At 70.9% G+C, this 55,311-nt stretch carries 51 protein-coding genes and 1 pseudogene (1 of these 52 only partly in view); 24 read left to right on the forward strand and 28 right to left on the reverse strand.

The window, feature by feature from the left end:
• Positions 1 to 14: 14 nt before the first annotated feature.
• The 3 genes from H566_RS0116490 to ruvC form a co-directional block, all read right to left on the reverse strand.
• Entirely contained in the window at positions 15 to 1,163 is a 1,149-nt protein-coding gene (locus tag H566_RS0116490; RefSeq protein ID WP_028312292.1) for a lipid A deacylase LpxR family protein, read from the reverse strand.
• A gap of 166 nt (positions 1,164 to 1,329) precedes the next feature.
• A complete protein-coding gene (gene ruvA / locus H566_RS0116495) occupies positions 1,330 to 1,938 on the reverse strand; it encodes a Holliday junction branch migration protein RuvA (protein ID WP_028312293.1) in 609 nt (202 codons plus the stop codon).
• Between the two features lie 164 nt (positions 1,939 to 2,102).
• Complete coding sequence (gene ruvC, locus H566_RS0116500; RefSeq protein ID WP_028312294.1) at positions 2,103 to 2,672, reverse strand: crossover junction endodeoxyribonuclease RuvC; 570 nt, start codon at positions 2,670 to 2,672, stop codon at positions 2,103 to 2,105.
• Positions 2,673 to 3,092: 420 nt separating this feature from the next.
• Here ruvC and H566_RS0116505 point away from each other — a divergent pair, with 420 nt between their 5' ends.
• From H566_RS0116505 to H566_RS0116520, 4 genes are all read left to right on the forward strand, one after another.
• Positions 3,093 to 3,854: a GntR family transcriptional regulator gene (locus H566_RS0116505; RefSeq protein WP_084545211.1), complete on the forward strand. Its 762-nt coding sequence runs from the start codon at positions 3,093 to 3,095 to the stop codon at positions 3,852 to 3,854.
• A gap of 255 nt (positions 3,855 to 4,109) precedes the next feature.
• Entirely contained in the window at positions 4,110 to 5,282 is a 1,173-nt protein-coding gene (locus tag H566_RS0116510; RefSeq protein ID WP_245591393.1) for a BMP family ABC transporter substrate-binding protein, read from the forward strand.
• Between the two features lie 8 nt (positions 5,283 to 5,290).
• Positions 5,291 to 5,932: a flavin reductase family protein gene (locus H566_RS0116515; protein WP_028312297.1), complete on the forward strand. Its 642-nt coding sequence runs from the start codon at positions 5,291 to 5,293 to the stop codon at positions 5,930 to 5,932.
• A 9-nt stretch (positions 5,933 to 5,941) separates the two neighbouring features.
• The gene (locus H566_RS0116520) at positions 5,942 to 6,409 is read left to right on the forward strand and encodes a nucleoside deaminase (protein ID WP_034412061.1); all 468 of its coding nucleotides are present in this window, start codon (positions 5,942 to 5,944) and stop codon (positions 6,407 to 6,409) included.
• Positions 6,410 to 6,895: 486 nt separating this feature from the next.
• Here H566_RS0116520 and purH read toward each other — a convergent pair whose 3' ends face one another.
• The 7 genes from purH to H566_RS0116555 form a co-directional block, all read right to left on the reverse strand.
• A complete protein-coding gene (gene purH / locus H566_RS0116525; protein WP_028312299.1) occupies positions 6,896 to 8,485 on the reverse strand; it encodes a bifunctional phosphoribosylaminoimidazolecarboxamide formyltransferase/IMP cyclohydrolase in 1,590 nt (529 codons plus the stop codon).
• Between the two features lie 14 nt (positions 8,486 to 8,499).
• Complete coding sequence (locus H566_RS0116530; RefSeq protein WP_028312300.1) at positions 8,500 to 8,742, reverse strand: Fis family transcriptional regulator; 243 nt, start codon at positions 8,740 to 8,742, stop codon at positions 8,500 to 8,502.
• Positions 8,739 to 9,782, reverse strand: a complete 1,044-nt coding sequence (gene dusB / locus H566_RS25860) for a tRNA dihydrouridine synthase DusB (protein ID WP_051378893.1) — start codon at positions 9,780 to 9,782, stop codon at positions 8,739 to 8,741. The genes H566_RS0116530 and dusB overlap by 4 nt, the downstream gene beginning before the upstream one ends.
• 305 nt (positions 9,783 to 10,087) lie before the next feature.
• Complete coding sequence (locus tag H566_RS0116540; RefSeq protein WP_051378894.1) at positions 10,088 to 11,485, reverse strand: FAD-dependent monooxygenase; 1,398 nt, start codon at positions 11,483 to 11,485, stop codon at positions 10,088 to 10,090.
• Positions 11,482 to 12,852, reverse strand: a complete 1,371-nt coding sequence (locus H566_RS0116545) for an aminopeptidase P N-terminal domain-containing protein (RefSeq protein ID WP_028312302.1) — start codon at positions 12,850 to 12,852, stop codon at positions 11,482 to 11,484. Before H566_RS0116545 ends, H566_RS0116540 begins: the two co-directional genes overlap by 4 nt.
• 42 nt (positions 12,853 to 12,894) lie before the next feature.
• The gene (locus H566_RS25865) at positions 12,895 to 13,743 is read right to left on the reverse strand and encodes a nucleotidyltransferase family protein (RefSeq protein WP_084545213.1); all 849 of its coding nucleotides are present in this window, start codon (positions 13,741 to 13,743) and stop codon (positions 12,895 to 12,897) included.
• 58 nt (positions 13,744 to 13,801) lie between these two features.
• Entirely contained in the window at positions 13,802 to 14,851 is a 1,050-nt protein-coding gene (locus H566_RS0116555; protein WP_028312303.1) for an aminoglycoside phosphotransferase family protein, read from the reverse strand.
• Positions 14,852 to 15,009: 158 nt separating this feature from the next.
• Here H566_RS0116555 and H566_RS25870 point away from each other — a divergent pair, with 158 nt between their 5' ends.
• The 5 genes and pseudogenes from H566_RS25870 (at position 15,010) to H566_RS29160 (ending at position 21,974) form a co-directional block, all read left to right on the forward strand.
• Positions 15,010 to 17,499 carry an LPS-assembly protein LptD gene (locus H566_RS25870; protein WP_051378895.1) on the forward strand — a complete coding sequence of 830 codons (2,490 nt, stop codon included), beginning with the start codon at positions 15,010 to 15,012 and terminating at the stop codon, positions 17,497 to 17,499.
• A 5-nt stretch (positions 17,500 to 17,504) separates the two neighbouring features.
• Complete coding sequence (locus tag H566_RS25875) at positions 17,505 to 18,920, forward strand: peptidylprolyl isomerase (protein ID WP_084545229.1); 1,416 nt, start codon at positions 17,505 to 17,507, stop codon at positions 18,918 to 18,920.
• A 74-nt stretch (positions 18,921 to 18,994) separates the two neighbouring features.
• On the forward strand, positions 18,995 to 20,041 hold the full coding sequence (gene pdxA, locus H566_RS0116570) for a 4-hydroxythreonine-4-phosphate dehydrogenase PdxA (protein ID WP_051378897.1): 1,047 nt from the start codon (positions 18,995 to 18,997) through the stop codon (positions 20,039 to 20,041).
• A gap of 114 nt (positions 20,042 to 20,155) precedes the next feature.
• Positions 20,156 to 21,020, forward strand: a pseudogene (gene rsmA / locus H566_RS0116575) (16S rRNA (adenine(1518)-N(6)/adenine(1519)-N(6))-dimethyltransferase RsmA).
• Between the two features lie 330 nt (positions 21,021 to 21,350).
• Positions 21,351 to 21,974 carry a hypothetical protein gene (locus H566_RS29160; RefSeq protein ID WP_156924476.1) on the forward strand — a complete coding sequence of 208 codons (624 nt, stop codon included), beginning with the start codon at positions 21,351 to 21,353 and terminating at the stop codon, positions 21,972 to 21,974.
• A 452-nt stretch (positions 21,975 to 22,426) separates the two neighbouring features.
• Here H566_RS29160 and H566_RS28520 read toward each other — a convergent pair whose 3' ends face one another.
• Positions 22,427 to 23,305 (reverse strand): IS110 family RNA-guided transposase, encoded by an 879-nt coding sequence (locus tag H566_RS28520; RefSeq protein ID WP_211238113.1) that lies wholly within the window; start codon positions 23,303 to 23,305, stop codon positions 22,427 to 22,429.
• A gap of 252 nt (positions 23,306 to 23,557) precedes the next feature.
• Here H566_RS28520 and H566_RS29165 point away from each other — a divergent pair, with 252 nt between their 5' ends.
• A complete protein-coding gene (locus H566_RS29165) occupies positions 23,558 to 24,100 on the forward strand; it encodes a hypothetical protein (RefSeq protein ID WP_156924477.1) in 543 nt (180 codons plus the stop codon).
• Positions 24,101 to 24,293: 193 nt separating this feature from the next.
• On the opposite strand, the gene vapC is transcribed toward H566_RS29165, so the two are convergent.
• The 3 genes from vapC to H566_RS30415 form a co-directional block, all read right to left on the reverse strand.
• On the reverse strand, positions 24,294 to 24,695 hold the full coding sequence (vapC, locus tag H566_RS0116580) for a type II toxin-antitoxin system VapC family toxin (RefSeq protein ID WP_028312306.1): 402 nt from the start codon (positions 24,693 to 24,695) through the stop codon (positions 24,294 to 24,296).
• Complete coding sequence (locus tag H566_RS0116585; RefSeq protein ID WP_028312307.1) at positions 24,692 to 24,886, reverse strand: type II toxin-antitoxin system VapB family antitoxin; 195 nt, start codon at positions 24,884 to 24,886, stop codon at positions 24,692 to 24,694. Before H566_RS0116585 ends, vapC begins: the two co-directional genes overlap by 4 nt.
• 173 nt (positions 24,887 to 25,059) lie before the next feature.
• Positions 25,060 to 25,410, reverse strand: a complete 351-nt coding sequence (locus H566_RS30415) for a hypothetical protein (RefSeq protein WP_028312308.1) — start codon at positions 25,408 to 25,410, stop codon at positions 25,060 to 25,062.
• Positions 25,411 to 25,542: 132 nt separating this feature from the next.
• On the opposite strand from H566_RS30415, the gene H566_RS0116595 reads away from it, so the two are divergent.
• The 3 genes from H566_RS0116595 to H566_RS0116605 are packed head-to-tail and all read left to right on the forward strand — an operon-like array spanning position 25,543 to position 26,602.
• Complete coding sequence (locus tag H566_RS0116595; protein WP_034412062.1) at positions 25,543 to 25,890, forward strand: TfoX/Sxy family protein; 348 nt, start codon at positions 25,543 to 25,545, stop codon at positions 25,888 to 25,890.
• Positions 25,891 to 25,928: 38 nt separating this feature from the next.
• On the forward strand, positions 25,929 to 26,174 hold the full coding sequence (locus H566_RS25880; RefSeq protein WP_034412063.1) for a hypothetical protein: 246 nt from the start codon (positions 25,929 to 25,931) through the stop codon (positions 26,172 to 26,174).
• The gene (locus tag H566_RS0116605) at positions 26,171 to 26,602 is read left to right on the forward strand and encodes a GNAT family N-acetyltransferase (RefSeq protein ID WP_028312310.1); all 432 of its coding nucleotides are present in this window, start codon (positions 26,171 to 26,173) and stop codon (positions 26,600 to 26,602) included. The genes H566_RS25880 and H566_RS0116605 overlap by 4 nt, the downstream gene beginning before the upstream one ends.
• Here the strand turns inward: H566_RS0116605 and H566_RS0116610 are convergent.
• Positions 26,583 to 28,055 (reverse strand): Fic family protein, encoded by a 1,473-nt coding sequence (locus tag H566_RS0116610; RefSeq protein WP_028312311.1) that lies wholly within the window; start codon positions 28,053 to 28,055, stop codon positions 26,583 to 26,585. The genes H566_RS0116605 and H566_RS0116610 overlap by 20 nt on opposite strands.
• A gap of 96 nt (positions 28,056 to 28,151) precedes the next feature.
• Between H566_RS0116610 and H566_RS25885 the strand changes: the two genes are divergently transcribed.
• The 3 genes from H566_RS25885 to H566_RS0116625 all read left to right on the forward strand — a co-directional run bounded on the left by H566_RS25885 (position 28,152) and on the right by H566_RS0116625 (position 30,217).
• Complete coding sequence (locus H566_RS25885) at positions 28,152 to 28,688, forward strand: GNAT family N-acetyltransferase (protein WP_084545215.1); 537 nt, start codon at positions 28,152 to 28,154, stop codon at positions 28,686 to 28,688.
• 87 nt (positions 28,689 to 28,775) lie between these two features.
• Positions 28,776 to 29,177: a VOC family protein gene (locus tag H566_RS0116620; RefSeq protein ID WP_028312312.1), complete on the forward strand. Its 402-nt coding sequence runs from the start codon at positions 28,776 to 28,778 to the stop codon at positions 29,175 to 29,177.
• Entirely contained in the window at positions 29,174 to 30,217 is a 1,044-nt protein-coding gene (locus tag H566_RS0116625; protein WP_028312313.1) for an alpha/beta hydrolase family protein, read from the forward strand. The genes H566_RS0116620 and H566_RS0116625 overlap by 4 nt, the downstream gene beginning before the upstream one ends.
• A gap of 36 nt (positions 30,218 to 30,253) precedes the next feature.
• On the opposite strand, the gene H566_RS0116630 is transcribed toward H566_RS0116625, so the two are convergent.
• From H566_RS0116630 to H566_RS0116650, 5 genes are all read right to left on the reverse strand, one after another.
• Positions 30,254 to 31,324 carry an AbrB family transcriptional regulator gene (locus H566_RS0116630; RefSeq protein ID WP_051378899.1) on the reverse strand — a complete coding sequence of 357 codons (1,071 nt, stop codon included), beginning with the start codon at positions 31,322 to 31,324 and terminating at the stop codon, positions 30,254 to 30,256.
• A 317-nt stretch (positions 31,325 to 31,641) separates the two neighbouring features.
• Positions 31,642 to 32,718 carry an ABC transporter ATP-binding protein gene (locus H566_RS0116635; RefSeq protein ID WP_028312315.1) on the reverse strand — a complete coding sequence of 359 codons (1,077 nt, stop codon included), beginning with the start codon at positions 32,716 to 32,718 and terminating at the stop codon, positions 31,642 to 31,644.
• A 68-nt stretch (positions 32,719 to 32,786) separates the two neighbouring features.
• Positions 32,787 to 34,550 carry an ABC transporter permease gene (locus tag H566_RS0116640; protein WP_156924478.1) on the reverse strand — a complete coding sequence of 588 codons (1,764 nt, stop codon included), beginning with the start codon at positions 34,548 to 34,550 and terminating at the stop codon, positions 32,787 to 32,789.
• Positions 34,547 to 35,626, reverse strand: a complete 1,080-nt coding sequence (locus tag H566_RS0116645) for an ABC transporter substrate-binding protein (protein WP_028312317.1) — start codon at positions 35,624 to 35,626, stop codon at positions 34,547 to 34,549. Before H566_RS0116645 ends, H566_RS0116640 begins: the two co-directional genes overlap by 4 nt.
• A 109-nt stretch (positions 35,627 to 35,735) precedes the next feature.
• Entirely contained in the window at positions 35,736 to 36,824 is a 1,089-nt protein-coding gene (locus H566_RS0116650) for a porin (protein WP_028312318.1), read from the reverse strand.
• A gap of 389 nt (positions 36,825 to 37,213) precedes the next feature.
• On the opposite strand from H566_RS0116650, the gene modA reads away from it, so the two are divergent.
• Positions 37,214 to 38,044 carry a molybdate ABC transporter substrate-binding protein gene (gene modA, locus H566_RS0116655; RefSeq protein ID WP_028312319.1) on the forward strand — a complete coding sequence of 277 codons (831 nt, stop codon included), beginning with the start codon at positions 37,214 to 37,216 and terminating at the stop codon, positions 38,042 to 38,044.
• Between the two features lie 209 nt (positions 38,045 to 38,253).
• On the forward strand, positions 38,254 to 39,783 hold the full coding sequence (locus H566_RS0116660; protein ID WP_028312320.1) for a methyl-accepting chemotaxis protein: 1,530 nt from the start codon (positions 38,254 to 38,256) through the stop codon (positions 39,781 to 39,783).
• A 91-nt stretch (positions 39,784 to 39,874) separates the two neighbouring features.
• Here the strand turns inward: H566_RS0116660 and tcuC are convergent, their stop codons facing one another.
• From tcuC to H566_RS0116680, 4 genes are all read right to left on the reverse strand, one after another.
• Positions 39,875 to 41,191, reverse strand: coding sequence for an MFS transporter (gene tcuC / locus H566_RS25890; protein ID WP_034412064.1), 1,317 nt, complete (start codon positions 41,189 to 41,191; stop codon positions 39,875 to 39,877).
• Between the two features lie 174 nt (positions 41,192 to 41,365).
• Complete coding sequence (tcuB, locus tag H566_RS25895; RefSeq protein ID WP_084545217.1) at positions 41,366 to 42,622, reverse strand: tricarballylate utilization 4Fe-4S protein TcuB; 1,257 nt, start codon at positions 42,620 to 42,622, stop codon at positions 41,366 to 41,368.
• A complete protein-coding gene (gene tcuA, locus H566_RS0116675) occupies positions 42,609 to 44,042 on the reverse strand; it encodes an FAD-dependent tricarballylate dehydrogenase TcuA (protein WP_028312321.1) in 1,434 nt (477 codons plus the stop codon). The genes tcuB and tcuA overlap by 14 nt, the downstream gene beginning before the upstream one ends.
• Positions 44,043 to 44,117: 75 nt before the next feature.
• The gene (locus tag H566_RS0116680) at positions 44,118 to 45,044 is read right to left on the reverse strand and encodes a LysR family transcriptional regulator (RefSeq protein ID WP_028312322.1); all 927 of its coding nucleotides are present in this window, start codon (positions 45,042 to 45,044) and stop codon (positions 44,118 to 44,120) included.
• Positions 45,045 to 45,169: 125 nt separating this feature from the next.
• On the opposite strand from H566_RS0116680, the gene H566_RS0116685 reads away from it, so the two are divergent.
• Together H566_RS0116685 and H566_RS25900 are read left to right on the forward strand one after the other, a co-directional pair.
• Positions 45,170 to 45,835, forward strand: a complete 666-nt coding sequence (locus H566_RS0116685; RefSeq protein WP_028312323.1) for a response regulator — start codon at positions 45,170 to 45,172, stop codon at positions 45,833 to 45,835.
• Positions 45,832 to 47,373: a sensor histidine kinase gene (locus H566_RS25900; protein ID WP_211238114.1), complete on the forward strand. Its 1,542-nt coding sequence runs from the start codon at positions 45,832 to 45,834 to the stop codon at positions 47,371 to 47,373. The genes H566_RS0116685 and H566_RS25900 overlap by 4 nt, the downstream gene beginning before the upstream one ends.
• On the opposite strand, the gene H566_RS0116695 is transcribed toward H566_RS25900, so the two are convergent.
• Positions 47,366 to 48,226 (reverse strand): C1 family peptidase, encoded by an 861-nt coding sequence (locus H566_RS0116695; RefSeq protein ID WP_028312324.1) that lies wholly within the window; start codon positions 48,224 to 48,226, stop codon positions 47,366 to 47,368. The genes H566_RS25900 and H566_RS0116695 overlap by 8 nt on opposite strands.
• Positions 48,227 to 48,395: 169 nt before the next feature.
• Entirely contained in the window at positions 48,396 to 49,946 is a 1,551-nt protein-coding gene (locus tag H566_RS0116700) for a methyl-accepting chemotaxis protein (protein ID WP_028312325.1), read from the reverse strand.
• A 423-nt stretch (positions 49,947 to 50,369) separates the two neighbouring features.
• Here H566_RS0116700 and H566_RS0116705 point away from each other — a divergent pair, with 423 nt between their 5' ends.
• The 4 genes from H566_RS0116705 to H566_RS0116720 are packed head-to-tail and all read left to right on the forward strand — an operon-like array spanning position 50,370 to position 54,884.
• Positions 50,370 to 51,590, forward strand: a complete 1,221-nt coding sequence (locus H566_RS0116705; RefSeq protein ID WP_051378900.1) for a trypsin-like peptidase domain-containing protein — start codon at positions 50,370 to 50,372, stop codon at positions 51,588 to 51,590.
• Between the two features lie 20 nt (positions 51,591 to 51,610).
• On the forward strand, positions 51,611 to 52,603 hold the full coding sequence (locus tag H566_RS0116710; protein ID WP_028312327.1) for an AAA family ATPase: 993 nt from the start codon (positions 51,611 to 51,613) through the stop codon (positions 52,601 to 52,603).
• Positions 52,600 to 53,853, forward strand: a complete 1,254-nt coding sequence (locus tag H566_RS25905) for a DUF58 domain-containing protein (protein WP_425387960.1) — start codon at positions 52,600 to 52,602, stop codon at positions 53,851 to 53,853. Before H566_RS0116710 ends, H566_RS25905 begins: the two co-directional genes overlap by 4 nt.
• Positions 53,853 to 54,884 carry a VWA domain-containing protein gene (locus H566_RS0116720; protein WP_028312328.1) on the forward strand — a complete coding sequence of 344 codons (1,032 nt, stop codon included), beginning with the start codon at positions 53,853 to 53,855 and terminating at the stop codon, positions 54,882 to 54,884. The genes H566_RS25905 and H566_RS0116720 overlap by 1 nt, the downstream gene beginning before the upstream one ends.
• Positions 54,885 to 54,964: 80 nt before the next feature.
• Here H566_RS0116720 and H566_RS0116725 read toward each other — a convergent pair whose 3' ends face one another.
• A complete protein-coding gene (locus H566_RS0116725) occupies positions 54,965 to 55,156 on the reverse strand; it encodes a hypothetical protein (protein WP_028312329.1) in 192 nt (63 codons plus the stop codon).
• A 109-nt stretch (positions 55,157 to 55,265) separates the two neighbouring features.
• Positions 55,266 to 55,311, reverse strand: the end of a protein-coding gene (locus H566_RS0116730; RefSeq protein WP_028312330.1) for a cytochrome b/b6 domain-containing protein. Its footprint extends 476 nt past the window's final position; the window shows 46 of its 522 coding nt (coding positions 477-522); its start codon lies off the right edge, out of view — the gene reads right to left on this strand; its stop codon occupies positions 55,266 to 55,268.

Genomic DNA, 55,311 nt, shown 5'->3' on the forward strand with positions numbered 1-55,311 from the left:
CCCCCGCCCCGGACTCAACAGCCGCAGACGTGGGTGAGCACCACGCCCCCCCACCGCTCCGAATCCTCCCCGACCCCCGGATTGCGCGACACGTAATCCGCGCTGCGCCGCGTCGCCACATAGCTCAGCGACCAGTCGCGCGCGAAGGCCCAGTGCAGCCCCGCGCTCAGCGTCGTCACATCGCGCCGGAAATCCACATCCGGCCGCTCCCCGTAGGTCGCGCCGGTGATGAAGCTGTTCGTCGCGTAGCGCTGCGCGCCCCAGTGCGCGAAGGCCGTCAGCCCGTGCCAACCGTCGTCGCCGAGCGCGCGCAGCGCCGCCGCGTCGAACACCACGCGGTCATGCACGTTGGGCGACAGCGCCGGCAGCCGGGGCGCCCGCGCGCCCAGCACCAGCCCCACGCCCGCCTGCGCGTAGTTGCGCAGCGTGCCCGCGACGAGGCCGCCGTCGATGTCGATGCCGACCGGCCCCGCCTCCAGCGCGCGCCATGACGCCAGCGCCTCCACCTGCACCGCCGTGCGCGCGCGCAGCTGATGACCCCAGCCGGCGGGCGTGTCCGAGTTGGTGAGCTTGTGCACGACGGTCTGCGCCTGCCGCCCGAGCGCCGCCGGGCCGAGCACGCCCAGCTTCAGTTCGACCGAGCGCCACAGCCCGTCGCTCAGCCGGTGCGCCGACAGCGCGCCATAGAGGAAGGCCGCCCAGGGGCGCTCGTCGGGCTGGGGCGCGGCGAGGGTGGCGTCGCGCGGCGTGTAGGCGAGCTGGCCGGCGCTCGCGTTGAGCGTGGCCGGCCCGCCGAGCAGGCTGCCGGCCGCGAGCCGCAGCGGTTCGAGCCAGGACGGCGTGTCGTCGCGCGCGAAGCCGTGGTCGAAGCGCCAGCCGCCGGTGTAGCCGCCGTCGTTGCGCGCCGGGAGGATGAAGCGGTCGTTGTCGACCTGGAAGCGCCAGCCCGACACGCCGTCCACCGCATCGCCGGCAGCCATGGCAGCGCCCGCATCGGGCATCGCGCCGGGCTCGGCGGCAATCGCGAGCACGCCCGGCACTGCGCCTGACATGGCGCCTGTCGTGCCGCCGTCGGACCCGGCCAGCGCCGATGGCGCAACGGCCAGCCCCGCACTCGCGGCAAGGCTGGCGACGAAGATGGAACGCAGGACTCGGACGGACATGCGGAACTCCTCGTGCGACGGATGCCGGACGCGCCGGCGCGATCAGTTGGGATGAAGCGGTACTGCATGCCGGCGCGTAGCCGGCGGTAATGCGATGCGCGCTGCCGCGCCGGCTGACCGCGCGCCGCGCTGGCCGCGCGCCGCCAGCCGATCCGGCCCCGGCGGCTCAGCCGCGCGCCAGCAATCGCAGCGCGGCGCGGATGCCGTCCTCCACCGACGAACCGGGCGGCAGTTTCTTGATGACGGCAGCCGCCTCCCGATCCGAATAGCCCAGCGCGACCAGCGCGTTGAGCACGTCGTTCTGCTGCGCGTCGGTCTCGGTCGCGGGCGCCAGATCGCCGCTGCCGACGATGCCCGGCATGCCGCCCACGGGCGCGCCGATCTTGCCCTTCAGCTCCAGCAGCAGGCGCTCGGCGGTCTTCTTGCCGATGCCCGGAATGCGCACCAGCCGCGCCTGCTCCTGCATCGCGACAGCGCTTGCAAGCTCCTCCACCGACAGCCCCGACAGCACCGCGAGCGCGATGCGCGCCCCGACGCCGGAAATCTTGAGCAGCTGGCGGAAGGCCGCGCGCTCGGCCTCGGTGGCGAAGCCGTAGAGCAGTTGCGCATCCTCGCGCACGACGAAATGCGTGCGCAGCGACACCGGCTCGCCGAGCGGCGGCAGCGCGTAGAGCGTGCTCATCGGCACGTCCACTTCATAGCCGACGCCGTGGACGTCGATGAGCACGGTGGGGGGAGTCTTTTCGAGCAGGCGGCCGGTGAGCTTGCCGATCATTTGAATGCCGTCGTTGTGATGGTTGGAGCGGCAAGCCTAGCCGACGGGTCGGCGGAAGGAATCCGGAAACACCGCTGCCTCGGCAGGGAATCTGCCCGGCAAGCGGCCGGTGCGCGGCACCTGCGTGGGAGCCTGCACGATCGCCGTGCAGCCGTGCCGGCCCGTCAGCCCACGACCCGCCCGCGCCGGAACTTCACCCGCCCCGACTGCGCCGTCATGCCCACCGCCTGCGCCGCCGCGCCCATGCCGTGGCCCGCATGCGCATGCGTGATCGCGCAGGCGAGGGCGTCGGCGGCGTCGGCCTGGGGCGTGCCACTGAGCGTGAGCAGGCGCACGACCATGTCCTGCACCTGCTGCTTGCGCGCGTGGCCGGTGCCGACGGTGGCCTTCTTCACCTGGAGCGCGGTGTACTCGTGCACCGGCAGGCCAGCGAGCACCAGCGCCGCGAGCGCCGCGCCGCGCGCCTGGCCGAGCAGCAGCGTCGATTGCGGATTGACGTTGACGAACACGATCTCGACGGCGGCGCAGTCGGGCCGGGTGTCGCCGGCGATCTCCTGGATGCCGCGTACGAGGGTGCCGAGGCGCTCGGCGAGCGGCTGCTTGACGTCGGTGCGGATGACGCCGGAGGCGACGTAGCTCAGGCGGGCGCCGTGGCGGTCGATCACGCCGAAGCCGGTGCGTTGCAGGCCGGGGTCGATGCCGAGGATTCGTTGGGGGGCTGCTGCGGTGGTCATCGAAGGGCGGTGACGGCGGCGCGGGGCGGGGGATGGCGGGCGGCGGCTGGCTGGTGCGCCCGCCGCTGGACGCGGCGGGTTCCCTCACTGCCTTCGGTAGCTCGCGGGTCGGCGGGCCAACTCGCACCGCTGCGCGGTACTCAGACAAGCCCGCCTAAACGCCTGCGGCGTTTCCCCGCGCCTACCTCGTTCGCTCGGCGCGCCAGACAGCCGCCGCCCGCCATCCCCCGCCCCGCGCCGCCTTGGGCTGGGGTCGGTGGGGCCGCGTTGCGGCCCTGGGGAAGCTAGCACGGGCGGTGCGGCATGGCGGGCGCGGGCTTGGCCGAGCCTGACCCTGGGGTTGGCGGCTTCTGCCGGCGCCTGACCCCCACAGTTGGCGGGCTCGGCCGACGCGCGACCCCACGGTTATCCTCGCGCGCCATGAATGCCACCCGCACCGCCCCGTCCGCCACCAGCGCCCGACCCGTCGAAATCAGCCCCGCGCTCGAAGTGCTGCGGCCGCGCCGGGTGCTCGCGGTGCCGCCGGGCGGGACGATGGACGAGCCGGTGGTCGAGGCGATCTTCGAGGCCATCGTCAATCAGCGCCTCGCGCCGGGCACCAAGCTGCCCGAGGCCGAGCTGTGCGAGCTGTTCTCGGTGAGCCGCACGGTCGTGCGGCAGGCGCTGCGCCGGCTGGCCGAGGGGCATGTGGTGGACATCCGCCCCAATCGCGGCGCGAGCGTCGCGGCGCCGACGCCGGAGGAGACGCGCGAGATCTTCGAGGCGCGGCGCGGCGTCGAGGCGGCGATCCTGCCGCTCGCCGCGCGCGCCGCCGGCCGCGCCGACTACGCCCGTCTGCGCGAGCGCCTGCGCGCCGAGCAGGACGCGCTCGCCGAGGGCAACCATGCGCGCTGGGTGAAGCTCGCGGGCGACTTCCATCTCGCGCTCGCCGACCTCGCGGGCAACCGCGTGCTGCGCGGATTTCTGGAACAGCTCATGTCGCGCTGCTCGCTCATCGTCGCGCTGTACGAGCGCGACGAGCCGGCCCACGCCACCTGCCAGCACGACGAGCACGACCGTATCGTCCACCTCATGGAAATCGGCGACGTGGCCGGCGCGGTGGCGGAGATGGACGCCCATCTGCGCGAACTCGAAGCCCAGGTGCGCGTGCCGGCCACCCTGCCCGCGAGCGACGGCGGATGATGCCCGGCGGTGCGGTGATGCACCAATGTATACATAAATGAAATTAATAATTTTCCATTTAAAACAATGACTTGAGTTTTATTGACCGTTGGCATGGCGAGTGCATGTATACATAAATGCAGCCACGGGCCCGGCTGCCTGAACCGTCTCATGCACCGAACCGAGGAATCCGCCATGCCAGCCAGCCACCGTCCGTCCGCATCCCGCAAACCTTTCCGCTCCGGCCTGCCGGGCGCCGGTCGCGCGCATCAAGCCTTGAGCCGACTCGACGCTGTCCGCCAGACCCTGGGCCGCCTCGGCCACGCCGGGCGGGCGATCGCCGACGCTGCCGATCGCCTGTCGTGCTCGACGCTCGGTGTCGTGCTCGGCCATACGCTCGCGGTCGGCGCGCTGGTCGCGCTGCCGGCCGGCGCCGAGGCCGCCGACAAGCCGATCGACGCCTGCTTCGTCTATTCCGGCCCGGTGGGCGATGGCGGCTGGACCTACCAGCACGACCTTGGCCGTAAGTCGGTCGAGGCGGCCTTCGCGGGCCGTGTGCGCACGCGCTATGTCGAGAACGTGCCTGAAAGCGCCGACGCCGAGCGCGTGATCCGCCAGTTCGCGCAGGACGGCTGCGCCATCGTCTTCACCACGTCCTTCGGCTTCATGGAGCCGACGATCAAGGTCGCGAAGCAGTTCCCGAACGTGGTGTTCGAGCACGCCACCGGCTACAAGACCGCGAAGAACGTCGGCATCTACCAGACCCGCTTCTACGAGGGCGCCTATCTGCTCGGCATCCTCGCCGGCAGCAAGACGAAGTCGAACACGCTCGGCTATCTCGGCTCGATTCCGATTCCCGAGGTGCTGCGCAATCTCGATGCCTTCACGCTCGGCGCGCGCAGCGTGAACCCGGCCGTCAAGGTGAAGGTCGTGTGGGTGAACAGCTGGTACAACCCCGGCCTCGAACGCCAGGCCGCCGAGACGCTCGCGGCCCAGGGCGCCGACGTGCTCTACCAGAACACCGACTCGCCGGCCGCCGTGCAGGTGGCCGAGGCCAAGGGCCTCTACGCCTTCGGCCAGGACAGCGACATGAGCCGCTACGGCAAGCGCGCCCACCTCAGCGCCAACACCGTGAACTGGGGCGTGTACTACCGCCACAAGATCCAGCAGCTGCTCGACGGCCAGTGGAAGCCGGAAGACACCAAGTGGGGCATGAAGGAAGGGATGATCGAACTCAGCCCGCTCAACGCCGAGGTGCCGCAAACGCTTGCAAAGACCTTCGACGAGAAGCGCAAGGCCATCATCGACGGCAAGCTCAGCGTGTTTGCCGGGCCGATCAGGGATCAGTCGGGCAAGGTGGTGGTGCCGGCCGGCGGCGTGCTGCCCGAGGCCGACCTGTGGTCGCTCAAGTGGCTGGTCGAGGGCATCGACACGCCGCTGCCGCAATGAGGCCGGCCGTGGACATCGACTTCACCACGCTCGGCATCTACGAGCGCTACAAGCTCATGGCGAGCCTGATCGTGCCGCGGCCGATCGCGCTCATCACCACGGTCGACGCGCAGGGCCGCATCAACGCGGCGCCGTTCAGCATGTTCAACATGCTCGGCGAGGACCCGCCGACGGTGATGGTGAGCATCAACCGCCAGCACGACGGCGGGCTCAAGCACACGGCGGCCAACATCCTCGCGAATGGGGAATTCGTCGTGCATCTTTGCGACGAGGCGATCGCCGAGCGCATGGACGGCTGCGGCCAGGCCTTCCCCGAGGGCGTGAACGAGCTGGAGCAGGTCGGGCTCACGGCGGTGCCGGCCACGCGCGTCGCGCCGCCCTGCATCGCCGAGGCGCCGGTCGCCTTCGAATGCGTGCTGCACGAGAAGCTGGAGACGCCGAGCCGGCTGGTGTTCTTCGGCCGCGTGCTGTCGCTGCGCGCGCGCGACGGGCTGGTGGACATGCAGCGCTGGCGCGTGTCGTTGCAGGACTACTTCCCGGTCGGGCGCTTCGGGGCGAGCTTCTACGTGACGACGCGCGACCGGTTCGCGATCGCGGGCAAGGGCGAGGCGCCGACGGCGGCGCGCTCGACGGGCATCGACGAGATCTGAGGGGGCGGGATGAATGACGACATTTCCCCGGTGGACGCGCTGCATCTGCGCGAAGCCATCCGCGCCTCGCGCGCGGCGGTGGCGGCGGGCGCGATGCCCTTCGGCGCGGTGCTGCTCACGGCGGACGGCCGCGTGCTCACGGCGCGCAACGCGCCGGCCGTGCCGGGCGACCGCACCGGCCATGCCGAGACCAACGCCGTGCGCGACGCGCTCGCGGCCTGGGGCGCCGAGGCGCTGCGCGGCTCCACGATGTACGCAAGCGGCGAGCCCTGCCCGATGTGCGCGGCGGCGATGCTGTGGGCGGGCGTGAGGCGGGTGGTGTTCGCGGGCGGCAGCGGCGTGATGGCGGCGCATGGCATCGACACGCTGCGGCCGGGGTGCGCGGAGCTGATGGGGCAGCGGGCGGTTGCGGTCGTCGGGCCGGTGCTGGAGGCGGAGGCTGCGGCGGTGTATGGCGAGTGGGCGTCGCGGCCGTGACGGCGGCGCGGGGCGGGGGATGGCGGGCGGCGGCTGATGGGGCCGCTGTGCGGCCCTGGGGGCGAGCCGGGTTGATTGGCCCGAGGTGTCCGGCGGCGCTTCGACCGTGCGAACGGCTTCGCCGCATCAACCATGGGGCCGCGCAGCGGCCCCATCGGCCCTTGAACCGAAAAGGGCGAGGTGCGGGTGCGGGCGACGGGCGCCATCGGCGACGCCGAGCGCAGGAGGTAGACGGCGGTGAGCGGCGCAGCCGCTCAGGCGTTCCTGTTTGAGGCTTCGCGCAGCGAAGCCGAGTTGGAACGCCGGGCCGCCGGGCTACCGAACGGAGCGAAGGGCAGCCGCCGCGTCCAGCGGCGGCCGTCACCGCAGGCGCCCGTCGCCCGCACCCGCACCTCGCCCAACCGCAGCTTCCAGAAAGCCGAAGGGGCCACGGCACCCAATCGCACCGCAGCCCCTTGCAAGCCTCACCGCCCTTTCAGGCTGCTATCAATGCCGGAAGTGCCGCGTCCCCGTCAGCACCATCGCAATCCCCCGCTCGTTCGCCGCATCGATCACCTCCTGATCGCGCATCGAGCCGCCCGGATGGATCACGCAGGTCGCGCCCGCGTCGCACACCACGTCCAGCCCGTCGCGGAACGGGAAGAAGGCATCGCTCGCCACCGCCGAACCCTTCAGCGTCAGGCCCGCGTTCTCGGCCTTGATGCTCGCGATGCGCGCCGAGTCGATGCGGCTCATCTGGCCCGCGCCCACGCCCAGCGTCATGCCGCCGCCGCAGAACACGATCGCATTGCTCTTCACGAACTTGGCCACCTTCCACGCGAACATCAGGTCGGCCATCTGCGCCGGCGTCGGCTGCACCTTGGTCACGACCTTGAGTTCCTCGGCCGCCACGTTCTTGGCGTCCGGCGACTGCACGAGGATGCCGCCGCCCACGCGCTTGAGGTCATAGGCGACGCTGGTGCCGAAGCCCGCCGGCAGCGCGATTTCGAGCACGCGCACATTGGTCTTGGCCGCGAAGATCGCGCGCGCTTCCGGCGTGAAGGCCGGGGCGATCAGCACCTCGACGAACTGCTTGCTCACCGCTTCGGCGGCGGCGCCGTCGAGCGGCACGTTGAAGGCGATGATCCCGCCGAAGGCCGAGGTCGAGTCGGTCTTGAAGGCCTTGCTGTAGGCCTCCAGCGCGGTCGCGCCCACGGCCACGCCGCAGGGGTTGGCGTGCTTGATGATCACGCAGGCCGGTTCGTTGGCCGGGAAGGTCTTGACGCATTCCCAGGCCGCGTCGGCGTCGGCGATGTTGTTGTACGAGAGTTCCTTGCCCTGGAGCTGCACGTAGTTGGCGAGCGCGCCGGCGGCCGGCGCGAGGTCGCGGTAGAAGGCGGCGGTCTGGTGCGGGTTCTCGCCGTAGCGCAGGGTCTGCACCTTCTCGAAGGCCTGGTTGAAGACCTGCGGGTATTGCTCGCGCGCGGGCACGACGCCGGCTTCGGGCGCCTCGGCTTCGATCGCGGTCAGGTAGTTGGTGATGGCCGAGTCGTACTGGGCCGTGTGCGCGAACACCTTCTTGGCGAGGCGGAAGCGGGTGGCGAAGCTGGTCTCGCCGGCCGCCTTGAGTTCGGCCACGACCACGGCGTAGTCGGCCGGATCGACCACCACCGCCACGTCGCGGTGGTTCTTGGCCGCCGAGCGCAGCATCGTCGGGCCGCCGATGTCGATGTTCTCGATCGCGTTCTCGAAGGTGCAGTCGGCCTTCGAGGTCGCCTCGACGAACGGGTAAAGGTTGACGACCAGCAGGTCGATGCGGCCGATGCCGTGCGCATCGAGCGCGGCCATGTGCTCGGGCAGGTCGCGGCGGGCGAGGATGCCGCCGTGGATCTTGGGGTGCAGCGTCTTCACGCGGCCGTCGAGCATCTCGGGAAAGCCGGTGTGGTCGGCAACCTCGACGACCGGAATGCCCAGGCCGGCAAGCAGCTTGGCGGTGCCGCCGGTGGACAGGATCTCGACGCCGAGGGCGGCGAGCTCGCGGGCGAGTTCGGCGACGCCGGTCTTGTCGGAAACGGAAATGAGAGCGCGTTGGATCATGGTGGGGGTCCGGTTCACTTGCCTTCGAGCAGGCCGTATTGCTGGAGCTTCTTGCGCAGCGTGTTGCGGTTGATGCCGAGCATCTCCGAGGCAACCGACTGCTTGCCCGACGCCTGGCGCATCACGACTTCGAGCATCGGCTTCTCGACCGCTTGCATGACCATGTCGTACACGGCGCTCGGCGTCTCGCCGTCGAGGTCCTGGAAGTATTTTTCGAGCGCACAGACGATGCACTCTTCGATCGGGCTGGGGGTCATGCGGCCAGGGGTGGGATGTGTTGTTGTGAGGGAGCGCCGGCGTCGGGCAGGCGGGCGTGGGCGGGGCCGAGCGAGTCGAGGAACTCGACCGTGGCCTCCACCTGGGCCTGCGTGGACTCCAGCGTGTTCATGCGGGCCCGGAAGGTCTCGCCACCGGGCAGGTCGCGCACGTACCAGCCGATGTGCTTGCGCGCGGTGCGCAGCCCGGTGAGCTCGCCGTAGAAGGCGTAATGCGAATGCAGATGCTCGACGAGCGCGTCGCGCACCTCGCCGATCGTGGGCGGCGGCAGCTGGCCGCCGGTGGCGAGATGATGCGCGATCTCGCGGAAGATCCAGGGCCGGCCTTGCGCGGCGCGGCCGACCATCACCGCGTCGGCCTTCGTGTGCGCGAGCACGCGGGCAGCCTTGGCGGGCGAGTCGATGTCGCCGTTGGCGACGACCGGAATGCCGACCTCGGCCTTGACGGCGGCGATGGTGTCGTACTCGGCCTCGCCCTCGTACAGGTCGGCGCGGGTGCGGCCGTGCAGCGTGAGCAGGGCAATGCCCGACTGCTCGGCGATGCGCGCGACGCGGATGGCGTTGCGCTGCTCGCGGCTCCAGCCGGTGCGGGTCTTGAGCGTGACCGGCACGTCCACCGCCGCGACCACGCTTTCGAGGATGCGGGCGACGAGCGCCTCGTCGCGCAGCAGCGCCGAGCCGGCCGCCACGTTGCACACCTTCTTGGCCGGGCAGCCCATGTTGATGTCGATGATCTCGGCGCCGCGATCGACGTTGTAGCGCGCGGCCTCGGCCAGCATGACCGGGTCGGCGCCGGCGATCTGCACCGCGCGCGGGCTGGCCTCGCCGTCATGGTTGAGGCGGCGCTGCGTCTTCTCGGTGCCCCAGAGCTTCGGGTTGCTCGCCGCCATCTCGCTCACCGCGTGGCCCGCGCCGAAGCGCCGGCACAGCGCGCGGAACGGCCGGTCCGTCACGCCCGCCATGGGGGCGACGAACACGTTGTTCGCGGTCGTGAAACGGCCGATGCGGACGCCGGTGGACATGGATTCGACGGGGGCAATGGGGGCGCGAAAGCGCGGTTCTTGAGACGGGAACCGCGTGGCCTGGCAAGGGCGGAACGGCGGGAGTCGGCCGGTCCGGGACGCGGAAAAGGCGCGCATTTTAGCGCGGCGCGAAACCCGGTCCGGACGGGGTGAAACCGCTGCCCGGACGGGGCGGATCGGAGTAGGCAAACGGTGGCTTCGGGCTGATGGGCGCGGCGGGCGGGGGCGCAGGCTGCGGCGGCGTGCCGCGCGCGAGAGCTGTCGGCAGCCAGCGGCCGGATAGCCGGCGCGCCGGCCGCCGCGCGTCAGCGCAGCCCGAACATCAGCGCGCGCGCGACCGGCTGGCGCAGCGCCGGCAGCAGGTCGAGCGCGGCGATGGCGGCGCCGGCCGCGTGCGACATGCCGGGCAGCGGCAGCGTGAACAGGCGCGCGAGCGTGTCGGTGGCGCCGAGCACGAAATCGCGGTCGCGCTGGCGGGCGGCGCGGTAGCGGGCGAGGGCGGCGGCGGGGTCGAAGGCGGGGGCTGCCGCGGCGGCGAGGCCGGGCGACGCGATCGGGTCGCCGGAGCTGGCGACGACGGCGGCCGTGGCGGGAGCGTCGGCGGGCGGGGCGGCGCCGAATCCTTCCGCGAGCGCCGCGACCAGCGCCGCCGCGTCGCGCAGCCCGAGGTTGAAGCCCTGGCCCGCGACCGGATGCAGCACCTGCGCGGCGTTGCCGATCGCCACCTCGCGCTCGTTGCCGGTATCGCGCCGGAGCTGGCCGAGCGCATAGGCATGGCGCGGCCCGGCGGCGCGGAAGCGGCCGAGCCGGCTGCCGAAGGTATTGCCCAGCTCGGCGAGGAAGCGCGCGTCGTCGAGCGCGGCGATGCGCGCGGCCTCGTCGGGCGCGGCGCACCAGACCAGCGCCATGCGCTCGCCGTCGTCCACCGGCAGTAGCGCGAGCGGCCCGCCGCGCGTGAAGCGCTCGAAGGCCCAGCCGCGCCGGGGCAGGGCGGGTTCGACCTCGCAGATGACGGCGGTCTGGCCGTAGTCGCGCACGCGGGCGGCGGAGGTGGTCGCGCGTCCCGCTTCGGCCCGGGGCGCGTCGGGTGCGCCGTTCGCGGCGGCGTGGGCGGCGGGCGCCGCTTCGTCCGCCGCCGGGCTGCGCTCGAACACGCCGCCCTCGGCATGCACGAGCAGCGCCGCGCGGGCCGGGCCGTCGGGCAGCTCGATGCGCCAGCCGTCGCCGTCCGCGACCGGGGCGCCGGCGACCGGCCGCGCGACGTTCACGCCGCTCGCAGCGAGCGCCGCCTCCAGCGGCGCGATCAGCTCGCGATAGCGCACGACCTGGCCGAGCGCCGCCACGCCCATCTCGTCGGCGGCGAGCACCGTGCGGCCGAAATGCCCGCGCTGCGACACATGCACCATGCGGATCGGCGCCGCGACCAGCTCGCGCGTGTCGATCACCCGCGCGAGCAGCTGCATCGAGCCTTCGGACACCGCGAGCGCGCGCGGATCGCCGGCCGCCGCGCCCGCCGGCCGCGCGTCCATCACGAGGATGCGCGCCGGATCGGGCCAGACGCGCGCCAGCAGCAGCGCGCAGGCCGCGCCCACCGGGCCGGCGCCGACGATGGCGATGTCGAAATCCCGCGCCACGTCCACGGCGCCCGCCGCTGCCGCCTCCGGGCCGCCGGCCGCGCCGTTTGCGTCGAATGCCGCCGTCATTCCCGCGCCTCCGCCATCAGCGTCTCGATCGCCGCGACGCTCTTGGGCGCGGCCTCGGTGAGGATCTCGGCGTCGTCCACGGTGACGAGCGCGTCGTCCTCGATGCGGATGCCGATGTTGCGGAAAGCCTCGGGCAGATCATCGCCGCGCAGGTAGAGGGCGGGCTCGACCGTCACCACCATGCCGGGCTTCAGCACGCGCGACGGGCGCTCGGCGGCGCCGCCGGGACCGGCGGCCTCGACCGGCGCCGGTTCGCGGTAGTCGCCCACGTCATGCACGTCCATGCCGAGCCAGTGGCCGGTGCGGTGCATGTAGAAGCGCTTGTAGGCGCCGGTCTCGATCACCTCGTCGAGGCCGCCCGACAGCAGCTTGAGGTCGATCAGGCCCTGGCACAGCACGCGCACCGCCGCCTCGTGCGCGGCGTCGAAGCGCTCGCCGGGCAGCACGCGCTCGATGGCGGCGGCCTGGGCCGCGAGCACGATCTCGTACACCGCGCGCTGCTCGGGCGTGAAGCGGCCATCGACCGGAAAGCTGCGCGTGATGTCGGCCGCGTAGCCGTCGAGTTCGCAGCCGGCGTCGATCAGCACCAGGCTGCCCGGCGCCATGCGCGCGTCGTTCTGTTCGTAGTGCAGCACGCAGGCATTGGCGCCGCTCGCGACGATCGAGCCGTAGGCCGGGAACTGCGCGCCGTGGCGGCGGAATTCGTGCAGCAGTTCGGCCTCCAGCTGGTATTCATGCTGGCCGGGGCGGGCGTGGCGCATCGCGCGGATGTGGGCATGGGCGCTGATGGCGGCGGCGCGCTTCATCAGCGTGATCTCGTGCGCGTCCTTCACGAGGCGCATCTCGTCGAGCAGCGGCGTGAGGTCGCGCAGCGCGGGCGGCGGGCGCACGCCGCTGCGGGCGCGGCCGCGCAGCCGGTCGAAGGCGGCGCGCAGCGCGGGCGCGAGCTGGTTGCCGTGCTGGTCGAACAGCTGCCAGACGGCGGGGCGGTCGGCGAGCAGGTCGGGCAGTTCGGCGTCGAGGTTGTCGGCGGAGGAGGCAGTGTCCACGCCGAGCGCGGCGGGCGCGGCCTCGGGGCCGAGGCGCCAGCCGGTCCACACCTCCTGGTCGGGGTCCCGCGGGCGGCAGAACAGATGGCTGCGGAAGCCCGCGCCGTCGCACACGATGGCGAGCACGGCGCCCGGCTCGGCAAAGCCGGTGAGGTAGTGGAAGTAGCTGTCGAAGCGGTAGGGGAACTCGGTGTCGCGGCTGCGGGTGGCGGGCGGCGCGGTGGGAATCAGCGCGACGCCGCCGCCGGCCAGGCGCAGGCGTTCGGCCAGCAGCTCGCGGCGGGCGCGGTAGAGGCCGGTGTCGATGGCTTGGGGCATGGCGGCTTCCTCGGTTGGGCCGGCGGTGCGGCCCGTGGATGGTCAGGCGGCGCGCGGCGGGGCGGAGCTTGTTGCGCCCGGCGGGGCGCTCGCGCCGGTGGCGGGGGCTGGCGCGCTCGCCCTGACAGCGGCGGCGCGCAGTTCGGCATCGAGCGCGGCGAGCTGGGCCGGCGTGCCGAGGTTGTGCCAGCGGCCGGTAAAAAGTTCCGCGCCGGCGCGGCCGGCGTCGATCGCCTTCAGGTACAGGTCGAGCAGCTTGAACCTCACATGGGGCGCGCAACCGGCGAACAGGCGCGGGTGGTAGAGGCCGATGTTTCCGTAGGTGAAGGCGGGCTGGCCGGGCGTGCGGCGGGCGAGGGCGGCGGCGCTCGTGGCAGGCGCGGCATGCGCGGCGGCGCCGCTCCGGCCGTCGGGCGCTGCGGCGACATCCACTGCGCCGGCCGCCAGCGCGAAATCCCCGTCCGGATGGAAGTCCGGATTCGGCACCAGCACCAGATGCACATCGCGCGCCGCGCCGATCAGCGCCGGCGCGCGCGCCACGAGCGCGGCGTAGTCGTACTCCGCGTACACGTCGCCCGACACCGCGATGAAGGGCGCATCGCCGAGCAGCGGCAGCGCGGTGGTGATGCCGCCGCCCGTCTCCAGCGCCTCGGTCTCGTGCGACCAGGCGATGCGCACGCCGAGCGCGCCGCCATCGCCAAGCGCCGCCACCAGCCGCTGGCCGAGCCAGGCGGTGTTGATGACGATGTCGGTGATGCCGGCCGCCCGCAGCGCCTCGATCTGCCAGACGACGAGCGGCTTGCCGCCCGCCGCGAGCAGCGGCTTGGGGCAGGCGTCGGTGAGGGGGCGCATGCGTTCGCCGCGTCCGGCGGCGAGGATCATCGCCTTCATGCGCGCGGCTCCGGCGCGAGGCTGCAAGCGTTTGCGGCGTGGGTGGTCATCGCCATGGTCAGAAGGTGTAGCCCACCACCGCCTGCCGACCCTCGATACGGTCGAGCAGCTCCAGCAGCGGCTTGAACGCGCCGTAGCGCTCGGCCACCTTGCGCGCATAGCCGGCCACGCGCGGGATGTCGTTCAGGTAGGCGGTCTTGCCGTCGCGGATCGCGAGCCGCGCGAAGATGCCCATCACCTTCAGCGCGCGCTGCATGCCCATCCAGTCGAAGTCGCGGTAGAACTCGCCGAAAGCCTCGTTGACGGGCAGGCCGGCCTTGCGCGCCAGCTCCCAGTAGCGGATCGCCCAGTCCATCTGCTGCGGCTCCTCCCACTCGATGTAGGCATCGCGCAGCAGCGAGACGAGGTCGTAGGTGATGGGACCGATCACCGCATCCTGGAAGTCGATGATGCCGGGGCCGGGAAAGCCGTCCTCCACCACCATCAGGTTGCGCGAGTGGTAGTCGCGGTGCACCAGCACCTGCGGTTGCGCGAGGTTGCTCGCGGTGATCAGCTCGAAGGTCTTGTCGAGCATGCGGTGGTCGGCGTCGCTCAGTTCGAGCTTGAGGTGCCTGCCGCAGAACCATTCGCGGAACAGCTCCATCTCGCGGCGCAGCAGCGCTTCGTCGTAGGCCGGGAAGGCGGTCTTGTCGCCGCCGGCCTGGAAGGCGACCAGCGCCTTGCTCGCGGCGGCGTACAGGACGTTGGCCGTGCTCTGGTCGAGCACATTCAGATAGGGCGTGTGGCCGAAGTCTTCCAGCAGCAGGAAGCCGAGGTCGGCGTCCTGGGCATGCACGGCGGGCACCTTCACGCCGGTGCGGCGGAACTGCTCGGCGGCGTGAAGGAAGGGGCGCACGTCTTCCTGCGGCGGCGGGGCGTCCATGGCGACGAAGCTGCGGCCGCCGTCGCCGGTCACGCGGAAGTAGCGGCGGAAGCTGGCATCGGCCGAGGCCGGGGCGAGCGTGGCGGGATCGAAGCCGTGCCGTGCGGCGAGGGGCGCGAGCCAGTCGCGCAGCGCGTCGAGGCGCGCGTCGGCCGGGCTGGCGGCGGGAGTGCTGGGGGAAGTCATTGAGCGTCGGTCGGGCTGGGGATGAGACCCCGGCCGGGCGGCGAGGGGCCGTCCCTATAATACGGGCGCCCTCCGGCCGGCCGGACGCCCGCGCGACCGCCCGGGCGTCGCGCCGTCCGCCCAACAACGCTTCGTCGCCTCGCCCCCGTCCCGTTCCAGTGTCGCCGCGCGCCCGCCTGCCTCGCCGTTCCGTTCCGCCCGTCGCCCGTCCGGCCGCGCTCGCCTTCGCGGTCGGCGCGGCCCTGCATGCCTGGCCCGCGCTGGCGCAGCAGGCGACGCCCGCCACCGCGCCAGCCGAGGCCGCCCAGCCAGCTTCCGCCGGCACCGTGCGCCCGGCGGCCGATACCGCCGCCGACCCCGCCGCGCGCGACTCCGGCGCCGGCCTCGCGCCCGACGCCTCGTCCACCGGCCTGCGCTTCGACCGCGGCCTGCGCTTCGACCGCCTCGGCGACGTGCCGCCCGAGCGCCTGCCGGTGTTCGTGCAGGGCGCCAAGATCGAAGGCGTGCCCGACCGCTCGACCCGCGTCGTCGGCGCCGACGGCACACCCGCCGAGGTCCGCCGCGGCAATTCGGTGCTGCGCGCCGACACCATCGACTACGACCAGATCCGCAACACGCTCGACGCCGACGGCTCGGTCCAGCTCTATCGCGGCGGCAGCAGCTATCGCGGCCCGCACGCCTTCTACGAGCTGGATACCGACAGCGGCCGGCTCGGCAAGGGCGAGTTCACGATCGAGCCGCGCCCGCCCAGCGCCACGCGCATCGTCCGCACCGACCCGCCGCGCGGCAGCGCCGACCTCACCGAATTCCTCGGCCAGGACATCGTCCGGCTGCTCGGCGTGCGCTACACCACCTGCACGCCCGACAACGAGGACTGGTTCCTGAGCGCGAAGGAAGTCGAGATCGACCAGGCCGCGCGCCAGGGCTCGGCGCGCAACGCGGTGGTCGAGTTCAAGGGCGTGCCGCTGTTCGCCTCGCCCTATCTGCGCTTTCCGGTGGGCGAGGAGCGGCAGTCGGGCTTTCTCGCGCCCACCTTCGGCGCGACGACCTCGCGCGGCATCGAGTTCTCGCTGCCCTACTACCTCAACCTCGCGCCCAACCGCGACTACACGCTCACGCCGCGCCTGCTCGGCAAGCGCGGTCTGGAACTGGGCAACGAGTTCCGCTACCTCGGCGAGAGCTACAGCGGCGTGCTGCTGGCCAACGTCATCAACGAGGACAAGCAGACCGGCGAGCGTCGCTGGCTGCTGCGCGCCATCCACGAGCAGAGCTTCGCCGACACCCTGCGCGGCGCGAGCGGCTACGTGAACTTCCAGCGCGTGTCCGACAACAACTACCTGTCGGACTTCGGCACCTCGATCGTCAGTGCCGCCAACCGGCAGCTGACCCAGGAAGCCGGCCTGCGCTGGAACGGCAGCGGCTGGAACCTGCTGCTGCGCGAACAGAAGTTCCAGGTGCTGCAGGACCCGACCAACCCCGTGGCCGTGCCCTACGAGCGCGAGCCCCAGCTCAACCTGCGCGCCTGGAAGTACGACATCGCCGGCTTCGACCTCGGCCTCGACGCCGACGCCACCCGCTTCACCCACCCCTACAACCGGCCGTGGATGACCGATGCCCAGGTCACGGGCAACCGCGCGGTCGTCATCCCGTCGATCAGCTACCCGATCCTCGCGCCGGGACTGTTCATCACGCCCAAGGTCCAGCTCAACGCCGCCAGCTATTCGCTCGACCGCGAGAGCCTTCCCGACGGCTCGATCTACCGCCCGACCTACCAGCGCGCGATCCCGACCACCAGCGTCGATGCCGGTCTCGTGTTCGAGCGCGACACCAGCCTGTTCGGCAACGCCTACCAGCAGACGCTGGAGCCGCGCCTGTTCTACGTGCGCACGCCCTACCGCGACCAGAGCGCCGCGCCGATGTTCGACACCGCGCTGGCCGACTTCAACTACGCGCGCCTGTTCAGCGAGAACGCCTACGCCGGCTACGACCGCGTGTCCGACGCCAACCAGCTCACCACCGCCGTCACCACGCGCTTCCTCGAAAGCGAGACCGGGCTCGAACGCCTGCGCGCCGCGATCGGCCAGCGCTTCTACTTCTCGGACCAGCGCGTCGGTCCCGGCACCGAGCCGCTGTCCAACGCGAGCAAGAGCGACTACATCGCCCTCGTCGGCGGCGATCTCACCGACACGCTCTCGGCCGACAGCAGCGTGCAGTTCGAGTCGCAGACCCACCGCGTCTATCGCGGCACGGTCACGACGCGCTGGCGCCCGCAGCCGGGCACCTCGCTCAACTTCAATTACCGCTATCTGCAAGGCGTGCTGGAGCAGTACGACCTCGGCGGCCAGTTCCCGATCGGCAAGCGCTGGTCGCTGCTGGGCCGCGTCAATTACTCGACGCGCGAAAACCGCCTGGTCGAAGGCGTGGCCGGCTTCGAATACGACGGCTGCTGCTGGGTCGGCCGCGTGGTGCTCCAGCGCTACGCCACGTCGTCCACGACGTACACCACGGGCTTCTTCTTCCAGCTCGAACTCAACGGCCTCGCGCGCGTGGGCAACAGCCCGCTCGACGCGCTGCGCCGCAACATCCCGGGCTACCGCCCGATCAACGCCGGCGGCGCCCCCGCGCCTTCCTACCTGCAATACGAGTGATGGACATGCAGCAAATCCAAGGCCGTCCCGGTCGCCCATCGGGCCTCGCGCCCGTCCGCCAACCGCGCAGCGATGCCGCGCGCGCGCCGGGTCGCCGGCTGGCCGGCCGGCTCGGCGCCGGGCTGTGCGCCATCGCGCTCGCGTTCGGCGCGCTGCCGGCCGCGCCGGCGCTCGCCGCGCCCAGCCAGGTGCAACTGCTCGACGTGGTGGTGGCGGTCGTCAATGACGAGGTCATCACCTACAACGAGCTCAAGGCCCGCCTCGTGCAGGTGCAGCGCCAGCTCAAGGCGCGCAACACGCCGCTGCCGCCCGAGGATGTGCTCCAGCGCCAGGTGCTCGAACGCATGGTGACCGAGCGCGTGCAGGCCCAGGCCGCGCGCGAGTCCGGCATCCGCGTGGACGAGACCACGCTCGACCGCGCCATCGGCCGCATCGCCGAGCAGAACCGCATGACGCTCACGCAGTTCCGCGACCGGCTCGAAAAGGAAGGCATGGTCTACAGCGTCTTCCGAGGCGACATCCGCAACGAGATCCTCATGAGCCGGGTGCGTGACCGCGAGGTCGACAGCAAGATCCAGGTGAGCGATTCGGAAATCGACGCCTGGCTCGAAGCCCAGCGCAGCAACCCGACGCCGGTCGAGCTGGACATCGCGCAGATCCTCGTGCGCGTGCCCGAGAACGCCAACCAGGTGCAGCAGGCCCAGCGCCAGCAACGCGCCGCCGAGGTGCTCAAGCGCCTGACCGACGGCGCCGACTTCGCCCAGGTGGCCGCCGCGTACTCCGACGGCTTCGAGGCCACGCGCGGCGGCGACATGGGCTGGCGCACCGCCGACCGCTATCCGCAGCTGTTCGTCGATGCCGTCGCCCAGCTCCAGCCGGGGCAGGTGAGCGCCATCGTGCGCAGCCCCAACGGCTATCACGTGCTCAAGCTGCTCGGCCGGCGCAACGACCAGAGCATCGACGACAAGGTGAGCCAGACCCACGCCCGCCACATCCTGCTGCGCACCAACGACGGCACGCTCAGCGACGCCGAGGCCGAGAAGCGCCTGGCCGACCTGCGCACCCGCATCGAGGCCGGCGCGTCGGACTTCGCCGAGATGGCCAAGCGCTATTCGCGTGATGGCTCGGCCGCCCAGGGCGGCGACCTCGGCTGGCTCTACCAGGGCGACACCGTGCCCGAGTTCGAGGGGGTGATGAACCAGCTCCAGCCGGGCCAGATCAGCCCGCCGATCCAGTCGCCGTTCGGCTGGCACCTGATCCAGGTGCTCGAACGCCGTCAGGTCGAGGCGCCGCCCGAGCGCAAGCGCCAGACCGCGCGCGCCGCGATCCGCGAGCGCAAGGCCGAGGAGGCCTACGACGACTGGGTGCGCGAGCAGCGCGACCGGGCGTATGTGGAAATCCGCCTCGACGCGGTGAACTGACGCGCGGACTGCCGCCCTCGGCCCGCCCGGCCCGCTTGCGGTCCGCCCGCCCAACCGCCATCGATCTGCCCGCCATGAACCTGCCGCCCCGCCCGCCGCTCGACCGTCCGCTAGCCATCTCGTCCGGCGAGCCGGCCGGGGTCGGGCCGGAGGTGACGGCGGCGGCGATCGCGCGGCTGATCGGCTTCGGCGCGGCTGCGGGCGCGCCGGCCGGCGCCGCCGCCCGCTGGCTCCCCACCGACTTCCTCGTCTTCGGCGACCGCGCCACGCTCGCCGCCGCCGCCGCCCTCGTCGGCGCGCCCGGCCTGTTCGACCTCGTGCCCGTCGAGCACATCCCGCTCGGCGCGCCGGTCGTGGCCGGCAAGCCCGACGCCGCCAACGCCGCCCATGTGCTGGGCCTGCTCGCCGGCACCTTCGACGCCGCGCGCGACGGCCGCTGCGGCGCCCTCGTCACCGCGCCGGTGCAGAAGGCCAGCATCGCCGACGCCGGCATCGACTTCTCGGGCCATACCGAATGGTTTGCCGAGCGCGCCGGCGTCGATCGCGTCGTGATGATGCTGGCCGGCCGCACGCCCATGCTCCGCAAGCCGCTGCGCGTCGCGCTCGCCACCACGCATCTGGCCGTCGCCGACGTGCCCGCCGCCATCACCGCCGACAGCCTCGGCCGCACGCTCGACATCCTCGCGGCCGACCTGCGCGGCGATTTCGGCATCGCGGCCCCGCGCATCGTCGTCGCCGGCCTCAACCCGCACGCGGGCGAGGGCGGCCACCTCGGGCGCGAGGAAATCGACGTGATTGGCCCCGCGCTCGATGCCGCCCGCGCGCGCGGCATCGACGTGCGCGGCCCGCTGCCCGCCGACACGCTCTTCCACCCGCGCGTGCTCGACGACTGCGATGCCGTGCTCAGCATGTTTCACGACCAGGGCCTACCGGTGCTCAAGTTCGCCACCTTCGGCCACGGCGTGAACATCACTCTCGGCCTGCCCGTCGTGCGCACCTCGGTCGATCACGGCACCGCGCTCGACCTCGCCGGCACCGGCCGCGCCGAAGCCGACAGCATGATTGCCGCCATCGAAGCCGCCGCCGAACTCGCGCGCCACCACGCGCGGCGCGCGGGCTGAGCGCCCCGGCGCGCCCCCTGCCCGATCGCGGCAGACTCGCGCCGGCCCCGCTCCGCCACCCGACCCGGCTCCGCCACACCATCCCGCGCCGGCCGCCAACGCGCCGCGCCACCGATTCACCCGCGCCTCACCGCGCCACCAACCCGCCAGCACCATGGAACACCGCGCCCGCAAACGCTTCGGCCAGAACTTCCTCGTCGATCAGGGCATCGTCCACGCCATCGTCTCGGCCGTCGCGCCTTACCCCGGCGACGCCGTGATCGAGATCGGCCCCGGCCTCGGCGCGCTCACCCGCGTGCTGCTCGCCGACCTGCCGCCCGAATCGCGCCCGATGCACGTCGTCGAAATCGACCGCGACCTCATCGCCCGCCTGCACCGCGACTACACGCCGGAAGAAATCACCGTCCATGCCGGCGACGCGCTCAAATTCGACTTCACCCAATTCGCGCACGAAATGAAAACCGCCGGCCGGCGCGTGCGCGTGGTCGGCAATCTGCCCTACAACATTTCCAGCCCGCTGCTGTTCCATTTGTGCGCCGCCGCGCCCTGGGTGCAGGACCAGCATTTCATGCTCCAGAAGGAAGTGGTCGAGCGCATGGTCGCCACCCCCGGCGACAGCGAATTCAGCCGCCTTTCGGTGATGCTGCAATACCGCTATGCAATGGAATGGGTGCTCGACGTGCCGCCCGAAAGTTTCGACCCGGCGCCGAAAGTGGATTCGGCCGTCGTGCGCATGGAACCGAAACCCGAATCGGAATTGACGGCGCTGGACGAGAAGGTATTTGCGGAAGTGGTCGCGGCGGGTTTCTCGCAGCGGAGAAAGATGCTGCGCAATACGCTGGCGAAGTTTGTCGCCGAAACGGGTGGGGCGGAGGTTGCGGCTAAGGCGGGGATTGAATTGACGGCGCGGGCGGAGGATGTGCCGGTGGAGGCTTGGGTGGGGTTTGCGAATGAGGTGGTGCGGGGGAGGGCGGGGTGAGGGACGTTTTATCGAGCGTGGCGGGCGGTGTTATCCGACGGTGTCATGCCTAAATTGTTGAATTGATTGGGATTCTTGTTGGGTTGATGCCGGTGTTATCACGCAGGCGGCGGTTTATCGCGCAGCGGGTATGTCGGGCATGGATTGGCTGCCGGGTTTGCGGTGAGTTTTAGTACCTGGACAGATTTGTCTATGTGAGCGAATTGCTCGCCAGAACAATGGGTTGTGAGTAACTTCGCGGCTAGGAGTCGTGCTGGGGCCGGTGTTATCCGGCACGGCGTGCACGATAAAACTAGTTAGGTGCCCAATTTCTCTTATGGGAGTGAGCGAATGAATCCAGTTCAACTCTACGAGACGACGATCCGGGACAATGACTCAAACTTGGCGTTCTCTTTCATTGTCGTTCCCAACAGATCCCTTACTGAATCGGATGTTCGTCTGACCGGCAGCCAGTCCTCGGAACTGGTCTCAAGGGACGATATTTTCATCGAGCAGCTTGGCTTGCGGCCCCTTCAGAGGTTGGATCCAGACAACCTTGAGAATGCGCTCGCTGGGCTCTTAGCGAACTCTGCAGAGATACGACAGACGCTTGTCGACATCTCATTCGTGGCGTCATTGGAGTTCCACCTTGACCGCCTTGCTAGAGGACTTGATCCTCGTGTTGGCCAACAAGAACTTCAGTTCGCGAGGTTCCTGACTGAAGAAGCGGTCGTTCCGTTTGAAAACTCACCATTACACGGCGTTAGCCTACAGAGTCTTAGTAAGGCGAGCCCCTACGCGCTCGGTGCGTATATCGGGTTTGTGGTGTCAGGGAGTACACCAATGCTTCTGCTAACGGTCCCCGCAGGGATCATCCTTTGCGGCGCGGCAGCGGGAATTGGAGAGGGTCTTAACCGAGGCCTGCGGGACCGTCTGCAGTACCTGCTGGCAAAGAAGGGGCGGGCCAAGCCGTGAAGCGCTACTTGCTAGCGGCACTTAACCCTTCCTATATGGACTCCCCCCAAACGTGAAGACAGATCGATGGCTCTGGCTCAGGGGATAAACCTTGCAGTCGTATATCCGGCGTCCTGAAGGGCTGAACAAGCCAGCGCCAACATGGAATTCACGAGCACCGAAGCGCCAATCGTTGCAAGCGGCTACGGAAACGAGCCGGAAGAGTTATCGGCGTCAAACGGCACGGAGGTGATCCAAAGTGCCAGGATGGGCGATCAATCTCAACGCAATGGGTGGAAGGTTTTCAATTGAACCGGCCGCATTCAGGCATGCAATGCCTGAATGCGGAACTCAAGCGGCATTGATGCATGCCTCATATCGCTCACCATCCCGCAAGACCGCATAACAGATTCGCGCCAGTTTGTTCGCGAGCGCACAGGTGGCTTTATTGTGATTCCCGCGTGCCTGAAGATTTATGGCCCACGTCTTGAGCGAATCAAGCGGCTTGCCCGCCTGATTGCTATTGTCGCCGCATGCAATACGGCGCGTGCCCCGTGCGTCAGCAACATTCTCAAATACACGTCGCCGCGCCGCGAGATTCCTCCCAACGACCGTTTTGTGCCTGAAGAGTATTCGCGCGGTGTCAATCCGAACCATGACGCGAAATGGCGTGCGCTCTGAAAATGAGTGACATCACCCGAGGTCGCGGCCACCATTGCCGTTGCCGTCAGCAAGCCAATCCCCGGAATGCTCAAACGCTGAGTGCAGGCGGCATTGACTCGTGCGGCAGCCGCCAACTCGCTTTCGAGTTGCGCAATGCGCGCTTCCAGCGCCTTGATCTCATCGAGTAGTGCCATCATGGTTGCTCGAAGCATGACGGGAATACCGGAGGCGTCATCCGCAAGGCTTCGCGCAATGCACGCAACACCGACACGACTGCCCTCCGGCACCGCAATACCAAATTCCCGGCGTAAGTCTCGCAATGCATTGATCCGCGAAGTCTGCGTACTCATCCACAAGGAGCGGGCGCGATGCATGGCCTGCAAGGCTTGTTGTTCCAGCGATTTGACCCGCACCGGATGGATCTGCGCATTACGTGCGGCTTCGATCAAGGCGCAGGCATCGGTGGAATCCGTCTGGTTGCGTCGGACATAAGGTCGGATATAGGCTGCGGTCAGAAGACGAACTTCAATGCCCAGCGAATTCATCCAACGTGCCCAGTGGTGCGCGGAACCGCAAGCCTCCATGATTACCAGCCCGATTGGACGATTGACAAACCAGCTTTCGAATTGACTACGCGAAAGTCTGTGCTGCGCAGTGACGCGCCAGGATCGACCGTCTGCAACTGCCAACTGGCAACCGGACTTGGCCAGATCGACGGCAACGATGGGCAGGGCATGATTCCGGAATCATGCGGGACTCCTGACGAATGAAGACAATGCGGCGGGTACGTGTTGGTAGCTGCGATGATGCTCAAGAAGACGAGGGAGTCCATCCCATCAATTGAGAGCGCCTGCCCCGGTAAATCAGGTCGGGCCCCTCGTGTCAAACGTTATGTGTCCAACACTTGCAAATCTCCCCTCGATCAAATAGGGACTTCACACATGAATACTTGCGCTGACAAAAGTCAAGAAAACAAGATGCAATCGGTTGCGAATGTAGTCTCTCAAAAGCAGAATGGTATTAAATCTACTTTCCAGCTTGTGGATAACCGGCCTGAGGCTATTGCGCAGAGAAGGTTGAAAAAAATGATCAATAGTAGCCCTAAGGTGATGGAGTTAAGGGCCATTCAAGATAAGGTCGGCAGTGCCTCGCAAGCTAATCAAGCCGCCCAATTGAAGGCGTGTCCAGTGATTCAAAGAATTACCGAGGAGGATATGAATCAAGCAGTAATAAACATCCGGCCTGCTGCAACAGCGCACGGATACACTCGAGAAATGTTGGAGTCAATCATACAACATCGTTTTGCTGAAATACTTCCAGGGAATGGAAATAGGCTTTTACTTGGTAAAGGGGTGGACGAAAATACCCAATATTTTGGCAGGCTGGTATATGACTGCTATCTAATGCTTAACGGAAGTTACTGTATTGATGTGTTTCATGCACATGGGGGGCAGACTGAATCGCCATCTCCAAGGGGGTATTAAGCGTAAACCATAAGGCTACTCTTGCGACTTATAACAAAAAATATAAGCGCAATTTGGGTGGGAAATTCTTGAAACCGTTGCAAAAAAAACGCAGATAGCAATCAAATGCACTCGGGCCGCAAAAGGCGGTGCAGCCCCCGCTGGGTTTGTCAGAAATTTTGTGCTTGCGTCATGAGTGCCAGCATACCCAACCTTAATCCTCCGCCATCACCGACCGCAACCCAAGAAATTCAACAAACGGTTCAAAATCCCGATCGCTGCAAAGCAATCGCAAATCATCTTCAATACAGCGCGTCGCGATGATCGTGTCGATGGTCTTCCGGGCCGTCACCCCTTGCGCTCGCAATGCCCGGTAGTTTCTGGCGGCTTGAAGGGCAATTGCCTCTCCGCCCAGCGTGATGACATCCAGAGTGGCAAACAGCCTTCGTGCCTGGTTGAAGTCCCTGTCGTTGCCGAAACCCTGAAGCACCTCGGCCAGAATCAGATCGCCCACCGCCAGAGGCTCGTTGCCCAAAAGGGCATCAAGCCTTTCGGATTGCGGAGTGATCGAACCTCGGAAAAAATCGATCCATACGCTCGAATCGACCAGAATCACTTGTCGGTCCTCATCGCGTCCAGGTCACCGGCCCATTGCAGCTTGCCCTTGAATTGGCGGATTTCTTCCTGCTGGCGCAATTTCAGCAGCGTGCGCAAGCCCAGTTCCACCGCCTCCTTCTTGGTCTTCAACCCCGTGAGTCGCAAGATGTCGCTCATCAGCTTGTCGTCGATCTCGATATTCGTGCGCATGATGTGTACCGAAAATTAAAGTTATACACACGCTAACGGAGCGGTCCTGAGTCGGCAAGCACCATTCATCTGCGTCACGCCCGGGCGCCATTCGCTTGGCCGACAGGCACGCTGAATCGGTCGGAAGGTCTTTGCTATCGCCGCGTAATCGCTCAGAGCTAATCGCTGGTCGCTCACACCCACCCCGTTGCTCCCGGCACGACCCGCTCCGCCAAGCTCGCCGCCCCGAGCAACGCCAACCCCACCAGCACCACCAGCCCGCTGAACAGCGCCGCCAGCTTCACTATCACCGGCCATTCCGGCTTCGCACGCAGCAGCAGCCACGCCAGCGCCGACAGCGCCAGCCCCGCGACGCCCGGCCACAGCACCCACGGCCAGAGCCATTGCGCCGCGCCGCCCACCAGCGCGACCGGCAACTGGAAGATCAGCATCCACAGCAGATCGCCCATCGTGGCTTCGGCGTGCGCGGCGGCGGGGGCGAGGCTCGCGAGCGCGAGGACGGCGAGGCGGGCAGGGCGGAGCAAGGGCGGTCCTTTCGGCAATCGGTGGGCGGGATGATCGCGCGGCGCGGTGTCGAGGCGTCGCGCGCATGCGGCGAGCGGCGGACGGGCGCGCGGCGGCATCATCCGGCCATCCCGTCCCGCCCCGGAACCGCCATGGCCTCGCACCCTTCCAGCGTCGATCTCCTGCTCGACACCGCCCGTCTGCCGGGCCTCGTCACGAAGCGCATGTTCGGCGAGTACGCGCTCTATCTCGACGGCAAGGTGGTCGGCTTCATCTGCGACGACCAGCTGTTCGTGAAGCCGACCGACGCGGGCACGGCGCTGCTCGGCCGCGAGCCGGCCGGCATTCCCTATCCGAAGGCGAAGCCGCATCACCTCGCGCAGCATCTGCTCGACGAGCCCGAGCGCCTGCGCGCGCTGCTGCTCGCGACCGCCGAGGCGCTGCCGCCGCCGGCCATCAGGCCGCCGCGCGCGGCGCGCAAGCGGGCGGCGACGGAGTAACTTCCTCCCCCCGCCCGACCTCCGCCAGAAAGCCCCGCGTGATCCGCCTCATCCTCGAAGCCGTCGCCATCCTCCACCTCGGCCCCGGCATCGCCTTCGCGCTGCTCGCCTTCGGTTGCGATGGCGATCTCGCCTTCCTGCGCGACACCTGTGCCCGCAGCGGCCTGTCGGCCTTCTTCAGCCTCACGGCCTGGGCCTGGCTGGCGCTGCTGCTCGGCTGGGGCGCGATGCTGCTGCTGCGCCGTCGGCGCGAGTCGGCCGAAGCTTCGCCCGCCGCCGAATGACCACTCCGCACCTCGCCCGCCTGCCCGACGCCGATCTCGCCTGGGCCAACGCCCGTTACGCCGAGGTCGATTTCCTGCCCTCCGACGCCTCGCACTTCCTCGCGCTGGCCATGCTCGACGGCGAGCGCGCCGGCCTCGGCCGCGTGGTGCCGGTGTCGGCCACGGCGGGCGAGCTGGGCGGGATGGTGGTGCTGCCGGCATTTCGCGGGCGCGGCGTGGCGGATGCGCTGGTCGGCTTTCTTGTCGCGCAGTCGCGCTTCGCCGAGCTGTTCTGCATCCCCTTCGCCGACCTCGTGCCGCTGTATGCGCGGCATGGTTTCGTGACGCTGCCTGATGACGCGCCGGCGCCCGCGCCGGTAGCGGACAAGCTCGCGTGGTGCCGCGCGCATTACCCGAGGGCGGTGGCGCTCATGCGGCGGGCGGGTTGAGCGCCCGTTTCACCGCGTCCTCCACCGCGTCGAAGGCCGCTTCCGGCACCTGCCCGGCGAACTTGCGGCGCAGGTTGGCCGACACCGTCCCGCCTTGCCGGAAGGCGCCCTGCATGAGCGTCGCGAGCGCATTGCCGCGCAGATCGTGGCGCTCATTCACCTCGCGCCAGGCGCCATCCCAGGCGACGAGAAAGTGCGTCTCGTCGCGCAGGTCGCGCTCCAGCGCCTGCCGCGTCATGTCGAGCAGGAAATGCACGCAGGCGGTCGCATCCCAGTAGCGGTAGAGGGCGTCGCCGGTCAGCGGTTCGAAGCGGTATTCGCCTTCGTCGATCCAGGTCACGCGCCACAGGTCGCGCACCGGCCGCGAGAAGGCTTGCAGCACACGCAGGTAGTCGGCTTCGTTGCGCCGCATCGCCACCGACACCGGCAGCACGAAGGCGCGCGGCAGGCGGCCCGAGCGCCCCAGCACGTGATGCACGAGAAAGCGCGACAGCCGCCCGTTGCCGTCCATGAACGGGTGGATGAACACGAAGCCGAAGCAGGCCAGCGCCGCGAGCAGCAGCGGATCGACGCCCGGCGTCTCGATGAGCGCGAGCAGTTCGCGCATGAGGCCGGGCACGGACTCCGGCGGCGGCGGCACATAGGTGACGCCGGCCGCGCCGCGCATCGGTCCGCGCAGCCAGTTCTGCTCGGTGCGGTACTGCGCCGCGTGGTCCCAGGCGTTGGTGACGATGGCGTTCTGCAATTCGACCAGCCGCTGCTCGTCGAGCGCGACCGACTCGCCGGCCTGGCGCAGCAGCGCGGCGAAGGCGGCGGCCTTGTCGGCCGGGGCGGCTTCGCGCTCGATGTCGAAGGAGCTTTCGGTTTCGTGCAGATAGGCCCAGTCGAGCGCGCGGTCGAGCAGTTCGGGGCCGATGTCGTCGGCGAACCGGCGGGCTTCGCCGAGCAGGTCGCGCGCGAGCAGCGCTTCGATCTCGGGCGTGCGGCGCACGACGGGGCAGTAATCGAGCGAGCCGAGGCCGTTGAAGTTCACCCGCCAGCGCGCGTTGCGCGGGCCGGGCACGGTGAAGTAACGCGCCGGATCGAACAGCGGCACCGTCTGGCCGCCCGGCGCCACGCCGGCCAGTTCGCGGCCGTTGAAGTGTTCCCACAGGAAGCCGGCCTTGCGCACGAACTGGCCGTTGGGCGCGGCGGCGACGGCGGCCAGCATGTCGGCCTCGGGAATGCGCTTCAGTGCCTGCGACAGCAGCAGCAGGTCGATGCCTTCGTGCCGGATGGCGAACAGCACATGGTCGAGCGGCGCGGCGCCGGTGGGCGCGGCGCGGGGCGGGATGGCGAGGCAGCCGTCCGCGCCCGGGCTGATGCGCGTCACCGGCTGGACGCGGGCGGGGCGCACAATCGGTGGCACCGGCAGCGCCAGCGAGGTCCGCAGGAATTCGTAGCCGACGACCATTTTTTCTTTGCCCGGACGCGAAATTTTTAAATTCCGGCAGTTGTAACGCAAATTTTTTAAGAGTGCCGCCTCCGCGCGGCCCCTCCCGCCTTCCCCATGCACCCCATCCCCCGCCTGCGCCCCATGCGCGAGCACGACATCCCCGCCGTCCTCGCCGTCCAGTCCGCCTGCTACACCGAACTCGTGCCCGAATCGGCCGACGCCTTCCTCACCAAGCTCGCCGCCTCGCCGGGCACCTGCTGGGTCGCGCTCGGCGTGCGCGACCGGCTGCTCGGCTACCTCGTGGCGCTGCCGTGGCGCTTCGACGCGCCGCCCGCGCTCGACCTGCGCGACTGCCGCCTGCCCGCCGAGCCCGACTGCCTTTATCTGCACGACCTCGCCATCGCGCCGCATGCGCGCGGCCAGGGCGTGGCCGACGCCCTCGTCGATGCCTTCGTGATGTGCCTGCGCGACCTGCGCCTGCCGCGCGCCGCGCTCACGGCCGTGCAGGGTTCGGCGGCGTTCTGGGCGCGGCACGGTTTCAGCCCGGTGGACGACGGCCTGCTGCCGGCGGCCAAGCTCGCGAGCTACGGCGCGGGCGCCTGCTACATGACGCGGCCGGCAAAGCGCCCGGCCGCGAGGATCGCGGCCTGAGCCGTCCCGTCGGCGTCGCGCGCCCCGTGCCGCATTCCGCGCGCACGCCGGACATGACGCCCGCACGCCCGCCTGAAAGGAAGCCCCATGTTCTCCCACGTGTTCATCGGCGTGTCCGACTTCGACCGCGCCTTCGCCTTCTACGAGCCGCTCATGGCGGCGCTCGGCGCGCGGCTGCGCATCCATGACCCGGCCAAGCCCTGGGCCGTGTGGCAGTCCGAGCCGGGGCCGAGGCCGCTGTTCGGCATCGGCAAGCCCTTCGACGGCCAACCGCACGCGGCCGGCAACGGGCAGATGACGGCCTTCGTGGCGCCCACGCGGGCCCTGGTCGATGCCGTGCATGCGCTTGCAATCTCGCGCGGCGGCAGTTGCGAAGGCCCGCCCGGGCTGCGGCCGCACTACCACGCCAACTATTACGGCGCCTACTTCCGCGACCCGGACGGAAACAAGCTCTGCGTGGCCTGTCATGCAGCACAGGAGGCCGCATGAACTTCTCCCGCAAGCTGGCCGCGCTGCTCGCGGCGCTCGTTGCAGGTGCCGCGCCCGCCTCCCGCGCCGCCTCGCTCGGCCTGCTCGAACTCCCCGCCGACGACCGCTCCGGCCCCGTCACCGTCTTCTATCCGGCCGAGGCCGCCGCCCTGCCGCAGGAGCGCATCGGCATCCGCTTCGACGCCGCGCCCGACGCATCGCCCCGGCCCGGCAACGGCCGGCTCGTCGTGATCTCCCACGGCTCGGGCGCGCTGCCCTGGGTGCAGCTCGACCTCGCGCGCGATCTCGTCGCGGCCGGCTTCACTGTGGCGATGCCGATCCACGCCGGCGACAACGCCTTCGACATGGCGGACGTCGGCCCCGCGAGCTGGGCGCGCCGGCCGCTGGAGGTGTCGCGCGCGATCGACCGGCTGCGCGCCGACGGCCGCTTCGGCGCGCTCGACTACACGCGCGTCGGCATGTACGGCATGTCGGCGGGCGGGCACACGGCGCTCGTGCTGGCGGGCGGGCAATGGTCGCCGGCCGGGCTGCGCGACCACTGCCGCGCCCACATCGACGACGACTTCGCCGCCTGCGCCGGCACCGTGTTCGAGCTGGACGGCGGCTGGCTCGACCGCTTCCGCAAGGTCGCCGCCGTCACCGCGATCGAATGGCGCTTCGGCGACGCCACGCCGCGCGCCCACGCCGACGCGCGCATCGTCGCGATCGTGGCCGGCGTGCCCTACGCGGCCGACTTCGACATGGCGACGCTCAAGGCGCCGGCCGTGCCGCTCGCGCTCGTGACCGCCGGCGCCGACCGCTGGCTCGCGCCGCGCTTCCACGGCGAGGCGGTGCTCGCCGCCTGCGCGACCTGCGAGCGGCTGCTCGATCTGCCGAACGGCGGGCACGGCGCGTTGCTGTCGCCGCTGCCGCCGAAGGCGAAGGGCGCGGTCGCGCGGCTCATCGCCGATCCGCCGGCCTTCGACCGGGCGGCGGAGGTGCCGCGCGTGGATCGGGCGATCGTGGGGTGGTTCGAGCGGCGGTTGGGCGTGGAGCGCTGAGCGACGCGGCATTGCTCCCGCCGCGCCGTCACCGGCTCACGCCCGCGCCGCGATCCACCGCGAATACATCGGCCCCGCCGACAGCAGCACCAGCACCATCCGCAGCACATGCGCCGCCACCACCAGCGGCGTGCCCAGCCCGAGCACCCCGGCCGTCAGCGCCATTTCCGAGATCCCGCCCGGCGCGCCCGCCAGCACCAGCGTCGGCGTGGCGATGCCCGACAGCGCGGCGATCGCCCAGGCCTGCAAGCCGCACAGCCCGAGCGACACGTAGTTGCTCAGCGCCACCGCCGCCAGAAAGCGCGGTGCGCCCGTGAGCATCGCGCGGTCGAAGCGCATGCCGAGCGTCATGCCGATCAGCACCTGCGCGAGGTCCACCATCGGCACCGGCAAGCGCCCGTCGAGCAGCCCGCCGCCGGCTGCGAAGGCCGCGCCGAACAGCGGCGCCAGCACCCAGGCGTTGGGCGTGCCGAGGCGCGCGAGCACCGCCGCGAGCAGCGCATTCACCCCGAGCAGCGCCGCCATCACCGGCCAGCCGAGCAGCGTGCCCGAGGCATGCCAGAGGTCGCCGCCATGCACGCCGAGCAGCGCGAACAGCGGCGGCAGCGTCACCACCACGACCAGCACGCGCACGCTTTGCGCCATCGCGACGCGATCGACGCGCGCGCCGGCGCGCTCGGCCAGCACCGACATTTCCATCGCCCCGCCCGGCATGCTCGCGAACCAGGCCGTGCCCCGGTCGAGCGCGCACCAGCGCCGCAGCAGGTTGCTGCCCACCAGCGCCAGCAGCGGCGCGCTCGCCGCCACCAGCAGCAGCCAGCCGCCGCGCTCGGCCACTGCGCGCACCACCGGCGGCGTGAACTGCAAGCCCAGCGCCGTGCCGACGATCCACTGCCCCGCGAAGCGCCCGTTGCGCGGCAGCGCGCCCACGCCGGGGCCGATGCGCAGCGCCGACATCGTGAACAGCGCGCCCAGCATCCACGGCAGCGGAATGCGCAGCCACGCGAACAGCGCGCCGCCGAGCGCGCAGGCCGCGAGCGACAGCAGTTGATGGACGAGCAGGCGGGCGTCGAAGCCGCGTTCGTGGTCGGGAGGAGAAGCGGTCATGGCGCGCGAGCATGCCCTGTGATGGCGGCGCGGCCGTCGGGCGCCGGCCCGCGATCGCTAGGCCGGTGTGACCGCGCCGTCATCCGTGAAAAGAAAGCGACGCGCCCGTTGCCGCGCCCGCCGGAGAGGACGGGCGCGCGGTCGCGTCGCAAAGGCCGGCAGCCACGCGCCGGCCGGGAGATCCTGGCGCCGCCAGGAGGGGGCGGCGGCGCCAGGCAAGACACGTCGGGCGCCGGGCCGGATCGGCCGGCCCAAGCCCAGTCAGGCCGAACCGGCCGGGCCGAGCTTGCGAGCCCGTCCCGTCGGCCGGAACACCGTCACGCAAACACCCACAGCCGGTCCTGCGGAATCTCGACCCAGCGCTGGCCGGCGCCGATCGGCTCCTGGCCGTGGGCGCGCACCAGCGTGCCGGCGCTGTCGAGCACGTATTCCCAGCGGTCGCCGAGGTACATCGAGGTGACGAGGTCCATCGGCATGCGGTTGGGGCCGGGGCCGTCGGCGAGCTTCACGCCCTCGACGCGCACCACCGCCGTCGCCTCGCCGCCGACCGTGGCCGGCGCGCCCTGGCCGCAGGCGCGACCCCAGAGCTTGTGTTCGCCGATGTCGAGCAGGATGTCGTCGGCGTTGCGCTGCTCGATGCGGCCCTTGAGCGTGTTGTTGGTGCCCATGAAGCCGGCCGCGAACAGCGAGGCGGGCTTGAGATACATCTCGGTGGGCGAGCCCTGCTGCTCGATCCTGCCGCCGTTGAGCAGCAGGATGCGGTCGCTCATGGCCATCGCCTCGCCCTGGTCGTGCGTGACCACGAGCGCCGACAGTTGCAGCCGCACGATCAGCTCGCGCAGCCAGGCGCGTGCTTCCTCGCGCAGCTTGGCGTCGAGGTTGGACAGCGGCTCGTCGAGCAGGATCACGGGCGGGTTGTAGACCAGCGCCCGCGCGATCGCCACGCGCTGCTGCTGGCCGCCCGAGAGCTGGTGCGGATAGCGCTCGCCCAGATGGCCGAGGCCGAGATTCTTCAGCGCGTCGCTCACGCGGTCCTTGATCGTGGCCGAGTCGGTCTTGCGCAGCTTGAGGCCGTAGGCCACGTTGTCGAACACGGTCTTGTGCGGCCACAGCGCATAGCTCTGGAACACGAGGCCGAGGTTGCGCTGCTCGGCCGGCACTTCGACGCCGGCCGCGCCGTCGAACACGTTCTTGCCGGCGATGCTGATGCGGCCTTCATGCGGCTGCTCCAGGCCGGCGACGGCGCGCAGCAGCGTGGTCTTGCCGCTGCCCGAGGGGCCGAGCAGCGAGATCACCTCGCCGCGATGCAGGTCCATCGACACGCCCTTGAGGATGGGGTTGTCGCCGTAGCTGAGCTTGAGGTCGGTGACGGTGAGGACGGAGTTGGCGTTCATCGCGGCTCCTTGCGAGGCGTGCGGGGTGGTGCGGTTGGCGGGCGAGACGGATGCGTTCATGAGGCGCCTCACTTGTGCAGGTTGATGCCGAAGCGCAGGGCGATGGCGAGGCCCGTGCCGACGATGGCGATGTTGATGAGCGAGAGCGCGGCGACCATGTCCACGGCGCCCGTGGCCCACAGCGACACCAGCACCGAGCCGATCACTTCCGTGCCCGGCGCGAGCAGGTACACGCCGGTCGAGTACTCGCGCTCGAAGATCATGAAGATCAGCAGCCACGAGGCGAGCAGGCCGTTGCGGATGAGCGGCAGGGTCACGTCGCGCAGCGTGCGGCCGGCGCTGGCGCCGGTGAGGCGGGCGGCTTCCTCCAGCTCGGGCGCCACTTGCAGCAGCGCGCTCTGGATGAGGCGCATGCCGTAGGCGAGCCACACGACGGTGTAGGCGATCCAGATGCTGATGATGGTCGAGCGCAGGGGATTGAGCGCCGGCACGAACAGGAACACCCAGAAGATCGCCAGACCGGCGAGCAGCCCCGGCACGGCGCGCGGCGTCATGACCAGGTAATCGACCATGCGCACCAGGCCGTCATGCTTGCGGTGGGTGCTCAGGCCGATGGCGGCGTAGCAGGCCACCGCGAGCGCGCCGCCGACGGTGCCGATGGCCAGCGTGTTGAGGATGGCGCGCACCATCGTGCGGTCCTCGAACACGGCGCGGAAGTTGTCGAGCGTCAGCACTTCGAGCAGGTCCACGCCCTCGCCCCAGCTCGTCACGAAGGCGCGCAGCGTCACGCCGCCGAGCGGGATCAGCACCGTGAACAGCAGCCACAGGCCCACGATGCCGAAGGCCGCGTACTTCCACTTGCCGAGCATGAGCGGACGCTGGCGCGCGGCCTTGCCCTTGATGCTCGCGTAGCGGTTGGCCGTGCGCAGCAGCAGGCGTTGCAGCAGCACGAGCGGCAGCGTGACGGCGATGATGCAGACCGCCACCGCCGCCATGAGCTGGTAGCTGGGCGTGCCGAGCTTGCTCGCGAGCTTGTACAGATAGGTGGTGAGCACCAGATGGCCCTCGGGATCACCGAGCACCAGCGGCAGGCCGAAGATCTCGAAGCCGAGGAAGAACATCAGCACGCCCGCGTACAGCAGCGCCGGCGCGATCAGCGGAATGCTCACATGCACCGCCACCGTGAAAGGGCTTGCACCGGCGATGCGCGCCGCTTCTTCCACATCGCTGCCGAGATTGCGCAGCGCCGACGAGGCGTAGAGGTACACATGCGGCACATGCGTCAGGCCCGCGACGATCGCGATGCTCGTGAGCGAATAGATGTTCCAGGGCACGAAGCCCAGCAGCTTCTGCGCCCACATCGACGCGAAGCCCACCGGCCCCATCGCCACCACATAGCCGAAGGCCAGCACCACCGGCGAGATGAACACCGGCACCAGCAGCATCGGCTCCAGCGCGCGCCGGCCCGGCAGGTCGGTGCGCACCATGAGGAAGGCCAGCGCCGCGCCGAGCGGCACCGAGATCGCCGCCATGCCGGTGGCGATCGCCACCGAGTTGCGGCCGGCGATCCAGAAGTCCTCGTCCTCGAAGATGAAGCGGTAGGAATCGAGCGTCAGCACGCTGCCCTTCATGAAGAAGGCGCCCGACAGGAAGCTCTGCCACAGGATCAGCAGCAGCGGGGTCAGCACGCAGACGGCGAGCAGGCCCGTGACCGCCACGCGCGCGGTCGGGAAGGGCAGGCGGGGGCGACGGGCGCGCAGGCCGTCATGGCCGTTGCGGCCGTTGTCGCCGGCGTGCCTGTGGTGCGGGAGGGCGGTCACGGGAGTGCTCATTTCGGGCTCTTCACTGCGTTCCACTGCTTGAGGAATTCGAGCCGCTTGGCCTGGTCGAGATAGGTCAGCAGGCCCGGGCCGATGACGATCGGCTTGAGCGCGTTGCCGAGCTGGGCCTGGAGCCCGCTGGCGGTGGTGTCGCCGGTCACGTCGGAGCGGATGGCGAACAGGTCGGCGTCGCTGGCGATGACCTTCTGGCCGCGCTGAGACAAGATGTATTCGAGAAACACCTTCGACGCGGCCGGATGCTTCGCGCCCTTGGCGATGAACATGACGCGGCTCATCACGAGCGTGTAGTCGGACGGGAAGACGACGCCGATGCTCGGGTCCTTGGCGGCGCGGGTGAGCGCGTAGCTGCCGATCAGGTTGTAGCCGATCAGGTTCTCGCCCGAGGCGATGCGCTCCATCATCGTGCCGGTGCTCGACTGCACGCGCACGCCGGTCTGGCCCATGGCCTTGGCCAGTTCCCAGAAGCCGGTCGGGTTGGTCAGCGCGTCCTGGCTGTGGAAGTTGAAGCCGACGCCGCTCTTCTCGGGGTCGAAGGTGGTGACCTTGCCCTTGTACTTGTCGAGCTTCGTGGTGAGCAGCTTCGTGAAGTCGCCGTGGGTCCTGGGCACGTCGGCGGCATCGACTAGGCGCTTGTTGTAGACGATGCCGACCGGCTCGTAGGTCGTGCCGTAGGCCTCGTTCTTCCAGATCGACCAGTCGGGCAGCTTGCTGCTGTCGGTCAGCTTGTAGGTCATGGCGTAGCCGTCGTTGACGAGCTTGACCTGCAAGTCCATGGCCGACGACCAGAGCACGTCGGCCGAGGCGCCGGCGGCGCTTTCGCTGATGAAGCGGTTGTACAGCTCGGTCGAGTTCATGTCGTGGTACTCGACCTTGACGCCGGGGTAGGCGGCCTCGAAGTCGCGCAGCAGCGGCGCGACCTGCTTCTGGTCGGTGGCGCTGTAGATGACGACGATGCCTTCGGTCTTGGCCTGGGCGATGTCGGTGGCGCTCTGGGCGCGGGCGGCGCCGGCGGTGCCGAGCGCGGCAAGCGCGAGCACGAGGGCGCGGCGCGGGATGCTGGGTTTCATGCGGTCTCCTCCGATGACGGGTCGTGACGGCCCGGTACTGCGTGGCTTGGGTTGGCCCGCTGGTCGCGGGCCGGGGTGCGGCGCCCGTCGTCGCAGGCGCCGTCGGGTCTCAGAAGCGGTGCTGCACGCCGACGCCGAAGCCGCTCTGCTGGCTGGCGAGCGGGGTCTGGTCGCGGAACACGCCGGTCTTCACATGCGCGCCGTCGTCGCTGCTGCTGTGGGCGCTGGCGGCCACGGCGTAGAGCCAGGTGCGCTTCGACAGGTTGTAGGTGATCTTGGCCGCGAACATGAGCGGGCTGGAATCGGTGTCGCGCTTGTTCTCGTAGTAGGCGCCGCCGTAGAGCGTGACCGCCTGCGACAGCGGCGCGCTCGCGCCGAGCCACCACAGGTCGCTGCGGTAGTGCGGATTGGCGGCGCTCGGCGCGGCGGGCGCGCGCGTGGTGGCGCGCAGGCCGGCATAGAGCTTGGCCGGGCCGAGGTCATAGCTGCCCGAGCCGACGACGCTGCGGTTGCGCGTGCTGGCCGGCACGGCCTCGGTGCCGCCGCTGCGGCCTTCGTCGAAGCTGAGCTGGGCCGACACCGGGCCCTTGGCATAGGCGGCGCCGAAGCCGTAGGCGTTGTTGCTGCCGGTCGCGCCCGCCACCTCGCCGAAGCCGTAGTGCGCGCCGAGCGTGACGGCGTCGAACTTGCCGACGTACTTGACGGCATTGCTCACGCGGCTGGTGAAGCCGGTGGCCGGCACGGTCGCGGTCGAGGTCAGGTAGGAGTACTGCGGCGCGTAGCCCATGAAGTCGTGCGGCAGCACGAAGTCGTACACGGTCGTGGAGTTGCGCCCGAGCATGACGGTGCCGAGGTTCTTCTTCTCCAGCCCGACATAGGCGTAGCGGCCCCAGAGCGCCGAGCCGCTCGCGCCACTGTCGAGGTTGACTTCGCCTTCGAGGTTGAACACGGCCTTCATGCCGTCGCCAAGGTCTTCGCTGCCACGCAGGCCGAGGCGCGAGGTGTTGAGGCCGCCCGAGTTCACGCGCCACATGCCCTTGCCGTCGGCGGCGTTGCGGGTGCGGTATTCGACGCCCGCGTCCATGATCCCGTACACGGTCACCGACGAGCCGGCGGGCGCGGTCTGCGCGACGGCGGGCTGGAAGGCGGCGGCAATGCCGACGGCGATGGCGCAGGCGCCGATCGTCTGAAGCTTCATCTGGTCTCCCCCTTTGGCGGGTGCTTGTCGTTGTGGTGCGGGGCGGACCTTAGGAGCGGAGGCTGTCGAATTTCTGGCGATGGCCGGCAGGTTCGGGCGCGCTGGCTCGCTTCCCCAGAGCGGGGCGGGCGCGGCTAGGGGTAAGTCCCGTGTGGCGATTGCAAGGGCTTGCGGGCCGGCGGCGGCCTTGGCTGCGCTACGTGCCGCCGCGTGACGATGCGGGGTCGCGGGCCGGGCCGACAGGCGCTCCGCGCGGGCGTGAAATACGGGCGTCGGCTGTCGATCGGCTGGCGATCGGGGCTGGGGAATGTCCCCGCGCGGCGGTGCTTGTCGCGGCCGAAGCGGCGCTCGTAAGTTCGCGCCGTTTCCCTCGTCGCACTGGAGTCGTCATGCCCGTCTCGTCTCAACACGCCGCGTCCGCCAGCCGCGCGCGCCCCGCACTTGCCGATCGCCTGCGCCGCGTCGGCGCGACGCTCGCCGCGAGCGCGCTGCTCGCCTGTCAGGCGCTCGCCGCCGACATCAACGTCATGACCTCGGGCGCCTTCACCGCCGCCTACAAGGAGCTGGTGCCGGCCTTCGAGCGCGACACCGGGCATGCGATCCATTCGGCCTACGGCGCCTCGCAGGGCGGCGCGGCCGATTCGATCCCGAGCCGGCTCGATCGCGGCGAGCCGGCCGACGTGGTCATCATGGCCCGCCCCGCGCTCGACGCGCTGGTGAAGGCGGGCAAGGTGGTGCCGGGCAGCGAGGTCGATCTCGTGCGCTCGTCGATCGGCATGGTGGTGCGCGCCGGCGCGCCCCGGCCCGACATCTCGACCGTCGAGGCGCTGAAGAAGACGCTGCTCGCGGCGAAGTCGGTCGCCTACTCGGCCAGCGCGAGCGGCACCTATCTCTCGACCGAGCTGTTCCCCAAGCTCGGCGTGGCCGAGGCGATCGCGCCGAAGCTCCAGCGCATCGAGAGCGCGCGCGTCGCGGCCATCGTCGCGCGCGGCGAGGCGGAGATCGGCTTCCAGCAGGTGAGCGAGCTGCTGCCGGTGCCGGGCGTGGATTTCGTGGGCGTGCTGCCCGAGGGCGCCCAGCGCGCGACCTTCTTCTCGGCCGGCATCACCACGACGGCGCGCGCGCCCGAGGAGGGGAAGGCGCTGATCCGCTACTTCGGCTCGCCGGCGGCCGCGCCGGTGATCGAGCGCACCGGGCTGGAGGCGCTGCCGGCGCGCTGAGGCCGATGCGCGGCCATCGGCCGGAACTCGCCCCCTGCTCGCGCGATCGGACCCCTAAACCCATGGGCAGCATGTGGATTCGAACTCACATGACTGCCCGTGCACGCCGGTCGCCACCCATGACCGGCAGCGGGCGGCTTCGTGCCGTCACGCGCCGCCTGCCGCCTGCGTGACCCGGCATGCCAACTACAAGACTTCGAGGTCACGCCATGAAACTCCGGCTCAAGCAGCAGCTCGTCCTGGCATTCGGGATCGTCGTCGCCTTCGTCGTCGCGACAGCGCTCGCGGCGGTGTTGCTGCTCGACGGCATCACCGATGCCGCCGCGCATTCCTTCGGTCCGGCGCTGACCAAGGAGCGCCTCCTGCGCGACTGGCAGACCAACGTGGCGGTGGGCGTGAAGCGCACCTCCGTCATCGCCCGCGCCAGCGATCCGGCGCTGGTCGACGCCTTTGCCGAGGACGCCAAGGCGCTGGCCAAGCGCACCACCGATCTGCGCGAGAAGCTCGAACCGATGCTCGACGCGACCGACAAGCCGATGTACGAGCACGCCACCGTCCTGCGCAACGAGTACATGGAAGCGCGCGACGCCATCGGCAAGCTGATTGCCGACGGCCATCCGCGCGAGGCGGTGGTGCTGTTCGAGAACCGCTTCCTCCCGGTGTCGGCGCGCTATCTCGAAGGCATCAACGAGATCGTCGAGCGCCAGCGCGCCAACATCGACGACAGCGCGGCGGCGATCGCCTCGGCGAGCGTGCGCGCCCGCGTGCTGCTGCTCGGCGCCGGCCTCGCGGCAGCGCTGCTGGGCGTGGCGGCGGCCTGGTGGCTCGGTGGCCGCATCGTCGGCGCGCTGCGCGCGATCCAGGTCGAGGCCGAGGCGATCGCCGCCGGCGACCTGAGCCGTGGCATCGCGACCAGCGGCCATGACGAAAGCGCCGATCTGCTGCGCTCGATCGCGACCATGCAGGCCGAGTTGCGGCGGCTGGTCGGCCGGGTGCGCGACAGCGCGGGCGAGGTGCAGGTGGCCGCGCACGAGATCGCCCAGGGCAGCAACGATCTGAGCATGCGCACCGAGCAGCAGGCGAGCAACCTGGAGCAGACCTCGGCGACGATGGATCACTTCGCGTCGGCGGTCGATGCCAATGCCGGCGCGGCGCGCGAGGCGAGCCAGCTGGTGAACCAGGCGACCGACAAGGCGCGCGAGGGCGGCGCCGTGGTGGCCGACATGGTGGCCACGATGGCCGACATCAGCGAGGCCAGCCGGCGCATCGGCGACATCATCGGCGTGATCGACGGCATCGCGTTCCAGACCAACATCCTCGCGCTCAACGCGGCGGTCGAGGCGGCGCGCGCCGGCGAGCAGGGACGCGGCTTTGCCGTCGTGGCGAGCGAGGTGCGCGCGCTGGCCGGCCGTTCGGCCGAGGCCGCGCGCGAGATCAAGACGCTCATCGCCGGCTCGGCCGACAAGGTCGGCGCGGGCGTGGTGCTCGCGGGCCGCGTCGGTCAGGTGGTGGACGAGGTGGTGGCCAGCATTTCCGGCGCGACCGGCCTGATGAGCAGCATCACCACCGCGATGACCGATCAGGCCCAGGGCATCCGCGAGGTGAAGACCGCGATCGCCGACATCGACGGCATGACCCAGCGCAACGCCGCGCTGGTCGAGCAGAGCGCGGCGGCGGCCGGCGGCCTCAGCGGCCAGGCCGGCGAGCTGACCGGCGCGATCGGCGTGTTCCGGCTCTGACCGGCGCCGGCTCGGGCCGCGTCGCGCGCGGGGTGGCCGCACCGGGTGGCCCGGGCGTTCCGCGCGCGGTCCGCCCGGGCCCGAGTCGCGCTCAGGCGCCGCGCGGCGCGGGTTCGCCGGCGGTCGCGGCGCGGCGGTACAGGAACAGCGCCGCGCCCAGTCCGCAGAGCGCGGCGACGCTGAGCCAGGCGCCGGGCGCGGCCTTGTCGCCCGTGGTCTCGATGAGCCAGGTCGAGATGGCCGGCGTGAAGCCGCCGAACACGGCAGTGGCCAGGCTGAACGCGAGCGAGAAGCCCACCACGCGCACCTGCGCCGGCATCACCTCGGTGAGCGCCGCGACCATCGCGCCGTTGTACAGGCCGAAGTAGCTCGACAGCAGCAGCAGCACCGCGAGCAGCCGGTCGAAGCTCGGCGCCTGGGCGAGCCAGTGCAGCGCCGGATAGGCGGTGAGCATCGCGACGAAGGCCACGCCCACCAGCAGCGGCTTGCGGCCGAAGCGGTCGGACAGCGCGCCGCCGACCGGCAGCCAGATGAAGTTCGACAGGCCGACGAACACCGTCACCAGCAGGCTTTCGGCGGTGCTCAGATGCAGCACGGTCTTGCCGAAGGTCGGCGTGTAGACGGTGATGAGATAGAAGGTGGACGTCGTCATCGAGCTGAGCAGCATGCCGGCGACGACGAGGCGCCAGTTGGCGCGCATGGTGCGGAATACCTCGGCCGTGGTCGGGTGATGGCGCTGGGCCTGGAAGGCGGCGGTCTCGGCGAGGCTGCGGCGCAGGAAGAAGATGAAGGGCACGATCATGCAGCCGACGAAGAAGGGCACGCGCCAGCCCCAGGCCGCGACCTCGGCCGCGTCGAGCGACTGGTTGAGGCCGTAGCCGAGCAGCGCCGCGAGCACCACCGCCACCTGCTGGCTGCCCGACTGCCACGAGGTGTAGAAGCCCCGGCGGCCCGGCGTCGCGATCTCCGACAGATACACCGACACGCCGCCCAGCTCGGCGCCGGCCGAGAAGCCCTGGAGCAGCCGGCCGATGAGCACGAGCGCCGGCGCGAGCAGGCCGATGCTGTCGTAGCCGGGCACGAAGGCGATGAGCAGCGTGCCGCTGGCCATGATCGACAGCGTCACGATTAGCCCCTTGCGGCGGCCGACCTCGTCGATGTAGGCGCCGAGCACGATGGCGCCGAGCGGCCGCATCAGGAAGCCGGCGCCGAACACTGCAAAGGTTTGCATCAGCGAGGCGAATTCGCTCGCGGCCGGGAAGAACACGCGCGCGATGTGGGTCGCGTAGAAGCCGAACAGGAAGAAGTCGAACTGCTCGAGAAAGTTGCCGCTGGTCACGCGCAGCACGGCGCCGATGCGCGAGGCGCGGCGCCCGCCGTCGGCGGCGGCGGTCGAAGGGGTGGTCATGGATGTCTCCTCGATGGGATGGTGGTCGGGCGACGCACCGCCGGAAAGGGCGGTGGAGGCTGTCTTTGTGGAGCGCCGCCGACCTGGCGCGGCGCATGGTCGAAGTCCTGCCTGTCGATTTGCTGGCAGGGGATCGCCGGTCGTGCCGGGCGCAACGCGCCCGGCCGCAGGGCTTCAGTCAGCGCCGAGGCGCAGCCGGTCGGGCTGGCGCTTCTCGATCGCGTGCTTGAGCAGGGCGGCGCAGCGGAACATGCCGTGCGCGAACTTGCCGTAGGGCAGGGTGAGGAAGAGCGCCATCACCACGCCCAGATGCAGCGCGAGCAGCAGCGCCATCGCCGGGCCGTCGCGGCCCGCGAGCAGGCCGAGGCCGGTGGCGCTGGTGAGCAGCAGCAGCGCGATGAAGCCGCGGTCCATCGGCCGTTGCGCCGGGTCGCCGCGCTGCGGATCGCGCCTGAGGTTGAGCCACAGCAGCCCGGCCGGGCCGATCAGCAGGCCGATGCCGCCCGCCGTGCCGAGCAGCACCGGCAGGCTGGTGAGCGCATAGGGGGCGTGCAGGTCGAGCAGGTAGTGGTAGAGCGTCGCGACGCCGGTCGCGGCGAAGCAGGCCATGAAGCCGCCGGCCGTGAGGTGGTGGAAGCGCCGCCGCGCGAGGCTGAAGGCGTCGTCGGCCTCGTTGCAGCCGTCACCGTGGCCGCCGCCGAGATAGCGCAGCGTGACGGCGGCGCTCGCGGCCTCGGCGCCGGCCGCCGTGCTGATGCCGCCCGGCGCCAGCTCGCGCCAGAAGCGCCGCACGCCCATGCCGAGCGCGAGCACCGCCCAGCCGAACACCGCGCCGAACATCGCCGCGAGCAGGTTGTGCGGGAACACCGCGTAGAAGTTGCCCGCGAGCGGCGCATGCACGAGGCCGCCGGTGGCGGCGATCGCGAGCGCCAGGAACAGCGCCAGCCCGACCGACAGCGCCAGCGACAGCACGAGCCCGTTGGCGCGGTAGGCCGCGCCGAGCGGCGCCGGCCAGGCGAACTGCGCATAGCTGTTGAGCCGCACCCGCGCCATCGCGCGCGGCACGTTCACCGCGAACTCGTGCGGCGGCGCGTACTGGCAGGCGTGGTAGCAGGCGCCGCAGTTGTGGCAGAGGTTGGCGAGATAGGCCACGTCGGCGGCGCCGAATTCGAGCCGCCGCGTCATCGCCGGGAACACGGCGCAGAAGCCTTCGCAATAGCGGCAGGCATTGCAGATCTGCATCTGCCGCGCGACCTCGGCGGTGTTGCCGTCGAGGGCGCGGATCGGGATCACGCGCGCGGCGGGGGCGGTCGCGGCGCCGTTCGCGGGCGTGACGGCAGCGGACGTGACGGCAGCGGACGTGACGGCAGCGGCGGAAGCGGCGCCGGCGGCGCGCGGCGCGGCGGCGGTCAGGGCATCAGGCGAACGCATGGCGGGCCTCCTTCGCGGTGTGGTTGCGCGCGGTGGCGAGGCGGCTCGCGGCGGCGGCACCGGCACCGGCGATGCGGCCGAAGGCCGTGCCGATCGACATGCCGACGCCGGCCGTGTAGCCCTGGCCCAGCACGTTGCCGGCCATCATTTCGCCCGCGACGAACAGGTTGTCGCTCGGCTGGTCGGCGAAGCGCACGGCGGCGGTCTCGTCGGTGCGCAGGCCGAGGTAGGTGAAGGTGATGCCCGGCCGCAGCGCGTAGCCGTAGAAGGGCGGGGTGTCGATCGGCAGCGCCCAGTGCGTCTTGGGCGGCGCGATGCCGTCGGTATGGCAGTCGTCGAGCGTCGTGTGGTCGAAGCGGCCGACGCGGCAGGCGGCGTTGTAGGCCGCGAGCGTCTCGACGAAGGGGCCGACCGGCAGGCCGAGCTGGCGCGCGAGATCGTCGAGCGTGTCGGCGCGCGTGCCCGGAAACACCGGAGGCATGAAGCGGCCGACGGCCTTCGCGTCGATGATCGACCAGGCGATCTGCCCCGGCTGGCGCGCGACGAGCCGGCCCCAGATCGCATAGCGCTTGGGCCAGAAATCCTCGCCTTCGTCATGGAAGCGGCGCGCCTCGCGGTTCACCACCACGCCGAGCGACACGCAGTCGATGCGGGTGCAGATGCCGCCGTCATAGAGCGGCGCGCGCGCGTCGATCGCGACGCAATGCGATTGCGACGGATCGCCGATGCTGTCGGCGCCGGCGTCGATGAGCTGGCGCAGCAGCACGCCCTGATTGAAGCGCGTGCCGCGGATGAGGAAGTTGTCGGCCGGCCATTCGCCGCGCTCGTCGCGCCCCCAGGCTTCGCGCAGCCAGTCGCGGTTCGACTCGAAGCCGCCGGCCGCGACCACGCAGCTGCGGGCCTCGAAGCGCTCGCCGTCGCGGCCGATGGCGGCGACGAAGCGGCCGTCGCGCAGCTCGATGCGGTCGACGGGCGTCTCGTAGCGCACCTGCACGCCGAGCTTCTCTGCGCTGCGGTAGTAGGCGTTGACGAGGGCCTTGCCGCCGCCCATGAAGAAGGCGTTGGTGCGCGCCACATGCAGCGCGCCCGACAGCGGCGGCTGGAAGCGCACGCCGTGCTTCACCATCCACGGCCGGCAGGTGGACGAGGCGCGGATGACGAGGCGCGCGAGCTTTTCGTCGGTGCGCCCGCCGGTCACCTTGAGCAGGTCCTGCCAGTACTCCTCTTCCGGGTAGGCATCGACCAGCACGTCCTGCGGCGCGTCATGCATGCAGCGCAGGTTGCGCGTGTGCGCCGAATTGCCGCCGCGCAGCTCGCGCGGCGCCGATTCGAGCAGCAGCACGCTCGCGCCGGCCTCGCGCGCGGTGAGCGCGGCGCACAGGGCGGCGTTGCCGCCGCCGATCACCAAAACATCCAGCATCCGGTTCTCCTCCAGGGTGGCCGGAATCTAGGAAGCGGGGATGGGCGGCGCCAGACGCGGTCCGGGAAGGGGGCTTCAGCTTTCGTGAAGGGTGGCGCCGGGCCAGTCGCCGGCACGCACCAGCTCGCGCACGACCTCGGCGAGCACCACGCGGGCGGCGAGGCCGGCGGGCGAGAGTTCATCGTCGGACAGGCTGGCGAGCAGGTTGCGGCGCAGCAGGCCGGCATCGGCGATCTCGGCCGCGACGATGCAGTCGCGCGGCAGCCGCACGCTGGCCGCGCCCGGCTGCACGGTGGCGCCGAGGCCGGCGCGCACCGCGTCCATCAGCACCGCGAGGCCGTCGATTTCGAGCACCACGTCGGGCGTGATGCCGGCGCGCGCGAAGCCGGCGTTGAGGATGGCGCGCAGCCCGTGCTGGCCGGTGGGCATGACGAGCGGCACGCCGGCCAACTGGGCCAGCGTCACGCGCGGTTCGCGCGGCAGGCCGGGCAGCTCGCGCGCGCCGAGCAGGAACAGGCGCTCGTCGAGCAGCGGCTGCACGCTCCAGCGCTGGGTCGCGTCGGTAGCGAACAGCACGGCGAGGTCGAGCTGGCGCGTCGCGAGCATCGCGGCGAGGTTGCCCGACAGGCTCTCGACCAGCCGCAGCCGCACGTCGGGATGGCGCTCGCGCATCGCGCGCAGCAGCGGCAGCGCGAGCAGCGCCGAGGTGGACGGCGCGAGGCCCACGCTCACATGGCCCGACAGCCGCGCCTGCTGCGCCGCGCGCACCGCATCGTCGGCATGGCGCAGCGTGAGCTGGGCCTGGTGCAGGAAGGCGAGGCCGGCTTCGGTCGGGCGGGTGCCGCTGGAAGTGCGCTGCAGAAGACGCACCGCGAGTTCACCTTCGAGCCGGCTGATCTGCTGGCTCAGCGCCGACACCACCACGCCGAGGTCGTCGGCCGCGCGCCCCATGCTGCCGAGTTCGACGACGCGGACGAAGTAGCGCAGCTGGCGGAGTTCCATGGATGTCGGCGGGAGAGGAGGGCGTGCGATTGTCGCCGCCTGCGCGCCGACGGCGGGACGGCCGCGCGACGCGGCTTCGTGTTGAAATCGCCGCCCGCCCGCAAGCCGCCCAGGAAGGATGAACCATGCGCCTGCTGCTCGTCGAAGACCAACAGGAACTCGCCGAATGGCTCGCGCGCGCGCTGCGCCAGGGCGGCCACGCGGTGGACGTGATGGCGCGCGGCGACCATGCCGACCACGCCCTGCTCACCCAGCCCTACGACCTGCTCGTGCTCGATCTGTCGCTGCCCGGCATCGACGGGCTGGAGGTGCTGCGCCGGCTGCGCGCGCGCGGCAGCGCCATCCCCGTGCTCATCCTCACCGCGCTCGGCAGCACGGAAGACCGGGTGCGCGGCCTCAACCTCGGCGCCGACGACTATCTCGCCAAGCCCTTCGAGCTGGCCGAGCTGGAGGCGCGCATCAAGGCGCTGCTGCGGCGCGGCGGCGGCCGCGCGCCGGTGCTGCGCGTGGGTCGGCTCGAAATCGACAGCAGCAGCCGGCTCGTGAGCCTGGACGGCCGGCCGGTCGCGCTTACGCCGCGCGAGCTGGCGGTGCTGGAGGCGCTGGTCGCGCGGCTGGGCCGGCCGGTGTCGCGCGAGCTGCTGTTCGAGAAGGTGTTCGACTTCGACGCCGACGCGCGGCCCGAGGCGATCGAGAGCTACATCTCGCGGCTGCGCAAGAAGCTCGAAGGCTCGGGCGCGACCATCACGACGATGCGCGGCCTCGGCTATCTGTTGAGCGAGACGCCGTGAGCGGCGAGCCCCCCGGCGCCGAGCACCGCGCGCGCGGCTGGCGCTTCGGCGCGCGCAGCGCCGCCGCGCCGCGCGGCCCCAGCCTGCGCGGGCGGGTCGCGCGCTGGCTCGTGCCGTCGATGCTCGCGCTGCTGCTCGTCAATGCCTGGACCGCCCAGCGCACTGCGCGCCAGACCGTCGATCGCGCCTGGGATCGCGGCCTCGTCTCGTCGGCCCATCTCATCGCCGACCGCACCTATTCGCAGCACGGCGAAGTCGTGGTCGATCTGCCCTATGCCGCGCTCGACATCCTCGGCGACGACTCGAAGGAGCGCGTGTTCTACGGCGTGTTCTGGCCCGACGGCGATGCCATCACCGGCTACGACGACCTACCGCGCCCCGCGCCCTCGGCGGCGGCCCAGGTCAGCTACGACGCCAGCTATCGCGGCGAGCCGCTGCGCGCGGTGGCGATGCGCAAGCGCCTGTACGACCCCGAGCAGCGCGACGCCAGCAGCGTGATCGTGATCGTGGCCGAGACAGTCGAGGGCCGCGACGAGGTCGCGCGCGAACTCTTCCTGGACAACCTGCGCAGCCAGGGGCTGCTGCTCGCGGGCGGGCTGCTGGTGATCTGGCTCACGCTCGGCACCGCCTTCCGTCCGCTCACGCGGCTGGGCGCGGCCTTCGCGGCGCGGCGCGACGACGACCTCACGCCCGTGGCCACCGCCGGCATCCCGTCGGAACTCGCGCCGCTGATCGTGGCCGTCAACCATCACATGCAGCGCATCGGCGCGATGATGCTGGCGCGCCGGCGCTTCGTGGCCGACGCCGCCCACCAGCTGCGCACGCCGCTCGCGGTGCTGCGCACCCAGATCGACTACGGCCTGCGCCAGCATGATCCGGCCGAGATGCGCCGCGCGCTCGACGGCCTCGGCCACAGCGTGCGCCACACCCAGCGCCTCACCAACCAGCTGCTCGCGCTGTCGCGCGCCGAGGCCGTCAACGGCCTGTCGAACGAGCGCGCGCCCGTCGATCTGACAGCGCTTGCAAGGGACGTGGCGGCCGACCTGAGCCTGCTGGCCATCGAGCGCGGCATCGACCTCGGCTACGACGCCGACGCGCTCGACGCCGCCCCGCGTTCGACCCGGCTGGTCATGGGCAACGAGCCGATGCTGCGCGAGCTGGTGATGAACCTCGTCGACAACGCGCTGCGCTACACGCCGCGCGGCGGCAGCGTGACGGTGGCGGTGCTGCCGGCGTCGCTGCCGGCCCCGGCCGTCGATGGTGCCGGCGCATCGCCGCTCGCGGGCGCGGCGGCCGGTGCGCCCGCCCTGGAACTGCGCGTGACCGATACCGGCCCCGGCATCCCGCCGGCCGAGCGCGAGCGCGTGTTCCACCGCTTCTACCGCATCCTGCGCGACGGTCAGGGCGAGGGCAGCGGCCTGGGGCTTGCGATCGTGCGCGAGATCGCCCAGGCCCACGGCAGCGAGGCCGTGCTCGGCGATGGTCCGGGCGGGCAGGGGCTGGCGGTGAGCGTGGTGCTGGCGCGCGTCCTCAGTTGAACAGGTCGGTATCGACGAAGTTCGCCTTCACCAGCGACCAGAAATCGCCCGCCAGTCCTTCGAGCACGTACTCGTAGGGCAGCCAGCCGTAGCCCTTGTCGCCCCATTCCTTGCCCCACGAATTGCGGATCAGCAGCGCGCCCTTGCTGCCGCCGATCTTCTTGCGGTCGTCGTAGCCGACGGCCATGACGGCATGGCCGCCCATCATCTTGTCGTTGCCGGCGGGGAAGGGGATCTCGCCCTTGCCGTCGCCCGGCTCGGGAATCGACGAGTACACCGAGAAGCCGAACATGCTCGGCAGCTCGGCCGCGAGCTTCTCCTTGATGTTGCGCAGCGCGTCCTTGGGCGCGGTGCCGGCCGGGTCGAGCCGGTAGTACTCGATGGCCTTGAAGTTGGCCGCGAACGAGTAGCAGAAGGCGGTCGGCTCGGCGTTGAACTTCTTGATGTCGTAGGGCCAGTAGTCCTCGGGCGGCACGCCGAACAGCACCATCGCCTTCATCGTGTCGCGCAACTGGGCGCCGTCGTCGCCCTCGATGCCCGACAGCAGCCGCGTGACCTTGTAGAGGAAGCGGCGCGAGCCATCCATGTGCTTGCCGAAGGCGCGGCGCTCGAAGTACTCGATGAGGCCGACGCCCGCGTGCGCGGTGCAGGCGCCGAGCGTGCCCTGGGTCTCGATCGGCGAGCAGTACTGGCGCAGGTCGATCGCGGCGGGCAGCGTCTTGTCGGCCTTGGCGCTCTTGAGCTTGGCCGACTTCATGAGGATGTCGGCGATGCGCTTCGAGCTGTCGTCGAGGTCGCGGAAGTCGGGCAGGTCGCGCTGCCAGCCGAGCTTGAGTCCGTGGATCTGCTTCATGCGTCGTTCTCCTGAGGTGGGTCGTGTCGCGCGCCGGAGCGCGGGCGCGACACGTTAGCCGCAGGAGCGGGACGCGGGGGCGGGGAAGGGCGCCGTTGGCACGACGGCGCGTGCCGGGCTGGCGCTGCGGGGCGGGCGCCGGGCGGCGCATCCCCGGGATGGCATGCCGTCAGTGGCGACGCAGCGTGCCGACAGCGCTTGCAAGCTGGGTCGCCTGATGGCTCAGGCTGTGCGCGGCGGCGGTGGTCTGCTCGACCAGCGCGGCGTTCTGCTGCGTGCCCTGGTCGAGCAGGCTGACGGCCTGGTTCACCTGCTCGATGCCGTCGGCCTGCTCGCGCGCGGCACCGCTGATCTCGCCGATGAAGGCACGCACCCGCTCGATGTGATCGGCGATGCCCGAGATCGCCTGGCTCGCCTCGTGCACCTCGCGCGCGCCCTCGGCCACACGCTCGCCGCTTTCGCCGATGAGGCTCTTGATCTCGCGCGCGGCCTCGGCCGAACGGCCGGCCAGCGCGCGCACCTCGCTCGCCACGACGGCAAAGCCGCGTCCCTGCTCGCCGGCGCGCGCCGCCTCGACCGCCGCGTTGAGCGCGAGGATGTTGGTCTGGAAGGCGATGCCGTCGATCACGCCGATGATGTCGCCGATGCGCCGGCTCGATTCGATGATGCCGTCCATCGTGTGCGTCACGCGGCCGACCGAATCGCGTCCGCGCAGCGCGGCATCGTTGGCCGCGTCGGACAGCGACGCCGCCTCGCGCGCGGTGTCGGCGCTGCGCATGACGTTGGCGCTCATCTCCTCCATCGACGCGGCGGTCTGTTCGAGGCTGGCGCTGGCCTGCTCGGTGCGCGCGCTCAGATCCTGGTTGCCGGCGGCGATCTCGCCGCTCGCGTGCTTGACGGTATCGACCTGGCTGGCCACGTCGTCCACCACCCAGCGCAGCATCAGGCCGAGCTGGTTGATCGCCCGCGTCGTCATGCCGATCTCGTCGATGCGGTTGACGGTCTCGTAGGTGTGCTCGCCGTTCGCCACGCGCTGGGCGTGGGCGCGCAGCCGCTCGACCGGCAGGGCGATCTGCACATGCAGCCACCAGGCCGCCACGGCGGTCAGCAGCGCGCTGGCGAAGGTGAGCATCGTCACCTCGCCGGCCGGCAGGCCGAGCAGCGCCGCGCCCGCGCAGGTGGCCACCCACAGCAGCAGCAGCGGCAGGAACAGCCGCCAGCGCAGCGGCAGCACCTTGGAGATGTCGAGCAGCGCGCCCGCGCCCCGGCGCAGCAGCACGCCCTTGCGCAACCGCCAGCGCTGCTGGCCGCTGCCGTCGCGGAAGCTCGCGTACAGCTTCTCGGCCGCCGCCACCTCGTCGCGGCCAGGCTTGGTGCGCACCGACAGGTAGCCGACGGCGCGGCCGCCGCTCGTGATCGGCGTGGCGTTGGCGCGGACCCAGTAGTGGTCGCCGTCCTTGCGGCAGTTCTTGACCAGCGCCGACCACGACTCGCCGCCCTTGAGCGTGGCCCACATGTCGCCGAAGGCTTCGGCCGGCATGTCGGGATGGCGGACGATGCTGTGCGGCTGGCCCTGCAATTCGTCGGCCGTATAGCCCGACGTGGCGACGAAGGCTGCGTTCGCATAGACGATGCGGCTGTCGGTATCGGTCGTCGACATGAGCGTCGCGTCGTCCGGGTAGTGGAATTCGCGCTGCGTGATGTGCTTGGTATGGGGCATTGGCGGTCACCTGATGGGTGGCAGATTCAGGACGGTATGGTGGCTTCGGGCCGCCCCCGACCGACCCATGGATAAATCGGCGCTTTGCCTTCCAGTTCATACACCCGCATGGCGCGGTGTTACCTTGCATTTCCGGCGGAATGACCCTCCGGGATTTCCATGGCCCCTGCTTGTGCCGCAGGCGCCAGCTCCGGATCGGCCGCCAGGACCGCCGCTTCATCACGCAACAGCCGACTGCCGAACGCGCGGTGACCGAAACCTGCATCGCGGGTGGCGGTTTTGCTCTGTGGGATGCGGACCGACTTCCTCTTGCCCGTGACGGCCCCGGGCGCGTAACACTTCGCCGTCGCCACAAGCGACGGCGGACAGTTTTCCGGTGGCGCCCGGCGGTCGGCCAGGCGCCGGCCTTGCGCGGAGGTCGCCATGCAGCGTCGGCCCATCGTCAGTCGTTCCGGTCCGGATGCCGGGCGGGGTGGTGCGCGCTCGCGCGGCGCCGCGCCGGGCTTGCCCGGCGGTCTTGGCACGAACGGCCCCGGTGCCGGCGTGCCGGAGGATCCGGTCGCCGGCGCGGGGGCCGCGGTCGGCATCGATGCCGGCTCGCCTGTCGCTCCGTCGCGGCGCGTCCGGTTCGGCGGCTGGCTGCGTCGTCATGAGCGCGGTTTCTGGTTCGCCGCGCTGCTCGCGGTGGGCGCGGTCGCGGGCTGGGGCGCCTGGTGGCGGCCCGATCCGGTCATGCCGTCGATGCGCGAGATTGACCGCGAGCTGCGCGACTCCATTGCCCGCAAGCCGCTCGCCTCGGCCATCGCGGCGGCCCAGGCCCGGGTGGCGCCGGCGGTGGTGCGGGTGCGCGCCGAGCATGACTCCCCGCCCGCCGACCGGCCGGGTGGCGCGGCCCGCGCCGGCAAGTCGCCCGCCGCGCCCTTCGCCCATCCGCCCGGCGCGCCGCATGCCTACGGCACGCCCGACGCGCGCACCGACCCGCAGGCCCGATCCGATCCGCAGCCCGGTCCCGGCCCGCAGGCCCGACGCGCCGACCGCCAGCGCGTGCCCGGACGCGACGCGCCGCAATCGCCCGACGGCAGCGGCCCGCCCGCGCCACCCGACGGCCGCAGCAGCATCGGCACCGGCGTGGTGGTCGTGGCCGACGGCACCATCCTCACCAACCTGCATGTGGTGCGCGGCCATGACCGCATCAGCGTCACCTTCGCCGACGGCAGCGAGTCGCGCGCCGATCTCGTGAGCGCCGACCCGCGCATCGACCTCGCGGTACTGCGCGCCCGCGTCGTGCCCGACGACCTGCGCCCCGCCGTGCTGCGCTCGACCGCCGGCCTCGAACCGGGCCAGGAAGTGGTGGCGATCGGCTTTCCCTTCGGACTCGGCCCCTCCACCACGGCGGGCGTGGTGTCGGGCCTCGGCCGGCGCTTCGGCGCGCCCGAGACCGACGCGCCGATGACCGGGCTCATCCAGTTCGACGCCGCCGCCAATCCGGGCAATTCGGGCGGACCGCTGCTCACGCTCGACGGCGCGGTGGTCGGCATCGTCACCGCGATCCTCAATCCCACCCCGCTCGACACCTTCATCGGCATCGGCTTCGCGGTACCGATCGAGGCCGCGATGGGCGCGGTCGGGATGTCGCCGTTCTGATCCTCACCACGGAGCCACCCATGCAGCAAGTCAACGCCGCCGAAGCCGCCGCGCTCGCCGAACGCATCCTCTACGAGGTCAAGCGCATCGTCGTCGGCCAGGACCATTTCCTCGAGCGCGTGCTGGTCGCGCTCATCGCCCAGGGCCATCTGCTGGTGGAAGGCGTGCCCGGGCTGGCCAAGACGCTGACCGTCAAGACGCTCGCGGCGACGCTGCGCGGCAGCTACCGGCGCATCCAGTTCACGCCCGACCTGGTGCCGGCCGACCTCGTCGGCACGCGCGTGTTCAAACAGCGCAGCGGCGATTTCACGACCCAGCTCGGCCCGGTGTTCGCCAACCTGCTGCTGGCCGACGAGATCAACCGCGCGCCGGCCAAGGTGCAGAGCGCGCTGCTGGAGGTGATGCAGGAACGTCAGGTGACGATCGCCGGCGAGACGCATGCGGTGCCGCGCCCCTTCATCGTCATGGCCACGCAGAACCCGATCGAGAACGAAGGCACCTACGCGCTGCCCGAGGCCCAGGTGGACCGCTTCCTCATGAAGGTGCTGGTCGACTACCCGCAGCCCGAGGAGGAGATGGTGATCGTGCAGCGCGCCATCGCCGAGCCGGTGGCGGTGCAGGCGGTGGCGGGCATGGAGCAGCTCGCGGCGCTCCAGCACCAGAGGCGCGAGGTGTATGCCGATCCGGGCCTGATCCAGTACGCGGTGCGGCTGGTGGACGCCACGCGCCGGCCCGCGCGCCATGGCCTGGCCGAACTGGCGCCCCAGCTCGACTTCGGCGCCAGTCCGCGCGCGAGCATCGCGCTGGTCGAGTCGGCCCAGGCGCTGGCGCTGCTGCGCGGCCGCGACTACGCCCTGCCCGAGGATGTGGCCGAACTCGCGCCCGACGTGCTGCGGCACCGGCTCGTGCCGAGCTACGAGGCGCTCGCCGCCGGCATCACGGCCGACGCGCTGGTGGCGGAAGTGCTCGCGCGCGTGCCGGCGCCGGAGGCCGTGCTGCGGGAGGCGCGGTGAGCGCCACCGGCCCGCGCGGCGCGCCAGTCGGCCGGTCGCCGGGCGTGGCCGCCGACCCGGGTGGTGGCGCCAACCCACGTGGTGGCGCCGGCCCGCGCGCCGGCGAAGCCCGCCGCGCCGCGCCGGCTCCCGACACGCCGGAGGCTCTGCTGCGCAGGCTCGAATGGACGGTGCTGCGCCCGCTCGACGGCCTGTTGCCGGGTCAGCACCGCACCTTCTGGCGCGGCCACGGGCTGGAGCTGGCCGACCTGCGCCTCTACCAGCCCGGCGACGATCCGCGCCACATCGACTGGAACCTGACCGCACGCACCGGCGAACCGCATGTGCGCCTGTTCGCCGAGGAGCGCGAGCTGGCGGCGTGGTTCCTCGTCGACCTGTCGGGCAGCGTCGCGCCGGCGCGTGACGGCGGGCCGAGGGCCGAGACGGTGGCGACCGGCTTCGTCGCGGTGCTCGCAAGCGTGCTCGCGCGCCAGGGCTGCCGCGTGGGTGCGCTGATCTACCGGCCGCAGGCGGCGACCGCGCCGCGCGGGGCCGCCGCGCGCGACCGCGCCGATGCGCGCCGTGGCGGTGCGGGCGAGGGCGCGCGCCCGGCCCGCGCCGATGCGCCTGCCGCCACGCGCCCGACGCTGGCCGGTGCCGGCATCGAGCCCGTCCCGCCCGGCGCGGGCCGGCGTCAGGTGCTGCGGCTGCTGCAAGCGCTGCGCGCGCCGGTCGCCGCGCCCGCGCCGCATGCCACCGAACTCGCGCGCCTGCTCGACGCGGCGGCCGGCAGCATTCCGCGCCGCAGCCTCGTGTTCGTGGTGTCGGATTTCCTCGGCGCGCCGGGCTGGCAGGCGCCGCTCGGCCGGCTCGCGCGCCGCCACGACCTCATGGCCGTGCGCGTGACCGACGCCACCGACGCGCTGCTGCCCGGCCTCGGCTGGGTGCGCTTCGAGGACGCCGAGACCGGCGAGCAGCTCGCGGTCGATACCGACGCGCCCGGCTTCGCCGCCCGCCTCGCCGCGCTCGCCGCCGAACGCGACACGGCCATCACCGACGCGCTCGCCGCCGCCGGCGCCGACACGCTCGAACTCGCCGCCGGCGACGATCTGCTCGACGCGCTGCTGCGCTGCATCGCGCTGCGCCAGCGCCGTCCGCCCGGCCTCGCGCCGAGGCGCTGGCACAAGGTCCGGCCGCCCGGCGGCGCGGCCCCGGCGGTCGGCGCAGGCGCATCCGCCCCTCTCGCCCCCGCTCAAGGAGCCCCGCGATGATCGGATTCCTCTGGCCCGAACTGCTCTGGGCGCTGCCGCTCGTGCCGCTGGCGGTGCTCGGCTACTGGTTGCTGCTGCGCCGTCGCAAGCCGACGCCGCTGCGCGTGGCCCAGCTCGACCTCATCCGCGCGGCGGCGGGACGGACACCCGCCTGGCGGCGCCATCTGCCGCCGGCGTTGCTGCTGCTCGCCTTCGCGCTGCTGCTGCTCGCGGGCAGCCGGCCGACGGCGCGCGTGAAGCTGCCGCTCCAGCAGCAGACCATCATCCTGGCGATGGATGTGTCGGGCAGCATGCGCGCCGCCGACGTCAAGCCCGACCGCCTCACCGCCTCGCAGGAAGCCGCGCGCACCTTCGTGCGCGAGCTGCCGCGCGACATCCGCATCGGCGTCGTGTCCTTCGCGGGCACGGCCTCGGTCGTGCAGGCGCCGACGCTCAGCCGCGACGACGTGCTCGCCGCGATCGACCGCTTCCAGCTCCAGCGCGGGACGGCGATCGGCTCGGGCATCGTGCTGTCGCTCGCGACGCTGTTTCCGGACGCGGGCATCGAGATCGACGAGGCCACCGGCCGCGATTCCGACCGCGGCCCCGGCGACAAGGACAGGAAGCCGCCGCCCTTCACGCCGGTGCCGCCCGGCTCCTACAGCTCGGCCGCCGTCGTGCTGCTGACCGACGGCCAGACCACCACGGGCGTCGAGCCGGCCGAGGCGACGAAGATGGCCGCCGAGCGCGGCGTGAAGATCTACACGGTCGGCATCGGCACCAAGGACGGCGGCACCGTCGAGTTCGACGGCTGGAGCCTGCATGCGCGCCTCGACGAGGACACGCTGCGCCACATCGCCGACGAAACCCGCGCGAACTACTTCTACGCCGGCAACGCCGAGGATCTGCGCCAGGTGTATTCGGGCCTGTCGAGCCGCATCGCCTTCGAGGTGAAGGAAACCGAGATCACCGCGCTGCTCGCGCTCGCGGGCGGGGTGCTCGCGCTGCTCGCGGGCGGCTTGAGCGTGTGGTGGTTCGGGCGGGTGGCCTGAGGCGCGGCACGCAAGCCGGCGGGCGCCGACCGGCGGCCCGCGCCACGCGGTGGCACCTGGGGGCGCGGGCGTGGCGGCGCTCAGGCCGCCTTGGTCAGGTACTTCTTGCGCACGTCGTCCTGCGACAGGCCGACGCAGGCGTCGTTGATGCCGTCGGCCTCTTCCTGGGCCGCGAGCTGGTCGTTGCCGACCGTCTTCCAGTCTTCGCCGAGCAGGGTGATGACCCAGCCGCTCGGGCTGTAGCGGAGCTTTGCGTACTGTCGCTTGAGCATGGTTCGCGCTTTCCTTGTTCGCCGGTGTGGGGGAGCCGCTGTCGGGTTTGCAGGGCTTGTCGGGCGGAGATGCCCGCGCGGGGCGGGCGAGCAAGGAATGGTCCGGCGCTCAGGCGCGGTCGGTCGGCGCGGGCTTGCGGCCCGTCAGCATCGCC

This window comes from Derxia gummosa DSM 723 (genome assembly GCF_000482785.1).
In the GTDB taxonomy this organism is placed as follows: domain Bacteria; phylum Pseudomonadota; class Gammaproteobacteria; order Burkholderiales; family Burkholderiaceae_E; genus Derxia; species Derxia gummosa.

What these genes read in the sequence shown, in the direction of transcription:
- H566_RS0116555 (WP_028312303.1), bottom strand. Translation starts at nt 14,851, where the DNA reads ATGACTTCCCCCAGCACTCCCGCCGCCAGCCCGGCCGACGCGCGCCTC.
- tcuC (WP_034412064.1), bottom strand. Translation starts at nt 41,191, where the DNA reads ATGACCACCCCTTCGACCGCCGCCGCCGACGGCGGGCGCCGCGCCTCG.
- purH (WP_028312299.1), bottom strand. Translation starts at nt 8,485, where the DNA reads ATGATCCAACGCGCTCTCATTTCCGTTTCCGACAAGACCGGCGTCGCC.
- H566_RS0116585 (WP_028312307.1), bottom strand. Translation starts at nt 24,886, where the DNA reads ATGCGCACGAATATCGAGATCGACGACAAGCTGATGAGCGACATCTTG.
- H566_RS0116650 (WP_028312318.1), bottom strand. Translation starts at nt 36,824, where the DNA reads ATGAAGCTTCAGACGATCGGCGCCTGCGCCATCGCCGTCGGCATTGCC.
- H566_RS0116595 (WP_034412062.1), top strand. Translation starts at nt 25,543, where the DNA reads ATGGCCTCGCACCCTTCCAGCGTCGATCTCCTGCTCGACACCGCCCGT.
- H566_RS0116540 (WP_051378894.1), bottom strand. Translation starts at nt 11,485, where the DNA reads ATGACGGCGGCATTCGACGCAAACGGCGCGGCCGGCGGCCCGGAGGCG.
- H566_RS29165 (WP_156924477.1), top strand. Translation starts at nt 23,558, where the DNA reads ATGAATACTTGCGCTGACAAAAGTCAAGAAAACAAGATGCAATCGGTT.
- ruvA (WP_028312293.1), bottom strand. Translation starts at nt 1,938, where the DNA reads ATGATCGGCAAGCTCACCGGCCGCCTGCTCGAAAAGACTCCCCCCACC.
- H566_RS25885 (WP_084545215.1), top strand. Translation starts at nt 28,152, where the DNA reads ATGCACCCCATCCCCCGCCTGCGCCCCATGCGCGAGCACGACATCCCC.
- H566_RS0116605 (WP_028312310.1), top strand. Translation starts at nt 26,171, where the DNA reads ATGACCACTCCGCACCTCGCCCGCCTGCCCGACGCCGATCTCGCCTGG.
- H566_RS0116640 (WP_156924478.1), bottom strand. Translation starts at nt 34,550, where the DNA reads ATGAGCACTCCCGTGACCGCCCTCCCGCACCACAGGCACGCCGGCGAC.
- H566_RS25865 (WP_084545213.1), bottom strand. Translation starts at nt 13,743, where the DNA reads ATGAAGGCGATGATCCTCGCCGCCGGACGCGGCGAACGCATGCGCCCC.
- H566_RS0116700 (WP_028312325.1), bottom strand. Translation starts at nt 49,946, where the DNA reads ATGCCCCATACCAAGCACATCACGCAGCGCGAATTCCACTACCCGGAC.
- H566_RS0116630 (WP_051378899.1), bottom strand. Translation starts at nt 31,324, where the DNA reads ATGACCGCTTCTCCTCCCGACCACGAACGCGGCTTCGACGCCCGCCTG.
- H566_RS0116520 (WP_034412061.1), top strand. Translation starts at nt 5,942, where the DNA reads ATGAATGACGACATTTCCCCGGTGGACGCGCTGCATCTGCGCGAAGCC.
- H566_RS0116680 (WP_028312322.1), bottom strand. Translation starts at nt 45,044, where the DNA reads ATGGAACTCCGCCAGCTGCGCTACTTCGTCCGCGTCGTCGAACTCGGC.
- H566_RS0116710 (WP_028312327.1), top strand. Translation starts at nt 51,611, where the DNA reads ATGCAGCAAGTCAACGCCGCCGAAGCCGCCGCGCTCGCCGAACGCATC.
- pdxA (WP_051378897.1), top strand. Translation starts at nt 18,995, where the DNA reads ATGAACCTGCCGCCCCGCCCGCCGCTCGACCGTCCGCTAGCCATCTCG.
- H566_RS29160 (WP_156924476.1), top strand. Translation starts at nt 21,351, where the DNA reads ATGAATCCAGTTCAACTCTACGAGACGACGATCCGGGACAATGACTCA.
- H566_RS0116635 (WP_028312315.1), bottom strand. Translation starts at nt 32,718, where the DNA reads ATGAACGCCAACTCCGTCCTCACCGTCACCGACCTCAAGCTCAGCTAC.
- tcuA (WP_028312321.1), bottom strand. Translation starts at nt 44,042, where the DNA reads ATGCTGGATGTTTTGGTGATCGGCGGCGGCAACGCCGCCCTGTGCGCC.
- tcuB (WP_084545217.1), bottom strand. Translation starts at nt 42,622, where the DNA reads ATGCGTTCGCCTGATGCCCTGACCGCCGCCGCGCCGCGCGCCGCCGGC.
- H566_RS0116705 (WP_051378900.1), top strand. Translation starts at nt 50,370, where the DNA reads ATGCAGCGTCGGCCCATCGTCAGTCGTTCCGGTCCGGATGCCGGGCGG.
- H566_RS0116685 (WP_028312323.1), top strand. Translation starts at nt 45,170, where the DNA reads ATGCGCCTGCTGCTCGTCGAAGACCAACAGGAACTCGCCGAATGGCTC.
- H566_RS0116725 (WP_028312329.1), bottom strand. Translation starts at nt 55,156, where the DNA reads ATGCTCAAGCGACAGTACGCAAAGCTCCGCTACAGCCCGAGCGGCTGG.
- H566_RS0116660 (WP_028312320.1), top strand. Translation starts at nt 38,254, where the DNA reads ATGAAACTCCGGCTCAAGCAGCAGCTCGTCCTGGCATTCGGGATCGTC.
- H566_RS0116545 (WP_028312302.1), bottom strand. Translation starts at nt 12,852, where the DNA reads ATGCCCCAAGCCATCGACACCGGCCTCTACCGCGCCCGCCGCGAGCTG.
- H566_RS0116625 (WP_028312313.1), top strand. Translation starts at nt 29,174, where the DNA reads ATGAACTTCTCCCGCAAGCTGGCCGCGCTGCTCGCGGCGCTCGTTGCA.
- H566_RS0116530 (WP_028312300.1), bottom strand. Translation starts at nt 8,742, where the DNA reads ATGACCCCCAGCCCGATCGAAGAGTGCATCGTCTGTGCGCTCGAAAAA.
- H566_RS0116610 (WP_028312311.1), bottom strand. Translation starts at nt 28,055, where the DNA reads ATGGTCGTCGGCTACGAATTCCTGCGGACCTCGCTGGCGCTGCCGGTG.
- H566_RS0116645 (WP_028312317.1), bottom strand. Translation starts at nt 35,626, where the DNA reads ATGAAACCCAGCATCCCGCGCCGCGCCCTCGTGCTCGCGCTTGCCGCG.
- H566_RS0116620 (WP_028312312.1), top strand. Translation starts at nt 28,776, where the DNA reads ATGTTCTCCCACGTGTTCATCGGCGTGTCCGACTTCGACCGCGCCTTC.
- H566_RS0116490 (WP_028312292.1), bottom strand. Translation starts at nt 1,163, where the DNA reads ATGTCCGTCCGAGTCCTGCGTTCCATCTTCGTCGCCAGCCTTGCCGCG.
- H566_RS25875 (WP_084545229.1), top strand. Translation starts at nt 17,505, where the DNA reads ATGCAGCAAATCCAAGGCCGTCCCGGTCGCCCATCGGGCCTCGCGCCC.
- dusB (WP_051378893.1), bottom strand. Translation starts at nt 9,782, where the DNA reads ATGTCCACCGGCGTCCGCATCGGCCGTTTCACGACCGCGAACAACGTG.
- H566_RS0116505 (WP_084545211.1), top strand. Translation starts at nt 3,093, where the DNA reads ATGAATGCCACCCGCACCGCCCCGTCCGCCACCAGCGCCCGACCCGTC.
- modA (WP_028312319.1), top strand. Translation starts at nt 37,214, where the DNA reads ATGCCCGTCTCGTCTCAACACGCCGCGTCCGCCAGCCGCGCGCGCCCC.
- ruvC (WP_028312294.1), bottom strand. Translation starts at nt 2,672, where the DNA reads ATGACCACCGCAGCAGCCCCCCAACGAATCCTCGGCATCGACCCCGGC.
- H566_RS0116695 (WP_028312324.1), bottom strand. Translation starts at nt 48,226, where the DNA reads ATGAAGCAGATCCACGGACTCAAGCTCGGCTGGCAGCGCGACCTGCCC.